This window comes from Paenibacillus sp. BAC0078 (assembly GCF_054483875.1).
This window is the reverse complement of record NZ_JBTLRW010000003.1, coordinates 1-57,671: the sequence shown is the minus strand read 5'-3', so window position 1 is coordinate 57,671 and position 57,671 is coordinate 1. Positions and strand designations below refer to the sequence as shown.

46 protein-coding genes and 3 pseudogenes are annotated in these 57,671 nt (G+C 46.9%); 38 read left to right on the top strand and 11 right to left on the bottom strand.

Annotated elements, in window-relative coordinates; genetic code table 11:
- The first annotated feature begins 52 nt into the window (after window positions 1–52).
- From ACX1DY_RS06985 to ACX1DY_RS06970, 4 genes and pseudogenes are all read left to right on the top strand, one after another.
- Complete coding sequence (locus ACX1DY_RS06985; protein WP_458963478.1) at window positions 53–763, top strand: response regulator; 711 nt, start codon at window positions 53–55, stop codon at window positions 761–763.
- Window positions 764–824: 61 nt separating this feature from the next.
- Window positions 825–944: pseudogene (locus ACX1DY_RS06980) on the top strand (carbohydrate ABC transporter permease); the annotation flags it as partial.
- A 232-nt stretch (window positions 945–1,176) separates the two neighbouring features.
- Window positions 1,177–2,709: a carboxylesterase/lipase family protein gene (locus tag ACX1DY_RS06975; protein WP_458963477.1), complete on the top strand. Its 1,533-nt coding sequence runs from the start codon at window positions 1,177–1,179 to the stop codon at window positions 2,707–2,709.
- A gap of 17 nt (window positions 2,710–2,726) precedes the next feature.
- Window positions 2,727–3,509 (top strand): alpha/beta hydrolase, encoded by a 783-nt coding sequence (locus tag ACX1DY_RS06970; protein ID WP_458963476.1) that lies wholly within the window; start codon window positions 2,727–2,729, stop codon window positions 3,507–3,509.
- A gap of 107 nt (window positions 3,510–3,616) precedes the next feature.
- Here ACX1DY_RS06970 and ACX1DY_RS06965 read toward each other — a convergent pair whose 3' ends face one another.
- The 3 genes from ACX1DY_RS06965 to ACX1DY_RS06955 are packed head-to-tail and all read right to left on the bottom strand — an operon-like array spanning window position 3,617 to window position 7,271.
- Entirely contained in the window at window positions 3,617–5,389 is a 1,773-nt protein-coding gene (locus tag ACX1DY_RS06965) for a type 2 periplasmic-binding domain-containing protein (RefSeq protein ID WP_458963475.1), read from the bottom strand.
- 41 nt (window positions 5,390–5,430) lie between these two features.
- Window positions 5,431–6,360: a carbohydrate ABC transporter permease gene (locus ACX1DY_RS06960; RefSeq protein WP_458963474.1), complete on the bottom strand. Its 930-nt coding sequence runs from the start codon at window positions 6,358–6,360 to the stop codon at window positions 5,431–5,433.
- Complete coding sequence (locus ACX1DY_RS06955) at window positions 6,357–7,271, bottom strand: ABC transporter permease subunit (RefSeq protein WP_458963473.1); 915 nt, start codon at window positions 7,269–7,271, stop codon at window positions 6,357–6,359. The genes ACX1DY_RS06960 and ACX1DY_RS06955 overlap by 4 nt, the downstream gene beginning before the upstream one ends.
- A 470-nt stretch (window positions 7,272–7,741) precedes the next feature.
- Here ACX1DY_RS06955 and ACX1DY_RS06950 point away from each other — a divergent pair.
- Window positions 7,742–8,459: pseudogene (locus tag ACX1DY_RS06950) on the top strand (glycoside hydrolase family 27 protein); the annotation flags it as partial.
- A complete protein-coding gene (locus ACX1DY_RS06945) occupies window positions 8,436–8,819 on the top strand; it encodes a hypothetical protein (protein ID WP_458963907.1) in 384 nt (127 codons plus the stop codon). The pseudogene ACX1DY_RS06950 and the gene ACX1DY_RS06945, both read left to right, overlap by 24 nt.
- Before the next feature lie 168 nt (window positions 8,820–8,987).
- Here the strand turns inward: ACX1DY_RS06945 and ACX1DY_RS06940 are convergent, their stop codons facing one another.
- Window positions 8,988–9,845 carry an AraC family transcriptional regulator gene (locus tag ACX1DY_RS06940; protein ID WP_458963906.1) on the bottom strand — a complete coding sequence of 286 codons (858 nt, stop codon included), beginning with the start codon at window positions 9,843–9,845 and terminating at the stop codon, window positions 8,988–8,990.
- 178 nt (window positions 9,846–10,023) lie between these two features.
- Here ACX1DY_RS06940 and ACX1DY_RS06935 point away from each other — a divergent pair, with 178 nt between their 5' ends.
- Together ACX1DY_RS06935 and ACX1DY_RS06930 are read left to right on the top strand one after the other, a co-directional pair.
- Window positions 10,024–11,025, top strand: coding sequence for an ROK family protein (locus tag ACX1DY_RS06935; RefSeq protein WP_458963472.1), 1,002 nt, complete (start codon window positions 10,024–10,026; stop codon window positions 11,023–11,025).
- 158 nt (window positions 11,026–11,183) lie between these two features.
- Entirely contained in the window at window positions 11,184–12,404 is a 1,221-nt protein-coding gene (locus tag ACX1DY_RS06930; protein ID WP_458963471.1) for an MFS transporter, read from the top strand.
- Window positions 12,405–12,611: 207 nt separating this feature from the next.
- On the opposite strand, the gene ACX1DY_RS06925 is transcribed toward ACX1DY_RS06930, so the two are convergent.
- Entirely contained in the window at window positions 12,612–13,460 is an 849-nt protein-coding gene (locus ACX1DY_RS06925; protein WP_458963470.1) for a helix-turn-helix domain-containing protein, read from the bottom strand.
- A 301-nt stretch (window positions 13,461–13,761) separates the two neighbouring features.
- Between ACX1DY_RS06925 and ACX1DY_RS06920 the strand changes: the two genes are divergently transcribed.
- The 5 genes from ACX1DY_RS06920 to ACX1DY_RS06900 all read left to right on the top strand — a co-directional run bounded on the left by ACX1DY_RS06920 (window position 13,762) and on the right by ACX1DY_RS06900 (window position 21,535).
- Window positions 13,762–15,432 carry a carbohydrate-binding protein gene (locus ACX1DY_RS06920; protein ID WP_458963469.1) on the top strand — a complete coding sequence of 557 codons (1,671 nt, stop codon included), beginning with the start codon at window positions 13,762–13,764 and terminating at the stop codon, window positions 15,430–15,432.
- 137 nt (window positions 15,433–15,569) lie between these two features.
- On the top strand, window positions 15,570–16,901 hold the full coding sequence (locus tag ACX1DY_RS06915; RefSeq protein ID WP_458963468.1) for an ABC transporter substrate-binding protein: 1,332 nt from the start codon (window positions 15,570–15,572) through the stop codon (window positions 16,899–16,901).
- Between the two features lie 555 nt (window positions 16,902–17,456).
- Window positions 17,457–18,674, top strand: coding sequence for a hypothetical protein (locus tag ACX1DY_RS06910; protein WP_458963467.1), 1,218 nt, complete (start codon window positions 17,457–17,459; stop codon window positions 18,672–18,674).
- Complete coding sequence (locus ACX1DY_RS06905; protein WP_458963466.1) at window positions 18,667–20,439, top strand: ATP-binding protein; 1,773 nt, start codon at window positions 18,667–18,669, stop codon at window positions 20,437–20,439. The genes ACX1DY_RS06910 and ACX1DY_RS06905 overlap by 8 nt, the downstream gene beginning before the upstream one ends.
- 319 nt (window positions 20,440–20,758) lie before the next feature.
- Complete coding sequence (locus ACX1DY_RS06900) at window positions 20,759–21,535, top strand: Shedu anti-phage system protein SduA domain-containing protein (RefSeq protein ID WP_458963465.1); 777 nt, start codon at window positions 20,759–20,761, stop codon at window positions 21,533–21,535.
- Window positions 21,536–21,778: 243 nt separating this feature from the next.
- Here the strand turns inward: ACX1DY_RS06900 and ACX1DY_RS06895 are convergent, their stop codons facing one another.
- The 3 genes from ACX1DY_RS06895 to ACX1DY_RS06885 form a co-directional block, all read right to left on the bottom strand.
- Complete coding sequence (locus tag ACX1DY_RS06895) at window positions 21,779–22,615, bottom strand: class I SAM-dependent methyltransferase (RefSeq protein WP_458963464.1); 837 nt, start codon at window positions 22,613–22,615, stop codon at window positions 21,779–21,781.
- 209 nt (window positions 22,616–22,824) lie between these two features.
- The gene (locus ACX1DY_RS06890) at window positions 22,825–24,540 is read right to left on the bottom strand and encodes an ABC1 kinase family protein (protein WP_458963463.1); all 1,716 of its coding nucleotides are present in this window, start codon (window positions 24,538–24,540) and stop codon (window positions 22,825–22,827) included.
- 276 nt (window positions 24,541–24,816) lie between these two features.
- On the bottom strand, window positions 24,817–25,287 hold the full coding sequence (locus tag ACX1DY_RS06885) for a pyridoxamine 5'-phosphate oxidase family protein (RefSeq protein ID WP_458963462.1): 471 nt from the start codon (window positions 25,285–25,287) through the stop codon (window positions 24,817–24,819).
- A gap of 233 nt (window positions 25,288–25,520) precedes the next feature.
- Here ACX1DY_RS06885 and ACX1DY_RS06880 point away from each other — a divergent pair, with 233 nt between their 5' ends.
- The 16 genes and pseudogenes from ACX1DY_RS06880 to ACX1DY_RS06805 all read left to right on the top strand — a co-directional run bounded on the left by ACX1DY_RS06880 (window position 25,521) and on the right by ACX1DY_RS06805 (window position 47,416).
- Complete coding sequence (locus ACX1DY_RS06880; RefSeq protein WP_458963461.1) at window positions 25,521–26,486, top strand: carbohydrate ABC transporter permease; 966 nt, start codon at window positions 25,521–25,523, stop codon at window positions 26,484–26,486.
- Window positions 26,483–27,328: a carbohydrate ABC transporter permease gene (locus ACX1DY_RS06875; protein ID WP_458963460.1), complete on the top strand. Its 846-nt coding sequence runs from the start codon at window positions 26,483–26,485 to the stop codon at window positions 27,326–27,328. Before ACX1DY_RS06880 ends, ACX1DY_RS06875 begins: the two co-directional genes overlap by 4 nt.
- A 104-nt stretch (window positions 27,329–27,432) precedes the next feature.
- Complete coding sequence (locus tag ACX1DY_RS06870; protein WP_458963459.1) at window positions 27,433–29,169, top strand: sensor histidine kinase; 1,737 nt, start codon at window positions 27,433–27,435, stop codon at window positions 29,167–29,169.
- A 97-nt stretch (window positions 29,170–29,266) separates the two neighbouring features.
- Window positions 29,267–30,886, top strand: coding sequence for a response regulator transcription factor (locus ACX1DY_RS06865; protein WP_458963458.1), 1,620 nt, complete (start codon window positions 29,267–29,269; stop codon window positions 30,884–30,886).
- A 139-nt stretch (window positions 30,887–31,025) separates the two neighbouring features.
- Window positions 31,026–33,002, top strand: a complete 1,977-nt coding sequence (locus tag ACX1DY_RS06860; protein ID WP_458963457.1) for a hypothetical protein — start codon at window positions 31,026–31,028, stop codon at window positions 33,000–33,002.
- Between the two features lie 180 nt (window positions 33,003–33,182).
- Window positions 33,183–33,359, top strand: a pseudogene (locus ACX1DY_RS06855) (ABC transporter permease subunit); the annotation flags it as partial.
- Between the two features lie 154 nt (window positions 33,360–33,513).
- Window positions 33,514–35,841 (top strand): glycoside hydrolase family 95 protein, encoded by a 2,328-nt coding sequence (locus ACX1DY_RS06850; protein ID WP_458963456.1) that lies wholly within the window; start codon window positions 33,514–33,516, stop codon window positions 35,839–35,841.
- Window positions 35,842–36,173: 332 nt separating this feature from the next.
- Window positions 36,174–37,643 carry a sucrose phosphorylase gene (gene gtfA, locus ACX1DY_RS06845; protein ID WP_458963455.1) on the top strand — a complete coding sequence of 490 codons (1,470 nt, stop codon included), beginning with the start codon at window positions 36,174–36,176 and terminating at the stop codon, window positions 37,641–37,643.
- A gap of 149 nt (window positions 37,644–37,792) precedes the next feature.
- Window positions 37,793–38,749 (top strand): carbohydrate kinase family protein, encoded by a 957-nt coding sequence (locus ACX1DY_RS06840; RefSeq protein WP_458963454.1) that lies wholly within the window; start codon window positions 37,793–37,795, stop codon window positions 38,747–38,749.
- Window positions 38,750–38,775: 26 nt separating this feature from the next.
- Window positions 38,776–39,573, top strand: a complete 798-nt coding sequence (locus ACX1DY_RS06835; RefSeq protein WP_458963453.1) for an alpha/beta hydrolase — start codon at window positions 38,776–38,778, stop codon at window positions 39,571–39,573.
- Between the two features lie 115 nt (window positions 39,574–39,688).
- Window positions 39,689–41,422, top strand: a complete 1,734-nt coding sequence (locus ACX1DY_RS06830; RefSeq protein WP_458963452.1) for a sensor histidine kinase — start codon at window positions 39,689–39,691, stop codon at window positions 41,420–41,422.
- The gene (locus ACX1DY_RS06825; RefSeq protein WP_458963451.1) at window positions 41,403–42,998 is read left to right on the top strand and encodes a response regulator transcription factor; all 1,596 of its coding nucleotides are present in this window, start codon (window positions 41,403–41,405) and stop codon (window positions 42,996–42,998) included. Before ACX1DY_RS06830 ends, ACX1DY_RS06825 begins: the two co-directional genes overlap by 20 nt.
- Window positions 42,999–43,138: 140 nt before the next feature.
- The gene (locus ACX1DY_RS06820) at window positions 43,139–44,683 is read left to right on the top strand and encodes an ABC transporter substrate-binding protein (protein ID WP_458963450.1); all 1,545 of its coding nucleotides are present in this window, start codon (window positions 43,139–43,141) and stop codon (window positions 44,681–44,683) included.
- 69 nt (window positions 44,684–44,752) lie between these two features.
- Window positions 44,753–45,676, top strand: a complete 924-nt coding sequence (locus ACX1DY_RS06815) for an ABC transporter permease (RefSeq protein ID WP_458963449.1) — start codon at window positions 44,753–44,755, stop codon at window positions 45,674–45,676.
- Between the two features lie 12 nt (window positions 45,677–45,688).
- Window positions 45,689–46,582, top strand: a complete 894-nt coding sequence (locus tag ACX1DY_RS06810; RefSeq protein ID WP_458963448.1) for a carbohydrate ABC transporter permease — start codon at window positions 45,689–45,691, stop codon at window positions 46,580–46,582.
- A 27-nt stretch (window positions 46,583–46,609) separates the two neighbouring features.
- Window positions 46,610–47,416: a Nif3-like dinuclear metal center hexameric protein gene (locus ACX1DY_RS06805; RefSeq protein WP_458963447.1), complete on the top strand. Its 807-nt coding sequence runs from the start codon at window positions 46,610–46,612 to the stop codon at window positions 47,414–47,416.
- A 46-nt stretch (window positions 47,417–47,462) separates the two neighbouring features.
- Here ACX1DY_RS06805 and ACX1DY_RS06800 read toward each other — a convergent pair whose 3' ends face one another.
- The 3 genes from ACX1DY_RS06800 to ACX1DY_RS06790 are packed head-to-tail and all read right to left on the bottom strand — an operon-like array spanning window position 47,463 to window position 50,307.
- Complete coding sequence (locus ACX1DY_RS06800; protein WP_458963446.1) at window positions 47,463–48,134, bottom strand: LutC/YkgG family protein; 672 nt, start codon at window positions 48,132–48,134, stop codon at window positions 47,463–47,465.
- Window positions 48,134–49,558, bottom strand: coding sequence for a LutB/LldF family L-lactate oxidation iron-sulfur protein (locus ACX1DY_RS06795; protein ID WP_458963445.1), 1,425 nt, complete (start codon window positions 49,556–49,558; stop codon window positions 48,134–48,136). The genes ACX1DY_RS06800 and ACX1DY_RS06795 overlap by 1 nt, the downstream gene beginning before the upstream one ends.
- The gene (locus tag ACX1DY_RS06790) at window positions 49,555–50,307 is read right to left on the bottom strand and encodes a (Fe-S)-binding protein (RefSeq protein WP_458963444.1); all 753 of its coding nucleotides are present in this window, start codon (window positions 50,305–50,307) and stop codon (window positions 49,555–49,557) included. Before ACX1DY_RS06790 ends, ACX1DY_RS06795 begins: the two co-directional genes overlap by 4 nt.
- A gap of 166 nt (window positions 50,308–50,473) precedes the next feature.
- Here ACX1DY_RS06790 and aldA point away from each other — a divergent pair, with 166 nt between their 5' ends.
- The 9 genes from aldA to ACX1DY_RS06745 all read left to right on the top strand — a co-directional run.
- Entirely contained in the window at window positions 50,474–51,919 is a 1,446-nt protein-coding gene (gene aldA, locus ACX1DY_RS06785) for an aldehyde dehydrogenase (protein WP_458963443.1), read from the top strand.
- Window positions 51,920–52,145: 226 nt separating this feature from the next.
- Window positions 52,146–52,772, top strand: a complete 627-nt coding sequence (locus ACX1DY_RS06780) for a TetR/AcrR family transcriptional regulator (protein WP_458963905.1) — start codon at window positions 52,146–52,148, stop codon at window positions 52,770–52,772.
- Window positions 52,773–52,790: 18 nt separating this feature from the next.
- Window positions 52,791–53,612, top strand: coding sequence for a substrate-binding periplasmic protein (locus tag ACX1DY_RS06775; RefSeq protein WP_458963442.1), 822 nt, complete (start codon window positions 52,791–52,793; stop codon window positions 53,610–53,612).
- 40 nt (window positions 53,613–53,652) lie between these two features.
- A complete protein-coding gene (locus ACX1DY_RS06770; RefSeq protein WP_458963441.1) occupies window positions 53,653–54,297 on the top strand; it encodes an amino acid ABC transporter permease in 645 nt (214 codons plus the stop codon).
- A gap of 19 nt (window positions 54,298–54,316) precedes the next feature.
- Window positions 54,317–55,063: an amino acid ABC transporter ATP-binding protein gene (locus tag ACX1DY_RS06765; protein ID WP_458963440.1), complete on the top strand. Its 747-nt coding sequence runs from the start codon at window positions 54,317–54,319 to the stop codon at window positions 55,061–55,063.
- Window positions 55,064–55,079: 16 nt separating this feature from the next.
- On the top strand, window positions 55,080–55,508 hold the full coding sequence (locus tag ACX1DY_RS06760; protein ID WP_458963904.1) for an OsmC family protein: 429 nt from the start codon (window positions 55,080–55,082) through the stop codon (window positions 55,506–55,508).
- Window positions 55,509–55,687: 179 nt separating this feature from the next.
- Window positions 55,688–56,371 carry a DUF6273 domain-containing protein gene (locus ACX1DY_RS06755; RefSeq protein ID WP_458963439.1) on the top strand — a complete coding sequence of 228 codons (684 nt, stop codon included), beginning with the start codon at window positions 55,688–55,690 and terminating at the stop codon, window positions 56,369–56,371.
- Window positions 56,372–56,395: 24 nt separating this feature from the next.
- A complete protein-coding gene (locus ACX1DY_RS06750; RefSeq protein WP_458963438.1) occupies window positions 56,396–57,310 on the top strand; it encodes an RCC1 domain-containing protein in 915 nt (304 codons plus the stop codon).
- Between the two features lie 258 nt (window positions 57,311–57,568).
- The coding region (locus tag ACX1DY_RS06745) for a helix-turn-helix domain-containing protein (protein WP_458963903.1) at window positions 57,569–57,671 on the top strand (103 nt) is incomplete at its 3' end.

The following is a 57,671-nucleotide window of genomic DNA, read 5'->3' as shown; positions in this document are numbered from 1 at the left end:
GACCGTTCACATAGGCCGGGGGTTCCTTTGTTAGGATGAAAGGGAGTGAATCATGATGTACGGAATCATTATTGTCGATGATGAATTGTTTGTCCGTAAGGGATTAATTGAAATGATTGATTGGGAGAGCAGCGGCTTTCAGGTTATAGATGAGGCGGACAATGGAGAAGACGCGCTGGACTTAATTCGGAAGAAGAGGCCGCATCTGGTTATTACTGATATCCGCATGCCGAGTCTGGACGGAATCGGGCTGATTCAAGCCGTAACGGAGGAGCAGCTTGACACTGGATTTATCATCATCAGCGGCTACAATGATTTTCGTTACGCGCAGCAGGCGGTTCGGTATGGCGTACTCGATTATGTGCTTAAGCCGATTAATGAGAACGAGATTTTGAAAGCGCTTCATAAATTTCGTGACAAGTTTTCTGTGCAGAAGCAGCTAAAGGACCGGCTCAGTATTCATGAGGGAGAGCAGCTGGTCGAAGCCCTCATCCGTGGTGAACCCAAGAACGGCCTTCTTGAAGTATGGGAAAAGCAATGGGCGGGGGCCAAGGCGTTTACTTATGTGCTGCTGGAAGTCAATAATGTGTTCCCCTGGGGAGACCGGCCCATGCCTGTCAAGGCAGACCTGAAAGAAGGGATTCAGCAAGCCATTCAGCTGCTTTGTGCTGAGACTCCGATTGTGTACGAGCACCCCCGGGCATTCGGCTTTATCGTGCCTGATCTCTATTTAAAGGAGCATGATGGAGATATCCGCAGCTAATACGACCACCGGCACAACCAGCCTGGACGGCATGATTCAGGGGGCAACGGGAGGACAGCAGAACGCGGTAACGCCTATGTCAGTCCGTGCTACAATGACGATTGTGGCCTCGGTGCCGATCATTATGGTCTATCCGTTCCTGCAAAAATATTTTGTCAAAGGCATGATGGTAGCGGGGTAAAAGGGTAAGCGGCGCTCGGCGTTTGAGCAGAGCGTGTCTTCCCTTACCTGGAGCCTGCGTATAAAGAGGACCGTCTGCACTCCGTACAGGGCAACCGGTCCTTTTGTATGTAGGCAGAAGTATCTTTTATGGTTATTTTTTGGCTGTGAGCTGAAAAAATAAAGAGGATTTTGGACTTTGTTTATCGAATAAACAAAGAGGTAAGCGCTTATATCCTGAAAGGAGCAAAGCTATGTTAAGAGAAGTAAGTGTGGAAAATGGTGTTGTCCAAGGACTGCCTGCGGCTGATCCGCGCATTACCAGCTTCAAGGGAATTCCGTTTGCGGCCCCGCCTGTGGGGGAGAACCGCTGGCGTGCTCCCCAGCCTGCGCATAACTGGGAAGGGAAATTGAAAGCGTTTGAATTTGCCCCCATTTCGATGCAGGCTCCGATCGTCATAGATGAGAATAATGTGTATTCCCGTGAATGGGCGGTTGATCCCGATCTTCCGATGGATGAGGACTGCCTGTACCTGAATGTCTGGACACCGGCCGTCAGAACCGATGAGAAGCTTCCCGTTTTTGTATGGTATTTTGGCGGAGGACTTCAGGTCGGCTATACGTCCGAAATGGAATTTGACGGTGAACGTATTGCCCGCCGGGGGATTGTCGTAGTGACCGTGAATTACCGTCTGAATGCGTTTGGCTTTTTGTGCCATCCCGAGATTACTGCCGAGTCTCCCGGGGCTCCCGCAAATTTCGGGCATCTGGATCAGCAGGCGGGAACGCAGTGGGTGAAACGCAATATCGCTGCTTTTGGCGGAGATCCTGATCGAATCACCATCGGGGGACAATCGGCCGGCGGCGGGAGTGTGCTGAGCCAGCTGACCTCGCCGCAGAATGAAGGGCTGTTTCAGCGGGCTGTGATTATGAGCGGGGTCTTTACTCCGCTGTACCCGAACAACCCGATGCCTCCGATGGACCATACACTTAGTGAGGCTGAAGAGCAGGGAGCAGATTTTTTTGAATTTATGGGAGTATCGACCCTTGAAGAGGCCCGGAAGCTGGGTGCAGTCTATATCCGCGATAAAATGCTGGAGTACGGCAAATTCTGGGGGACGGCTATAGATGATCACTATTGTCCGGGCAACCCGTACAACCTTTTTCTGAAGGGGCAGCACCATAAGGTGCCGGTCATGCTGGGAAATACCTCCTCCGAATTTTTCGGAGTTCCTGTCACCGGCAGTGTGGACGAATTCAGAGCCTTGGCTGTGGAAATGTTCGGCGGGGAAGCGGAAGAGTACCTTAAGCTATGCGCTGCCGATTCAGGGAAGCTGGAGGAAATGCTTCAGAAGGCTACCGTGAGCAATGTTGAATATGCGGTCCGCGTTGCGGTCAAGGCCAATAGCGATTCCGGCAGCGGTGTCCCGATGTATTATTACACTTTTGATGCCGAAATTCCGGGCTGGGATCATCCGGGAACCTTCCATTCGGTAGATCTGTGGTTTCACTTCGAGACGCTGGCCAAATGCTGGCGGCCTTTTGTAGGCAAGCATTATGATCTTGCCCGCCAGATGTGCAATTATCTTGCCTATTTCATTGGCACAGGCGATCCGAACGGCAAGGATTCCACTGGTGAGGAGCTGCCTCTCTGGAAGCCGTGTACGCCGGAAGCGCCTTACAGCATGGTATTTGCGGACAAGGCAGAATTTGTGAAGGAGCCTCCGGGTGAGCTGATGCAATTTCTGGTCGAGCAGCATTTCAAGCGGCAATCCATTCATAGCTAAGAGAGGAATGAACTTCAATGAACGAGAGCAATCCGAATTATACGATACAAACGGCCGGATATGACACGGAGCGGGAAGGCATTGAGCGGGGGGAGATCCGTACAATAGAATATCCCTCTGCAGCTGTAGGCAGCACCCGTAAGGCCATGGTATATACGCCGCCCGGCTATTCCGCCGGACAGAAATACAGCGTCTTGTATCTGCTGCACGGGATTGGCGGAGATGAGGAGGAATGGTACAATCACGGCAAGCCCCAGATTATCCTGGACAATCTGTATGCCGATCACATGCTGAAGCCCATGATCGTCGTTCTTCCGAACGGCCGGGCAATGCCAAATGACCGGGCGGAAGGAGATATTTTTGCTCCCGACAAGCTACAGGCCTTCGAGACCTTCGAATCGGATTTGCTCCATGATCTTATTCCTTATATCGAAGCGAACTATTCGGTCCTGACGGATCGGATGCACCGCGCCATTGCCGGATTATCCATGGGCGGAGGGCAATCCCTGAATATCGGTCTGAACAATCTGGACCGGTTCGCCTGGGTTGGGGCGTTCTCCCCGGCTCCCAATACGAAGCTGCCCGAGCTGCTGGTGCCGGAACCGCAGAAGGCAGCAGAGCTGCTCAGCCTGCTCTGGCTATCCTGCGGTGATCTGGACAATCTCAAGAATGTCAGTGACCGGACGCATGCCTATTTATCGCAGCATTCCGTGCCGCATATCTGGGTAGAAGAGCACGGTGATCATGATTGGCCGGTCTGGAAGAACGGCTTGTACCAGTTCTCCAAGCTCATATTTTAGCTGATCGCCCGCAGGTACCCGCTGCTTGCAGCCATATACGACAAAAAGGGGACGTTCCCGGCAGCCATATCATATCTGCCTGAGAACGTCCCTTAGCTTGCAATGTTTTATTTATTCGCGACCGCATCGGCACGCATTTTAATGATTTTTTGTGCTCTTTCCGTATCCGTGGCAAGGACATCATTCCAGCCGAGACCGACGACATCGGTCTTCAGCTTGGTCCAGAGCTGATCGAATTCGGCTTGATCCTTGGCAAAGATCATTTTCCAGGAGGTATTCTTAACATAGTCCGAGATCTGGCTTCGTTTATTCTTGATGTCTGACGAATCCGAGCCGAGACTTGTATTGATGTTCGGCACAATATCTATCATATTGTTCTTCTGATAGTACTCTGTAGGAGTGGTTGCATTATAAGCCTTCTGCCATTCCGTAGTCAGAATAGTCTTGTTCGCCTCAATGGTTGAGCTCCAGTAAGTGCTGTTGTAGAATTCTTTCGTTTCCGGATCGACTACGAAATCGCTCATAATCATAGTGTTGAGCTTGCTCTGACCGTCCTGATATCCTCCGCCTCCGTATTGCTCAGGAACAGGAGTATTCTCCTGGAAAGCGGTTTGCCCTACTTCAGTCAGCTTGAACTTGCCGTCTGCCGTTTTCTCGTAATTGAAGCCTTCAAATCCATTGGTGTAGTAGCGCAGACCTTCAGGTGAGGCCAGCCAATCCATAAATTCAATGATTCTGTCAGGATTCTTCGCTTTCGAGCCGACAGCAAATACTCTGCCGTTGCCGAAGTAGGCATCACTGTTCTGGATAATATGGGTATCGGCAATCGGAATGGCAACATTGCCGTCGCCTTTATTCCCTCTTTCAATGGTATTGTAGAAGCCCCTTTGCCATGAATACCATAAGAGCAGAACCTGTTTGTTCGTAAGCTTCTCAGAGACTTTATTCCAATCCTGAGATGGCGAGTCGGGGTCAACCAGCCCCATCTTATTGGCGTCATAATAGAACTTGAGGATTTTCTTGTACATGCTGTTGTCGTCAATGAGCGGAACGACATCGCCTTTTGCATTCATTTGAATTGTCGAGGTTCCGGTAGGCTGCTCATAGCCGTACCAGTTGCTTAACCAACGAACATTCTCCATGCTTCCGTTGTCCCAATCCTTCCACAGCGTAATTGGGACGATTGGTTTTCCGTCCGGCGTCTTGGGATATTTCGCCTGCATCTGCTTCAGTGCGTTCATCAGATCAGTAAGATTGTTCAGCTTGGGAGCGCCGATCCCCTTGTAATAATCCCAAGGCATAATTGGACTGGAGTAAGGGATTTCTTCCGAGAAGGTTGTCGGGGAAGTGTCCGATACAAAAGTCGGCAGCGCATAAATTTTACCTTCAGGATTTGTAGCTTCGAATGCAGCATTGAAGGGCTTGAAGTGATTGTCAACATATTTGGAGAGGTACTCGGTATTCTTGATCTTATCCGTGATATCCATAATAAGTCCTGCCGGAATTAATTCCTCCAGCTGGCTGTTGTCGATAATCAGGAGGTCTCCCAGATCTCCCGATGCCGACCGCGTCTTGTATAACTGATCACCGGCAACCTGCGGAGACAGAATATTTAATGTGATATTGAATTTATCCTTAATCAGCTTTCCATACCACCCGGTCTGCTCTCCCTGGTAATTCGCCGCATTGTCGAACACGGTAATGGTCAGGGGCTGACTGTGATCAATCCCTGCACCTGAATTGGATGACCCGGTTGCTGTACCCGCGTTGCCTGTATTGCCCGAATTGCTGCTGCATCCGCTGAGTGCCGCCGTTCCCAGAAGGATAGAGATGCCAAGCAACAGCATCGAATTTTTGGCCAGCTTGCTGTGTTTCTTCATTTACAGCCCCCCAAATGATTAATTTATCATAATAGTGCAAATTAACCTTTGACTGCACCAATTATAATTCCTTTTACAAAAAACCTTTGGAAAATCGGATACACCAGCAAAATAGGCGCGACAACGATAATCGTAACTGTCATACGAATGGACGTGGTGGTTTGCTTGGTGGCCAGACTTGCCATGGCTGTTGATCCGGCATTTTGCAGATTGACCATGGTGGATAAGGAGCTGGCCTGATTGATGTAGTTATATAGAATAAACTGCAAACTGTATAATTTGCTGTCAGTCACCAGCAGCAGTGTATCCTGAAAGGAATTCCACTGGTTGACTGCCGAGAATATGGCGACTGTTGCGAGTATCGGTTTGCTGATAGGCAAGATAACCTTGTAAAAGATGGTGATCGTGCCGGCACCGTCAATGCTTGCTGCCTGCTGCAGCTCCTTCGGCGTGGATTCCACAAACGTCTTCACAAGAATGATGAAAAACGGGGCTACGATGGATGGCAGGATGTATGCCAGGAAATTGTTGGTCAGATGCAGGGATCTCATGGTCAGGTACCAGGGGATAATTCCGGCGCTGAAAAACATCGTAATAATGGTGAACCGATACCAGAATTTTTTCCCCCACATATCCTCCTGAGCAAACATGAATCCCAAAAAGGCAGAGGCCCCAACCGTCAAAAGGGTTCCGATTACCGTTCTCCCCAATGAGATGACAAATGCATTCCACAGTCCCGGTATTTTAAATACATCAATGTAGTTCTGGAAATGGATTTGCTTCGGCAAAAATACAATTTCACCTTTGGCGCTGAGGTCATTTGCGCTTATGGTATTGATAATGATCGAGTAGAACGGATAGATGCAAATAAAGGCAAAGAGAGAAAACACGATATAGTTCGCAACAGAAATCAGTTTGTCGGTTGCACTGACCTGCATTTTAATTTTTTTGGAGAATTGGTTGTCGCTCATACGATGCCCTCTCCCCTTAACATTTTGGACAGCCCGTTTACAGAAAAGAGAAGCACAACACTGATCAGGCTTTTCAGCATACTGATAGCAACGGAAACGGAATAGCTGCCGCCTCCCATGGCCAGATTGTATACATATAAATCCAGTACCTGTATGGTGTCTTTGTTAAATGCATTCTGAAAAACGAAATATTGCTCCAATCCATTATTAAGGAAGCTGGCAATTTGGAGCATCAAGAGAACAAAATAGGTTGGCAGCATGCTTGGCAGAACCACATTCCGAATCACCTGCATTCTTGTCGCACCATCCACATAAGCCGCTTCATACAGGGATTCATCAATTCCCATAATCGCCGCGATATACAGAATGGCCGACCAGCCCAATGTTTTCCATGTAGCCCATAACCACATCGTAATCCAGACATGGTCCGAGTTTTGCAGGAAGAGTACAGGCGAATCAATAAGTCCCATTTGGCTCAAAAAGCCGTTGACCGCACCTTCACTGGAGAACATGGAGAATGCCAGGGAGTATACCAATACCCAACTGATAAAGTTTGGCAGCGTGGTTACGGTTTGTATAAATTTGCGGAAACGCACGGCCTTGATCTCCGTCAGGAAGATGGCAAAAAACATGGGAAGCCAGGAGAAAAGGATACTCAGTCCGCTGATACCAAACGTGTTTTTGATGACCTGCAGCAGTTGATCCACTTTGACCTGGTTTTCGACCAAGGAATGAAACCATTTGAAGCCGACAAACGGCGCCTGTGACAGGGGAATCGGCGGCATATAGTCAAAGAAGGCATACACCCACCCATAGAGCGGGTAGTATGCAAAGACAGCAAGTAAAACCATGAAGGGCGAAATATAAAGAAATTTTTTGAAAGAAATACTTCTCATGCTGTGACTACGCATCGTTTCACTCCCCTTTAAATTGTTGAAGCTGTTGATTGATAGCGCTTACATATCTATGCAACTATAATAAATTATCGTTTTCATTCAAACAATGACCGATCCTCACCAGTTATTGATCTATTATTAGATGAAACCATAATGAAATAACAGTTATAATTCAATTTTTCAATTATTTAATATTAATTTAAAATATTAACTTAATTTTAAAAGTCAGCAGGGGCAGATTGACAGAGAGTTTAGCTTCAAAGACGGGGTGAAGGCCAGTAAGCAGATTGAGGATGAACAAATCGGCATTGCTCGGCAAGGAGCAGTGGCAGCGACTGATTTCTTCTGGAGAAAAGCAACAAATGTCTATGTGAAAGCAACGTCAAGCTATAGCCTGGTGGAGCTGTGTATGATTAAATACATAAAGAATATACCAGCTGTTCCAGCACCTAATCTGCAGCTCACTGAAAGGATGAATCATTGTTATGAATAAGCAGCAACTCGGCTTGACCCCGCCTATGGGCTGGAATTCATGGAACACCTTTACCTGGGACATTAATGAGCAGCTTATCCGGGAAGCCGCCGATACCATTGTCTCAGAGGGGTACAAGGATGCAGGATATGAGTATATTGTTATTGATGACTGCTGGAGCTTGAAGGAAAGGGACGGGGATGGCAGGTTAGTCGCTGATCCAATCAAATTTCCGAACGGAATATCCGGGGAGCTTCGAGCATGAATTTCAGGATGCGGAATCACTGGCGGAATGGGGCGTCGATTTTTTAAAGTATGATTACTGCTTTAAGCCCAGACATATGTCGGGGGAGCTGCTGTACAAACGAATGAGCCTGGCGCTTAAAAACTGCGGAAGAGACATTCTGTTCTCAGCATGTAATTGGGGCGAGGACAATGTATATCATTGGATTCGTGAATCAGGAGCGCATATGTACCGGTCCACAGGGGATATTCAGGATAGCTGGGAGTCCATCAAGAATTTAACTTTATCGCAACTGGATAAGGCGTGCTACACAGGAGCCTATTGCCATAATGATATGGATATGCTGGTGGTCGGTATGTACGGAGGCAGCAACAGTGATTTTATTGGAAGTCAGATCGGCGGTTGCAGTGATGTGGAGTACAAGACCCATTTTTCCTTATGGAGCATGCTGGGATCTCCGCTGATGATTGGCAGCGACATCCGCAAAGCCAACCAGGAAACCAAGGATATTCTGCTGAACCGGGACCTGATCGCCATTAATCAGGATGTGGAAGGCCGCGGTGCTTACCGCATCAAGCCGGAGCCGCAGTGGTTCCATACGGATGATGTCTTTATGCTGGTAAAAGTGTTAACGGGCGGCGATCTTGCAATCGGCTTCTTCAATCTAAGTGATGGTCAAAGGGAAATGTCGTTGCAATTCTGGGATATGGGAATACCTTATGCTTCAGGTAAATCACTGTCCTTGTATGACTGCTGGGAGCATAGAGAAATCGGCGCTTATAAAGAAAGATACGCTCCTGTAGTTCCAGCCCATGATTGCCTGATTGTGCGGGCTAAACTGGTCTAAAGAATAGCATGAACATGAATAGGACATGCAGAATATGCGGAGTTCCCTTAATGACGGATGATGTGGCGATTTACCTGAAGCTTGTTACGCGAAACGCTCAAGACTTCCTATGCATAGACTGTCTTGGCGAGAAGCTGAAATGCGGACGAGGCCCCATTGAGCAATTGATTAAATATTTCCGGGAATCCGGGAATTGTGTGCTGTTTCGCTAAGCCGACTGCCAGTATTTGCCGTGCTGTGTGCCGTTCTATATTGCGTTGGGGTATACGAGGTTGCTTTTTTGAATGCTTTTGAAAAATATAACGGGTCCTGGTAGCCAACGGAATAAGCCAATGACTTTATAGATAACTGAGAATTTTCCAGTAATTCGCAGGCGCGCCGAATTCTGAAGGCGGTTATATAGCCGGAAATGGATATGCCGTTTTCTTCCTTGAACAACCGAAACAAGTAGCTGCGCTCAATCTTCACAAATTCCACTACATCCAGAACAGATAATGAAGGCTTCCAAAAGTTGCTTTCAATATATTCCCTTGCTGATAATACGTAGTCTTTGGTGAGAAAGGCTCGGTCACTAGGGTAGTACTCCATGTAATAGGACAATAAAAGATGCAGTCCTGCATCTGAACGCTCTTGTTCGAACGGTTCTATTCCGGCGGTCTTGACCATATGGAACAAGGGTTTGAAATCTTGAGGAGATGCCTCCAGGGTCGGATGGTCAGGCGCAATATTAATCATCGACATGAGGCGCGATGCTTCTGCACCGCTAAATTCAATCCAGAAATACTCCCACGGGTCCTGCGGATCAGGATAATAATACACTTCCATATGAGGGAAAATAATAAAGCTTTCGCCTGTCTTCAAAGGGAAGGTAGCCTGGCCTGTCTTCAAATAGCCCTTTCCGCTTGCTATATAATGCAGGGCGTATACATCCCGGACACCCGGCCCCCATTTATGTGAATTCGGAGGCTTGTAACCGTTCCCTCTACAAATTGAACGCCCGCTGAACCCATAACACGAAGAATTCATAGTCAGCACCTCTGTAATGCGTGAATATTCGATAGATACTATGATAGATACCATGATATTAAACTGTCAATGTGTATTCAATACGGGCAATGTGGCACAGCGGGCGGCATCCATGTAAAATCATATTATGTGGATTATTCAGATTATGGACTAAATGGTGCATAGAGAGGGAGGCCATATGAAGAAAGCAAACGCCAATTTAATGAAAGAAATCAATTTAAATCATGTGCGCCAAGTGATGAAACGTGTTGAAACGGCGACCAAGCCGCAGCTGGCCTCACTCACCAAGCTTAGCGTAGTTACAGTAAACTCCCTGGTCAAGGAGCTTCATGACCTTGGAGAGTTATTTGAAGATGAGACTGTTCCATCTAACGGCGGAAGACCCGCGCTGACCTATCGTTATAATTATGATTTCAGCCTTGCACTCGTCATTTATATGAAGGAGAAGGAGGGCCAGGAATTTTTTGCAGCAGCGGTAGTTAACCTGGAAGATCACATTTTGCAAAAAGAAGAATATTTAATTCCTGCTTTAGACCGTCAGCATTTCCATGAGGTGATTGGACGTTTCCTCGCTTTGTATCCTTCCATTAAAGTGATTGGCATAGGCATTCCTGGACAAGCCGTTAATGGTGAAATTACGGTTAGCAGTCATCAGGAGCTGAAGGGCTTTCGCATGAGCGAAGAGATTGAATCGCAATTTGGACTGCCCGTTAGGGTGGAAAATGATATAAATGCCGCCATAAGCGGGTATTGCGCACAGCAGGAGCTGGAAGACGAGCAATGCATACTGGGGATATATTTTCCGGCGAAGTACCCTCCCGGAATGGGGATTTATCTGGATGGAAAAATCGTCAAAGGCAAAAACGGCATGGCCGGAGAAATCAAGTTCCTCCCCATGAGTCCAGACTGGTATCGTGAAATGGGTCAGGAAGCTTTTGTGGCCGCAGTATGCCAGATCCTTCAAAGCGTCAATGCCGTCCTTGCTCCAGACAAGATTGTGCTCTATCAGGATAGAGTGGGAGCAGATACTTGGAACACTGCATGGGAAAAATATCAGACTCAGCATCCGATGCCGTCGTTTCCTGAAGTGATTTTACAAGGGACCTTTCAAAATGATTTTGAGGCAGGCATGCGCTGGCTAACGCTCAAAGAGTTGGAGCCGGTCCTGACATTTAAATAAGATCAGCAGAACCCCTGGGATTTTACTGTAGGGGTTTCTTTCTGTCTTTTGTCTTGACAAGGAGAGGATACAGACGCATACTAAATAAAGATAGTTTATAAAGTTATTTTAATATGTCGGCAGCAATAAATATTCATTCATGATGAGGGAGGTGGAGTATGGCAACTTGGTTGCTGATTGTTATTTATCTGGCATTTATTAGCTTGGGACTTCCGGATTCCCTGCTTGGGTCGGCCTGGCCGGTGATGTGGCCTGAAATGGGAGCTTCACTTGGCTCTGCCGGTATTTTGTCAATGGTTGTAGCCGGAGGGACGATCGTATCCAGTCTGGCAAGCGGAACTTTGCTAGAGCGATTGGGGACAGGTAAAGTGACCCTGATCAGTTGTTTTCTGACTGCCGGAGCGTTGCTTGGATTTTCTATGGCCCCCTTAATGTTGTGGCTGGTTATATTGGCTATTCCTCTTGGTCTTGGCGCAGGTGCAGTAGATGCGGCGCTGAATCATTATGTAGCTGCAAACTATAAGGCGCATCATATGAACTGGCTGCACTGTTTCTGGGGCTTAGGAGCAACTATGGGTCCGATTATTATGTCCTACTATATTGCTGATCATAACTCCTGGAGAGGGGGATATACAGCAGTAGCCGTAATTCAGTTCACACTGGTCGTAATTTTGCTTCTTACGCTCCCCCTATGGAAACGTATCGCGGCGAGTCATGAGCCTGAGCCCGCACCAAGTGACATGCAGCATGATCAGGCTGAATCCGTTCTAGTACAGCCAGAGGATAAGATAAAAACCAATCTGCTCCGCATCAAAGGCGTCAAGCCTTCCCTGATCACTTTTTTATTCTATTGCGGGGTTGAAAGTATGGTGGGGCTGTGGGGAGCCAGTTATTTGGTTGGCGCGAAGCAGATCACAGCAGATACGGCTGCGGGATGGATTTCTTTATATTATGGCGGGATTACGATTGGAAGAATGATTACAGGCTTTATTACGCTGAAGGTCCATAATCGTGTGTTAATCCGGTGCGGTCAGCTTGTTGCTATTGCAGGCGGGGGCATCCTTTTGCTTCCGCTGCCTGACGCGTTTTCCCTTGCTGGATTCATTCTGATTGGCCTTGGGCTCGCCCCTATCTATCCCGGGCTTCTTCATGAAACGCCAACCCGGTTTGGAAGAGACAACTCGGCGAGACTTATGGGAATTCAGATGGCTGTCGCTTATACGGGAACGACGTTTCTTCCTCCGCTTGTTGGCATAATCGCCACACAGGTGAGTATCGGCTTATTCCCGTTTATCGTGCTTGTGTTCCTTCTTACCATGCTGATGAGCGCAGAGGGAGTTAACCGTATCTTAAGCCAACAAGAGAAGGTGAGAATTTAGTATGTTAGCGTACGTGTTATTATGTGCTGTCATATGGATTGGGACTTATTTATGTATGCGGATATCTGAAGAGCCAATTGAAGTGAAAACGATTCGTTCGATTGACGATTTGTTTGAATAGATATAAAAATAATGAAGCCGTGCGGATTGTCCGCACGGCTCTTGTCATTGCACAAAGCGCTTATTAGCTGCTGCTTCAGTTACAGTTTATAAATTGCTTTTTTTGGTGAATTTTCCAGGTGAGATTCCGGCGATCTTGGTGAAGCTGCGGATAAAGTTGGCATAATCGCTAAATCCGGATTGATAGCAGGCTTCAGTGATGCTGAGACCCTCGCAGAGATAGGATTTGGCCAGGGAGACGCGGCGATCCAATATATACGAACGAAGCGTTAACCCTGTATGTTTTTTGAACTGGCGGCTGATATAAGTGCTATTCAGATAAAATGCAGCGGCCAGATGTTCAAGCGAGATGTCCTGCGCGAGATGAGCTTCGATATAATCCATGGTTTTACGGACCAGCTCTGGCATGATATCGGTAGGGATAAAGCTGGCATTCTGAAAAATAGTGTTAGTCAGCACTAATAACTGAGCGACATAGCTATTCGCCCGAATATCTGATCCATACGCATCCGAAGCAAGAGCTCCCTCCAGATCACCGGTTAATTGTAGAAGCTGCTTTAGCTCAGACTCGTCGAGATGAACGATATTGCCTTTACCTTTCGGACGGAAGTCGAAGCAACCGGATAAATTAGTTGCCGGTGTAGAAAGGCGATGCAGGTAAGATTTCTGCAGGTTGATGGTAATCCGTTCATATTCAGATTCATCCAGGCTGAAGGAACGGTGCATTTCTTCCGGGTTGATGACAAGCAAATCGCCTGGCTCCAAATGGTAGCAGCTGTTCTCAATATAAAAGTTGACGTTGCCGCGAAGAAAAAGGTACAGCTCGTATGCGTCATGCCGGTGATAGAAAGTACCCATGTTAAATGTAGTAATCCTGTGAAGATAGAGAAGATCTTTTTTTATGGGATCATATCGAAGCTCAAAGGGCTCGTTCATGAGTAACCTCCTGATCTGTTCGCGCAATAGATATAGCAGAATACGCAATGAAAAAATTCCAAAATTTCTTTAAAATGTCATTATAATAGCATGAAAGGAAGCATATTGCAAGTATTTTTGTATGCAGCAGCCGTGATATGTAAGCGATTTAATGTGGATATTCCAAGTATATAGGATTATTGAAAAGGAGGTTCAATTTTTTGTCTTTGGTACGAAAGGGGGTGGTCAGAGCAGGTTGTTTAAATCACATTTTCAAAGTTTTTAATCTATGGGGAAGATTATTTGATGAGGGGATGAAAGAATGATTTCACGTGTGAAAAAACCAATTAGTCTATTATTGGCATGTGTAACAGCGCTATCATTAATGCTTGTGCCGGCACCTCCTGAAGCTTCAGCAGCAAGTAATGTGACCGTTAACTTATCGGCAGAAAAACAAGTGATCCGCGGATTTGGGGGAATCAACCTCCCGGCTTGGATTGGAGATTTGACAGCAGCGCAAAGAGAAACGGCTTTTGGCAATGGTGCGAATCAGTTAGGTTTTTCTGTGCTGAGAATCTATGTGGATGACAATAGGAACAATTGGTATAGAGAAGTTGAGACTGCAAAAAATGCGATTTCGCATGGAGCCATCGTGTTTGCTTCGCCGTGGAATCCTCCAAGTGATATGACTGAGACCTTCAACCGCAACGGAGATACATCAGCCAAACGCCTGAGATATGATAAGTACGCCGCGTATGCGCAGCATCTTAATGATTTTGTCACATACATGAAGAATAATGGTGTGGATCTGTATGCGATTTCTGTCCAGAATGAGCCTGACTATGCACATACCTGGACCTGGTGGACCCCAGCAGAAATGCTTAATTTTATGAAAAATTATGCCGGGACTATCAATTGCAGAGTAATAGCGCCTGAGTCATTTTCTTATCTGAAAAATATGTCAGACCCTATCTTGAACGATTCGCAGGCTCTTGCCAATATGGACATTCTTGGTGCTCACACCTATGGCACTTCGTTTAATAATTTCCCGTATCCTCTGTTCGAGCAAAAAGGAGCGGGAAAAGAGCTCTGGATGACGGAAGTGTACTATCCGAATAGTAACAATAACTCTGCGAATCTCTGGCCTGAGGCCTTGGAGGTTGCCTATCATATGCACAATTCCATGGTAGAGGCAAATTTCCAGGCATATGTGTGGTGGTACATCCGCAGACAATACGGTCCTATGAATGAGGACGGTACAATCAGTAAGCGCGGGGACAGCATGGCACAGTTCTCGAAATTCATCCGTCCCGGATATGTAAGGGTTGACGCGACAAAGAATCCTGATACCAACATTTACACCTCTGCCTATAAAGGTGACAACAAGGTTGTTATTGTTGCAATTAACAAAGGAACTTCAGCGGTAAGCCAGAACTTTGTCCTGCAAAATGGGACTGCATCGAGCGTATCCCCATGGATCACTGATGCCAGCAGGAAGGTTGCAGCCGGTGCATCCATCAATTTGTCGAACGGCTCCTTTACAGCCCAGCTTCCTGCCCAAAGTGTCACAACTTTTGTAGGTGAACTTGGCGGCAGCACTGGAAGCGGCACCACTTATGAAGCAGAGACGGGCACAACATTGAATAGCGCCGTTGTAGAAACAATCTATTCCGGCTATAGCGGTAGTGGTTATGTCAACTTTAATGCTTCAACCGATGCAGCCATTCAGTGGAACAGTGTCTACTGTGCTGCCGCGGGCACGAAAAATGTGAAGTTCCGGTATGCACTGGATACCGGAACAAGAAATCTGGATGTTTATGTTAACGGAGCGAAAGTGATCACCAGTGCCGCCTTTGCAGCAACCGGCAGTTGGACAACCTGGGGCGACAAAACAATCCAGGTCCCCATGAGTACCGGGAACAATACGGTGAAGGTGGTAACAACCGGTACGGAAGGACCGAATATTGATAGTATCACTGTTTCGTCCCAGTAGATTCGCTTAAGCTCTACAATCTCATTTCCGGGCGATTTTAAAACAAATCGTGCATTGCCCTCATATAAACTTCAACTCATAATTGTTACTATAACTTTGAAGCTAGACAATAAAGAGTTGAAGTAGGAGGGTTAAAGATGTTGAAATGGAAGCGTTCTCTTACTGTCTTGGCCATGACAGCCTTGCTGGGAACATTGGCTGCTTGTGGAGGTGGCGGAGAGACCAAAAACAATGCCGGATCTACTACAGAGCCTGCTAGCACTGACACTGCCAAAACGGCTGCACCAAGCAATGAACCTGTCAAGTTGCGTATCATGTGGTGGGGCTCCCAGCCACGCCATGAGGCAACCTTGGCTGCGCTGGATTTGTACACAAAAAACAATCCGAATGTAACCTTCGAACCGGAATATTCAGGTATGGATGGTTATTTGGACAAATTATCGACTCAGGCTGCGGCCAATAATGCACCGGATATCGTTCAGCTTGATCCGGGCTGGATGCCGGACTGGATGTCACGCAAGCAATTGATTGAGCTGGCGCCTGAGGTTGATGTAAGCAAATTTGATGAGAAATTACTGTCCGGAGGCCAGCGTGACAGCAAGCAATACGCTGTTCCTCTGGGCTCGGTAGCGTTCGGTATGGTGTATGACAAGGCCTCTATGGACAAGCTCGGAATTGCAAATCCGGCAAATGGCTGGACTTGGGATGATTTCTTTGCTTTAGCCAAGGAATCCAAATCCAAGCTGCCAAGCGGACAATACTTTACCTTGGACTATGCGGGCAACTATTTTATGTATTCCGCCTACCAGTACGCTAAGGGTAAAGGGCAGGTTATTACGGATGATGGCCACTTCAACGTCGATCAGGCTACTTTCTTAGATTGGACCAAGAAATTTGAGGAGCTTCGCAATGAAGGGCTGGTTCCTCCGGCTGATGTCAATGCATCCGATAAGGAAAATGATCCGCAAATGGATTTGATGGCAGCAGGCAAAGTGCTGTTCCGGTATAGCTTCTCCAATAACCTGGGTACTTGGGACAGTATCAAGCCAGGCGCTTATGCGCTCGTAACTATGCCGCGTGCAGAAGAAGCAGGCGGATGGCTGAAACCATCCATGTTCCTGGCCGTCTCCAAAGATTCCAAGCATGCAGAAGAAGCTAAAAAATTCGTTAACTGGTTCGTAAATAGTCAGGACGCAGGGAACATTCTGCAAACCTTCCGTGGTCTGCCGGCCAATAAGGAAATTGCCGCTTCCCTGGAAGCGAGCATGAGTGATTTGGATAAGGTGGGTCTAGGACTTCTCCGCGCTACAGAGCCGGATGGTCAAGCCTGGTCTCCCGGAGCAGGCGGCTGGACGAACTTTATAGACAAAGACTGGGTGCTTATCCGGGATCAGCTGAGTTTTAAAAAGGTCACTCCGGAGCAAGCCTATGACCAGTTAAAAGAAGCGTCTCAATCTTACGAAAAATAATTTAAGGATGCATGGGGCTGTCCCAAAAGCCATGAAATGGCTGCTTGGGACAGCCTTCGTTTTTTTAGTTCAAGATCATTCGCGGTGAACCGTACCACAAGTAGCGGCAAGTTTTGGCCCCTCGGCCCAATCTTCTATTTGGGTAAAGTTGATATCTTCTCAGGTGACGGTAACGAACAGGTCGGTGCCGTCGAAGTAGGGATTTACGCCGGAGTTGTCCTGAAAGGTCTGAGCAACTTTGACTTGGAATTTAGTTACTGGGCTCGCATCCTTCGACTTCAGTCAGTTTGATCGCTGAGCGGGCGACAAAGAGAATGGACCCATCTGGGCTGAGCTGCTGGCTAAGAAAGTCCAGTAGCCTTTGTTGGAATATGGGTTCATAGTTATTTTCCTTTTGTAATTTTAGAAAAGCAATGGGTATAAAGATTCTTTACATTGTTTATTCTGTTTTTTATTTGGATGAATAAACTAGTATTTTAGCGAAAAATGCATATACAGTAATAGGAACTTTTGTGTACAATAAATACGAAAACGGAAAATATAGGAAGATGGGTTGTGTATAACTTGTCTAGAAGTGCAGACTACACAATACAAGGTTTTATTTATCAGTTTCATAAAACTCTGGTAGAAATTCTGAAAGATGAGAGTGATTCAACTATTTCTATAGAGGGAATTATTGAAGATATCGAAATTATGACAGCACGAACGACAACTGCTATTCAATGCAAGTATCATGAAGAAGAACAAAACTTCACATTAAGTAATGTATACAAACCTATTCTTCAGATGATGGAACATTATTTTGATAATCCAGGAATGAATATTGAGTATAAGCTGTATGCTCATTTTCCAAACGAAACTGTGGGAAATAATTATGAATTAAATGAGACACATGTTCAGACTATTTTTCAATCGCGTGATCAAAGATTCCAACGTTTCATAACTAAATTGAATGGTCGAATCGATACAGTAGCATTTCTAGAGCGATTTTCTTTGGAATTTGGTGCTCCCTTACAAACTTTGATAGAGCAGATCATTAGCTTAATGGAAATAAATCAATTAAATAAAGATGATATTGATACTTTATTTTATCCTAATGCTATCCAAAAAATTGCTGAATTGAGCATACTACATGAATCAGAACTGAGAGTAATAAAGAAATCCACTTTATTGAGCGAACTACAACATATTAAAAAGATAGCAATAACAAGATGGACAAGGTCCTTACTTACGCTGGATAAAATGCTGATTACTAGAAGGAAGCAATTGAAAGTTAATCTTGATAAGAATTCTAGGTCAAGATATTTGTTGCTATCCGAAAAGTCAATCAGTAGGTTTAACGATGAAATAGTGAATTTTGTGTCAGACTTTGTAAATAAATATCATTTTAAGGAGGTGCATGACAAGACACCACTATTCTGCTTAGACTGTTCTCCTGAGGTTTTCCAAGAAATTCGAATTAGATTACATAAGAAAAATATTAAATATAATGATGGGCTAGTAACTGATGAATACTTCGACAAAAATAAATTTTTATCTGGTCCTGTAAGAGCTAAAATTGGAAAACAATTTTATTCTGATTTTCAAGTTAGGCTATTAAGATTCGATGAAAATGTTAGCGAAGTATTAAATGAAATAAAAGGTGATGATTTTTTCTTGTTTGCTGAGGCGATACCTGAACTCGATTTTCAAGATGTAAATGTTGAGCATATAAATCTGGGCCAATTTGACCAAATTAAATTTATTATGGGGATGACTGATATTTATGACTGATGTGGTCGGCAAAGTTTTATCAAGCTCGCCCGATTGTGTTGTAGTTGCTATATTAAGTTTGAAGGCTTTAGAAGATAACAAGGATAAGCTACAAGTCGGTCAGTACTTAAAGATTGCAGATGGAAATAGTAATTTTATAGTAAGTATAATTAACAATATTAAGGCGATGGATTACAATATTCATGATGATCTAAAGCTCATAATTGAATCACAACCAATAGGAACTATTGTTGAAAGTAATTTTTATAGAGGTGCCAAAAATCTACCAGTTCCAACTGAACCAGTATTTATTATGGATGCGGATTTGCTTGATCGTATATTTGGCGCAAGTGCGGAGTATAACTTTCCAGTGGGTGTATTAACGCAAAATGAGCATATTCAAGTAAAATTAAATGGAGATAAGTTTTTTGGCAAACATGTTGCGATTGTAGGATCTACAGGCGCAGGGAAGTCTTGTGCGGTAGCTAAAATACTACAAAGTGCTGTTGGTATTAATAACTCGATGAATATAAATTCCTCGCAACAAAAGAACTCGCACATCATTATCTTTGACATTCACTCGGAATATTCTGCTGCATTTACATTAACAGAAGAACAGAATTTTACACTTAATAACTTATCAGTGGAAAAGATGAAGCTGCCTTACTGGTTAATGAATTCAGAAGAATTAGAATCTTTATTCATAGAAAGTAACGAAAATAATTCCCATAATCAAATCTCAATGTTTAAAAATGCTGTTATTTTTAACAAGGAAAAACATAATCCTACTGTAACTGATATTACCTATGATACACCTGTCTATTTTGATATCAATGAAGTGTATAACTATATTGAAAATATGAATAGAGAAGTAATCAGTAAGCTTGAGGGAGAGAACTGCCCAAAATTTACAGATAATAGATTGATAAGGGATAGAAAACAATTTTATTTTACTGGCACTCATGAATTTGTACCGCAATCAACGGCTGCTGCTAATAAAGCTAGCAATGGCCCCTTTCATGGAGAATTCAATAGGTTTTTATCGAGATTAGAAACTAAACTCGCTGATAAAAGACTGAATTTTCTTTTAAGTCCAACCAAAGAAGGAGGAGGGCTATACTCAACTAATGATTTTGAAGACGTTATGAAGCAATTCTTAGGATATCTAAAAAAATCTAATGTTACTATAGTTGATCTAAGTGGAGTGCCATTCGAGGTACTAAGTATCACCGTGAGTTTAATTGCGAGGCTAGTCTTTGATTTTTGTTTTCACTATTCAAAGGTTCAGCATGATAAAAATCTGCTTAACGATATACCGGTAATGATTGTTTGCGAAGAGGCACATAATTATATTCCACGTAATGGTGGTGCTGAATATAATTCATCTAAAAGGTCTATTGAACGTATTGCTAAAGAGGGGCGAAAGTACGGGTTAAGTATAATGGTAGTAAGTCAGAGACCTTCAGAAGTATCTGAGACGATATTAGCACAATGTAATAACTTTGTTTCGCTTCGTTTAACAAATCCAAACGATCAAAGTTTTGTGAAAAATCTTATGCCAGATAGTACAAAAAATCTTAGTGACATACTCCCTAACCTAGGCCCAGGGGAGTGCATAATTGTCGGTGATTCAGTAATAATGCCTACTATTATTAAGATGGACAAGCCGGTTCCTGAACCCAAGTCACAAAGTGTATTATTCGCTCAAGAATGGGAGCGACCTTGGAAGCAAGTAGCGTTTACAGACGTTATAAAACGTTGGAGGAAAGAGGAAGGCATAGAGTAGTTTTATAGGGGGATAGTCCTTTTCAAAACTACTCTAAAGCTTGCGCTGTAGTAGCCGCAAAGGAGTTTGTCATAAACAATAGAATCTTTCCCGGAAAGATTGAGTATTCTTTGTCGTACGGGGACCAGGGTAAATTAACCTTAGATAATACCTGAGCTCGTAAAATTATAAATCCCCTGATTAAACCTTAAATATTTAAATTCTAAATGATATAGGGGCGATTGTTATTTTTTCTAAAAAGTATGAAGTCATAAAAAACCCTCCAAAAGAATTATCTTGGGAAGAGTATGAAAAAATTTCTTTAAAAGAATATAATGATTTGCTTAAATCATCTAGTAATAGCGAGAAAGCATTTCAATTATTTCTTGAAGAAAATCCTTCTTTTGTTCCGGGAGCGTTGGAGCTTTTTGGGCAATCCGGGCATTATCCATATATGCATACTTTAATCTCTCAACCTAAAATAGGGGGTCCCTTTAGTCGATTCCCTGATTTTCTGTGGTTGGCAAACGATAGTCTAACCTTTGTACCTGTTTTTATTGAGATTGAGAAGCCTGCCAAAACAATGTACCTGAAAGATGGGAATATGAGTGCAGCATTTTCACAGGCTATCGGGCAGATTTATGAATGGCAGGCAATTTTGAATAAACCAGAAAATCAATTGCTATTTTTTGATTTTTTCAATATACCCCAAACATTGAGAGAGAAACAATTTGACCCTCAGTTTCTTTTAATTTATGGAAGAAGAGCTGAGTATAAAGATAATGAATTATTGAGGGGGAAAAGAGCAGCAGTACGCAAGAATAATATTGATATTATTTCTTTTGATAGACTTCGGCCAATTAGAGATTATTATGAATTTACTTCTAGTCGGGTTAGGAATAAGAACTATTGGGTAAAAAACATTCCCCCCACTTTTAGATACCGTGCAGATTGTGCAGAAGAGCTTGTTTTAAGCAAAGGTTTTAGAGAGGCAATATCGAAGATGAAGCACACCTCGAAAGCGAGAAAAGATTTTTTAGACCAACGGTATGAATATTGGATTGATTATGGGAAGCTCCCTAGTAAAGGTATTGAAACAAGTGGCGAGGGGGAATAGTCTATCAGATGAACCTCTAATGAAATAAGAAATTTAAAATACTGGTTTTTTAAGATGGGAAATTTGGGTTCACCTAGTGGTGAACCTTTTTAATACAGAAAAAACTTGCCGTTATAGACAGCGCGGGGAACCGTACCACAAGTAGCGGCAAGTTTTTTACAGCATGAATGCCATAGGAGCAGGTAGGCCACGTTCTGGCTGGAACGTGGCTGGGCTTTGCTTTATGCCGAATAGTAGAGCAGATTACAACTTTTGCACAACGTAGATGAGGTTCATTCCACAATCAAGAGTGCCCTGTAGTTTGGTAAACGCAATTTCTTTTTCGACAATTAGCTTCCATAATTCTTTGTCGTTGCGGGCATTTTCAAGAGCAGAATCTCCGGCTTGCGTAAAGAGACCGGCGGAGCTTCTCTCTTGAACTTTTACAGGAAACTGAGCAAACAAAGCATCCATTTCGGTGCTTCTCATCATATGGACGTAATGCTTGCTTTCCACTGGATAATGCTCTTCGTCTTGAATCCCTGTATCCAAAAGCCACCTTGTAGCTTCAAGCCCGAATTGGTCCTTTTCATACCGTATGCCTTCAAGATAATAAAGTGAAGCGCCAATGAAACTCATAGACCCTACAATCAATATGCCCTCCGGCTTTAATACTCTTAGAAGTTCTTGTATGCCCGCCTTCTCTTTGTCCAAAAGATAATTGATTACACCGCCTATACAGACCACGCAATCGAAAGATGAATCCTCAAAAACACTCATATCAAGAACATCTAAAACATGGTAGGCCTTTATGCTGTCAATCAGTGAGAGCTCGCGCATTTTGGACTGATTGAATTCAATTTGATGACTAGAGATATCGGCAACGGTCAATTCCGCACACATTGCAACAATATCTTTAGTATATCTTCCTGAACCCGCACCAATCTCCAACACGTTATCGGTTAGTTTGAGATAACGCTTCAAAATATCAAGATGTACCTGATATAAAAGTTCGCCATGCCCATCTTTTTCAAGGCGCGTCCATTCACGGTCACCATAGTTATCATATCGGTTTCTTGGAATTTCGGGGTTGTAACTCATAAAAGCATCTCCTTTTCATTTTTGGCTTGATCATCGGGGGAATATCACTAATGTCGCTTTCAATCATACAACCACCTCCTTGAAAGATATGAATGTTCTTCACTTGCAGCCCATTATACCAAAATTTGTATTGATAAAGTATAGAACATAACAAATTCAGTCATAGGAAGAAGAAGGGGGCATACCGCCCCCTCCTTCCTCACCGCCCATTATTTACGCGACCTAACCCTCGGCTTCTCTAATCTACTCTGTTCACGCATAGCCTGCATCTGCCTTGCATGTCTTACTTCACGGCGGTTTTCTCGCGTTTTGAGTTGGCCGAGCATAATGAGCAGCCCCAGAGTGCCCAGCACATAAGAAACCACATGATTCACTTCATTCCACAGGTTGGCAGCAGTCAGAAAAAATACCGCGCCAATGATTGTGGCAATGATCCGCCCTGTATTCTTATTTTGCGTATCGATCAATTTTTTCTCAAAGGAACTCGATAACTTTACCCGTAAATTTCCGCTATCCATTTTATCGACTGCAGAAATGAACTTCTTGGTCGTAGGAAGGATTCCTTTTAGAAGTTTCTTACCTTCATCTATAACGTTGGAAAAGACGCTTCCCCGCAGATCGTCAAGCACAACCTCTTGGATATAAGGCTTAGCGGTCCCAATCAAATCAATCTCAGGGTCCAGTCCTAAACAAAGTCCATATATCGTGCCCACTGCTTTTCCCAAAAATGTTGTGTTTGCGGGTAGCTGAAAGGGCTGAGAATAGAGGAAATGACGTAACTCTTCAGCATTGTCACCTGACGTCACAAAACTCAAGTCAAACGTGTCACCGTTGATTTGTTCAAATAATAACGTAAGATTCCTTGAAAATACCTCTAAATCTGTATTTCGTCTTAAAAATCTCAAATGGTTCAAGGCCTCGATCGCGCCGTGGGAATCTTTTAAATACACCGCCATTAAAAGTGCTACCATTTGCGTCTTCATATCCTCGGCAATTCGTCCGACCATTCCAAAATCGATTAATGCTATGGTGCCGTCAGGCTGCACGAGAACATTTCCCGGGTGCGGGTCTGCGTGAAAGAACCCTTCTATCAGGATCTGTTCAATGAAAATTTCCATCAATGACTTCGCTAATTTCGTCCGATCCACGCCCCAAGCTTCAAGCTGGGCAAAATCGTTGATTTTTACACCTTCCAAAAACTCCATGGTTAACACTTTTGAAGTGGTATAGGGCCAATGAATGCCTGGAACAACGATATCCTCGCGATGGATAAACTGCATCTGAAATTCTTCGGCATTTCGCCCCTCTTTTTGATAATCGAGCTCATCCATAACGGTTTCGTAGAACTCATCATACACCGCATCAAGGTCCATGAAGGCTGCAATCTTAGTCTGGCGTTTCAATAAACGAATAGCAATTTCAATGGATTTCGCATCAATCTCAATAATATCCTCGACTCCGGGACGCATCACTTTCACTGCGACTTCTTCGCCTGTTCGTAAGGTCGCCCGGTGTACCTGTCCCAAGGAGGCTGCTGCGATAGGCGTCGCACTAAACTCGGCAAAAATTTCGTTAATGGATGCTCCGAGTTCACTCTCTACCTTGTGTTTGATCTCGGAAAAATCGACGGACGCTACGGAATCCTGCAGCTTTGACAATTCATCAAGAATTTCCTTCGGCAAAATATCCACTTGCGCACTAACATGCTGACCAAGCTTGATAATTAATCCGCCCATATCCATTGCGGTCTTCGTAAAATATGCTGCCTGTTTTTGATAGAAAGCTTTTGTTTTAGCTTCCAAGCGCCGCCCTGAAATAAAATACTTTTGCGTGCCCAGCCACCAGAAACCCCAGGCGAACTTAAAAATCATCCGCATGGTTCTTCTGAACCGGACATCCTTCATCAATTTAAAGAATTCGCTCATTCTTTTTTATCTACCTCAGGTCCTCTCTCACCCATTGATGTGGTTCCCAGCACTTTGCCATGCCCGAATCCGTGACTGTTGTCTTTTGTATGATGCATCATCAATCTCTCCTTTGATAGACAATCTGCACAATAGTATGCTATTTCATACTAATCTTATTTTCAAGGGCGTGCAATTTTCATAAATAGGAATAAGCAAGAGAACCGGAAATAGGCCATCCCCGGAGGGTGGCCCTAAAACTTGCAGACAGCGCGATGAACCGTTTCATAAGTAATCTTAATTTGCCGTTTTATTGACAAAATCAATCTCATTTCTGATCCCTTTATGGGCGTCATTCCACAGGCCCTTTATCAGGCGAATGCGCAGCAGGCATGTGTTAGGGTCTTCGTCGTTATTGGCTTCGTAATACCACTCGGCGAATATTGTGCGCAGCTTTGTCATCATCTCCGCGTTTTTCTCGTCACATACCCAGCCCAGGTTTTCACCGATACCATCGGCCGTAAAGTTTTCGACGATGATACAAACGGCGACTTCGGGGTTTTGGGCGATCTGCTGCATCTTGCCTGAGGTCGCGTTAGTGACAGTGTAGAATGCGCCGTCCTCATAATAGGCGTCCACAATGCGGGCGGCGGGACGGCTTTTGCCATTGGCCCCCGGTTCCAGCGCGATGGTGGACAGGGAGATCAGGCCGTCCTTGTTACCCACTTGTTCTTCCAGCAGCTTCATGGCTTCGTCGTACTTGCTCATTATATTACCTCCTAAAGTGTCATAAGGTATACATTATTAAGCTTATCATTGTAAAATCCTAGTGCATGTGAAGAATAATACGATAAAATATTAATTCGCTAATGTGGAAGCGGTGAATGCCGCTTCTTTTTGTCGTTATATTTTGAAAGAATTCGAGCATTCCTCTCATTTAGCGGGGAGTGGGCGGATTATATACTTAAAGTATAAAAATTGACCACAAGAGGTGACCACAGATGAACCGTTCCACAGCCACCACTATAGCCCCTTCTGCTGCAAAGACGAAAAAAAGCTCATACTTCCGAAGCAGATGGAACGCTCCGCTTGCAGGCTATTTGTTTATTTCACCCTGGCTGATCGGGTTTCTAGCGCTTACGGCGTATCCATTATTCCTATCACTCTATTATTCGTTTACCGACTACACGTTGATGCAGCCGATGAAGTGGATCGGAACCCGCAATTATGAGCGGATCTTTACAGCCGATCCGAAATTCATTCAGTCTGCGAAAGTGACCTTTACGTATGTGCTGGCTTCGGTGCCTTTGAAGCTCGCAGCGGCTCTCTTTGTCGCAATGATTCTCAGCAAGGCGGTCAAAGGAATAAGCGCTTACCGCACGGCAATTTATTTCCCCTCGCTTATTGGAGGCAGTATCGGAGTCTCGCTGCTCTGGCGTAACATCTTCGGTGTGGACGGGATTTTCAACAAGCTGATCGGTGCCTTTGGCTTTGAAGGAAAAGGCTGGATTACAAGTCCCGACACGGCGCTTGGCACGCTGATTCTGCTAACAGTCTGGCAATTCGGTTCTACAATGGTGATCTTCCTGGCGGGGCTGAAGCAAATTCCTAATGACCTGTATGAGGCATCCTCGGTTGACGGAGCCAATAAAGTGACTCAATTCTTCAAAATCACCCTGCCGATGCTTTCACCAATACTGTACTTCAACTTAATCATGGCGGTCATTGGCGCCTTCCAGATGTTCACCTCTGCTTTTGTAATTACGAACGGTGGACCAATGAACTCTACTTATGTGTATGCGATGTATTTGTACGAACGGGCATTCAGCCGTTATGAGCTGGGATATGCTTCGGCACTGGCCTGGATAATGCTGATCGCCATCGTTGCAGCGACAATCCTGATCTCTTATACCTCAAAGTATTGGGTATTCTATGAAACAGACACTGGAGGGAGAAAACGTAAATGACAACAACAAAATGGAAGCCGGCCTTTCGTCATCTGTTCATGATTCTCTTCAGCCTTATCATGGTTTATCCGATTATCTGGTGGGTCGGAGCTTCATTGAAGCACCCTACCGAGCTTAGTTCACCGTCTATCTTCCCGTCTTCTCCGCAATGGAGCAACTTTACCAAAGGGTGGACTTCGGTTCCCGGACATACGTTTACGGATTTTTATCTCAATACCTTTGGACTTGAAATCGCTGTAATTATTGCAACGCTTCTATCCTGCACTCTGGTTGCTTTCGGGTTCGCCAGACTGGATTTTCCGCTGAAAAATTTCTGGTTCTCCATCCTGATGCTGACGCTGATGATGCCGGGACAGGTGCTGATTATCCCTCAATACGCTCTGTTTTATCAGCTGGGCTGGGTCAATACGTATCTGCCATTTATTATTCCACATCTGCTTGCTGGAGGAGCAGGCGGCAGCTTCTTCGTCTTCCTGCTGATTCAATTTATTCGCGGTGTTCCAAGAGAGCTTGATGAATCGGCCAAAATTGACGGATGCTCCTGGTTCGGTATTTTCTGGAGAGTGGTTATGCCTCTTGCCTTTCCCGCGATTGTTACCGTCACAATTTTCTGCTTCTTGTGGAACTGGGATGATTTCCTGGGGCATCTCCTGTACATCAACACGGTAGACAAGTATACTGTGGGCCTTGCGCTTCGTATGATCAACGACTCTCAATCTGCAGCAGAGTGGGGACAACTGCTGGCTATGTCGCTGGTGTCTATTGTTCCGGCTACAATCGTCTTCATGTTCCTGCAGAAATACTTCGTTGAAGGAATTGCAACAACAGGGATAAAAGGATAAGATGTAAAAAAAACATCCGTCTGCTAACGGTAAAGCGTCGAATAACTTTCGCAGCTTTACCGTTTATTGCGTCTGAACCGGAACTGAAGGAGGCAGGTGGAGCCTTGACCAATCCTTTTAAAAAATATAGAATCGACCGTCTGTTTTTCCATAGCTTTGCCATAGTGCTTATTACGGTTATCGTGGTTACCGCATGGACAAGCTACAGCAATTCTTCCAAAGCGCTTGTGAAGACCACATCCCATTATCAGCAGCTGCTGCTGGATGAACTGAATAATGAAATTACGACCCGTCTGGTCATGATCGAGCAGATTTCACTGTCCAGCTCCCGCGACACCGAACTGATTAATTTTCTTCTGAACAGGCAGGATGAATTTGAGAGGTACCGCAGACGTGTAGGTGTGGAAAGCGCACTTGCGAATTTGACCTATGCTATTCCGATGATCCAAGGGATTGACCTCTATATGGATAACCCCATCCTAAGTGAACGGCAGAACTATATTCAGTTCCGTAAGCTAGGGGATTTAAATAAGCAGGAATGGTCAAAATGTCTGGTGAAGAGTGATTTCTGCTGGTCCAAGGAGTACAATTTCTCCAGCGCTCAAGGTGAGATTCCTGTGCTTAGCTTTTCCAGAAAAATAGTAAATGAGAATGACTATCTCGGTGTTCTTGTTGTCCACATCAAGGCTAACGAGATCAGGAAGCTGTTAACCGGCAATTCCGACGGATCGAACCGGATCATGGCGGATACCGAAGGACAGCAGATTATGAAGATTGGCGATACGCTCGATCAGAATGACTGGTCCCAGTGGATTGATCTTAAAAGCAATAAATCGGGATACGTCCATATTCCGGCAACAACCGGCTCCCGCGATACCTTGCTCGTCTATTCCAGGATGGATAACTCAATCTGGACGCTGATCGAATTCACGTCCTGGAATCAGATCACGGCCAGCAGTCTGAAGCTCGCGGAGTGGATCGGTCTGATTGGTATCGCTGCAGTGCTGCTGGTATTGCTCCTGACCGATTTTTTGAGTAAGCAGTTTACCAAGCCGATCAAAAAACTTGTAACCGCTATGCGCGTGTACTCCGTAGGCGGCGACAATGTAGAGCTTCCGGTGGATTATGAGAATGAATTCGGTTATTTGTTCTCGGGTTACCGCAAGCAGAAGGAACGGATTGAGGAGCTGTATCTCTCGCTGGAGCGGCGTTATGAACAGCAGCGGAAAGCAGAAATTGAGGCGCTTCAGGCTAACATCAATCCCCATTTTCTTTATAATATGCTGGATCAACTGAACTGGATGGCGATTGAGGCCGGGCAGGATGAGCTTAGCCGCATTCTGGAGCTGATGGGACGGATGTTTCGGATCGGCTTGTCTAACGGCAACAGCTTTATCACGATTGCAGATGAACTTCTGCATATAGAGTGCTATCTTGAAATCCAGCAGCTGCGCTGGGGAGACGGACTTGAGTATCGGATTGAGGCGGCAGACGAGTTAATGACATTATACATTCCGAAGCTTACGCTACAGCCGTTCGTGGAGAATTCCATGGTTCATGGATTCAACAAGCAACGCAGCGGCTGTGTGTCTATCCTGCTGGAGCAAACAGGCGATGCTCTGCACATTACCATTGAGGATAACGGATCTGGACTGAAGCAGCTTGAAGACAGCCCTCATAAACGTCATACGGGTGGTTACGGTATACGTAATGTGAGAGAGAGAATCGCCGGGTATTTCGGAGAGTGCTACGGAATTACGCTGAGCGAACGCGAAGAGGGCGGAACAAGGGTGGAAATTATGCTGCCTTTGCTGACAGAACCTCTTGCCAAAAAGGACTAACGCTCGGGTGACAGTTCCAGTATAGTAAACGCTTCCACTGCCGTATGGCAGAAACCGTCGCGCTTCGGTGCTTACAGAGTTTTAGGAGGTAGGGATAATGTGGAAAATTGCAATCATTGATGATGAGCGTCAAGTCCTGAAGGGGATGAAGCGGGTGATTCCCTGGGATGAGCTGGAGGCTGAGTGGGTTGGGGAGGCCTTGAACGGAGAGGATGGACTGGAGATGATTCGCGTTGCCCAGCCGGACATCGTGATCACTGATCTGTACATGCCCGTGATGAGCGGACTGGATATGATGGAGCAGCTCAGGAAAGAAGGTTTTCAAGGCAAAATCATCATTCTGAGCGGTTACTCGGACTTTGAACATGCAAGACAGGCACTCCGGTTTCAGGTGAGCGACTATGTCTCCAAGCCGATCAGTGTGCCGACGCTAAAGTCAATCTTAAGCAAGGTCATCGGGGAGCTGGAGGAGGAAGAGGAGAAACGGATCAAACAGAAGGAAAGTGAGCTAAAGATGAAGCTGTATGAGCCCTTTGTTGAAAAAGAGTGGGTTCGCTCTGCAGCCGTTGGTACCTTAGACCATGCTTACAAAGACAACACTCACCTTCCGCCGGCTTATCATTATTGGCTGGAACGTAAGCATGTTACGGTCGGCATTGAGCTGATCCGTGATGAACGGGCCAGTTGCTTATCCTTATCTGATTGGAATCTGTTCCGGTTTGCGGTTAGCAATATCGCTTGTGAAGTCGCGTGTAAGCTATTTCCGGATGTGGAATACACAGAGCTTCACAGCACCAGGGCGTTATTAATCATTCACCCGGATGCCGTGCACCCGGATGAGCTGGATAAGAAGCTGGAGGAGTTAGGGATTGGGCTGATTGACAGTATCGGGTGCTATCTTAAGCTTGTGACACGTATAGGAATCGGCGGGGTTAAGGATACATGGACCAGGATTTCTGACTCCACAGAGGAGGCCTTCCGGGCAATGGATCAAAGAGCATTACGGATTGCTCCGGCTTTCGAGGTGTACAGATATCAGGAGAATAGCAGCGGCGATCAGGGAAGAGCCACCCTTTTCCCGGTCAAATTCTCATATAAGCTGGCCACTGCGATGAGGGCATCGCAGGAATCCGAGGCCCACCAGCTTGTTATTGATTTTATATCGGAAATGAAGAAGCAAGACGGAGTTTCACAGGGAGCCGTACAAATACTCGGGAGTGAGCTATGGGGAATTATAACCTATTCGCTTTATGAATCCGGGCTTGTACTGGATAATCTGTTCGCGCATGACCAAATTGCCAAGGAGATTAGCAGCTTGAGCGGGCCGGACCAACTGGAAAGCTGGCTGATCGACAAGATTACAAGAATTTGCAGCAGCAGGCAGTGGAAAGGGAGCAGCAAGCATAGACAGATTGTCGATTTCATGACCAGCTATATTCATGAGCATTATGCTGAGGAGCTTACGCTTGCAGAGCTTTCAGATAAGGTGTTCATTTCGCGGAACCATCTTTCAATTATTTTCAAAAATTTTACCGGAGAGACCTTCAATAACTACCTGACCCGGGTACGGATTGAGAAGGCGCGTGAATTACTCATGGAGCGGAATATGCTGGTGTATGAGGTGGCTGAGCAGGTCGGCTACAAGAACATACCCTATTTCAGTACGCTGTTCAAAAAAATAATCGGCATGAACCCCACAGAAATTATCAAAAACTAATGTCACTTTCGGATCTGTTCGCGCAATAAATTCAGCGAAATCTGCAAGGATTATTCTCTGGAGCTACTTTAAAATGTCATTATCCTGGCATGAGGGATGAGGATTGAAGGCGTTTTAAAGCAGACTGGAGGATATTATCATGGAGCTGATTGTAACTGCAAGAAGCAAAAATCAAGAGGATACTGAATATGCAGGCTTGCATAGACATGGACTAAGCGCGTCTGTAGAGATCACAGGCGGGGACGGCAGTGCCAAGCAGCCCTTTCAGGCAATGGTAAAGGTAAGAAATCTGAGCAGCACAATGTGGTCGGGAGTCATTCATGTGGAGCTGCCGTTTGCCAAAGTTAACCCGCGTTTTTTTCTGCCGGCATTTATGTATGGCCGAAACCGCGGGGAGGCTCCACAGAATGTTCCTAATGAGTTCCCCAGATTGAGAGAAGGAAATCCTGTACGTCCTTCTTCTCCCTGGTGGATGGTGCGAAGCGACCGCTTGTCACATCCAGCGGCACTTGTATATGACAACGGCAAAATATATGGCCTTTGCGCCAGTCCATACTTCATAAGCAAGGATGGGGTCAAATCCCAGTGGGAGCCGGACCTTACGGGTGAATTCTATCAATATGGCGGCTATTCCTGTTCGCTTGCCAAAGGAACGGTTGGGTATACGCTTGGGTATGAGAACGCTCCCCTGCTGTTTATCAAATCGCGACTGGTCAAGGAACGGGCACCTCTTGGCGAGAATTGCTTTGAACTGGCAGCCTCAGAGTCTGTGGAGTTCACTTTGGATTTATATGAATACGCTGCTGAATCCGAGCTGGGCATCAATGCTGCGGTTGAAGAAATCTATTACCGCTATCATCAGCATCCAAGACAGGGCAGCGATATTCGAACTGCTGCAAGCGATTTATCAAAGGCTATCTACCAATATGCATGGCTCCCCGAGGAACGCAGTTATTCCACCTTTGTCTACGAGGATAAGGAAACGGGCGGCTACCGGTATAACAAAATTATCTCAATTAGCTGGACCGATGGATTACCTGTGGCAACTCCGGTTCTGATGGCTGCCCTGCGGCTTGGTGACGAGCCTATGCGCGAACAGGCGCTTTCCTGCATCCGGAATATTATCGAAAACTCTTTAAATCCTTCATCGGGGCTGCCTTATGAGGCGTATCAGGACGGGCAATGGAGCAATAAAGGCTGGTGGTTTGACGGGATGCGTACACCTGGACATTCAGCCTATCTGTGCGCGCAGGCTTTATTTTATATTATGAAAGCCTATGAATATGAAAAGCGGGTCAAAAACTGTCACCATGAGGATTGGATGGTATTTGTGAAGAAGGTTCTCCTCGTATTGGAGAACAGCAAAAACTCGGATGATGAATATCCGGCCATCCTGTCCGGGAACACGGGTGCCGGGCTTGAATATGATTCCTTCAGCGGAGCATGGTGCATGGCCGCCATGGCATACTACAGCTTTCTCACTGGAGACAGAGTCCATCTGGACAGCCTTAAACGCAGCGAGAAGCATTATTATGAGACCTATGTGAAGCGCATGGAATGTTACGGGGCTCCGCTTGATGCGGATAAGGCGGTGGATTCGGAAGGGATTCTGGCATACATTAAGGCTGTCAGATTCCTGCATGCCCTCACTGGTGACGGGCTGTATCTCAATCATATGAGGGATGCGATCGACTATGAGTTCACCTTTAAATTCGCCTATAATTCACCGGTTAAGGTGCCGCCGCTCAGCACCATCGGCTGGTCAAGCTGCGGGGGAAGCGTCACATCTGTCGCCAATCCGCATATCCATCCGATGTCGAGCAATCTTGTAGATGAGCTGTATTACTTCGTGCAGCAGCGTGAGGATTCATACGTCCAGCAGCGGATGCTGGATACGATCGGCTGGGGGTGCCAGACCTATAACCGTTTTGATAAGGAATTTGGCTATGGCAAAAAGGGCTGGATGTCTGAGAGATTTTGCCACTCTGAGGGGCTGGTAACGGAGGTTTACAGCGATGGCTCCCCGGCCAGCACATGGTTCTGTCTAATGCCTTGGGCTGGCGGCAGTATATTGGAAGGTCTGGTCGGTGACTACTGGGAAGCGAATGTTAAATAATCGTATTCGAACGAGAACTCACGTTAAACGGAGAACCTCCAAAACTAATTACCGCGCAAGTCTCTCATCAGGAGAGCTTGCGCTTTTTTTGGCGAATTTTCCGGGAGGCATGCCGGCTATTTTTTTGAAGCTCCTTATGAAATTGGCATAATCATGGAAACCGGAAAGCTCACAGGCTTCATTCTTGAATCAGCCCGGATTGACGGCGCCGGAGAGTCCACCACCTTCGTTCGTGTCGTATTGCCACTGACCATTCCAGCCATGGTGACCGTATCACTGTTTGTAGCGGTAGGACAATGGAATTCCTGGTTTGACGTTTTTTTGTACAATTCCTCGAATATCAAATTAAGCCAACTAGCCCGATTACAACTCCGGTTAAACGGCAAGAAGTAAGAAATATACAAATGGAAGTTAGAAATATATATTCATCTGTAACCTGTTCCGTTGCTAGGATAAGAGAGGAGATGGGCGCTTCAAAGGGGCGCTATATGAGATTTAAGGGAGCGGTATTATGTACAGAAATCAAATTTGGTATGACAAACCTGCAGAACATTGGGAAGAAGCCTTGCCGCTAGGCAACGGGACACTTGGGGGCATGGTGTTCGGAAAACCAAATATCGAGCGGATTCAACTGAACGAAGACAGTCTTTGGTACGGCGGACCGATGGAGAGAAACAATCCCGACGCTAAGGAGCATTTGAGCGAGATTAGGAGGCTTTTGTTATCGGGACAGATCCGGGAAGCGGAGGAACTGGCAGCGAGAGTCCTGATTGGTGTGCCGGATGGACAGCGCCATTATGAGACCTTGGGTGATCTGTACTTGGATAGCTGCGATTCAGAGAAGAGCGTGGAAGATTACCGGAGGGAATTGGACCTTGAGCAAGGAATTGCCCGTGTGAAGTACACCGCCCATCACGTTGAATATAGCCGCGAATATTTCTCAAGTTACCCGGATCAGGTGTTTGCCGTTCGTCTAACTGCAAGTGTACCCGGTAATCTGTCCTTCAGGTTATTGTTTGGCAGAGGTTCGGTTCTGGAGCCTTCGCCGTGGTCGGATATCCTGAAGCACCCTGTCGGATTTCACGCTTATCTGGACCGGATTGGTGTAAATAAGCAAGGAGATATGATTATTCGCGGTAGAAGCGGCGGAGAGGAGGGCATCCGTTTTGCCTGCGCCATCCGGGTGTTGGCAGAAGGCGGCCGCCTTTCCTATACCGGGGGGCAGTTTGTGCTGGATCAAGCGGATGCAGCGACGATTCTGGTCTCGGCATGCACGGACTTTCGGATTATGAAGGAACAAATGGAAGATGAATGCGTGCGGAGAATTGAGCTTGCTTCGGCCAAATCTTACGAACAACTGCGTGGAGATCACGTCGTGGATTACCAGAAGCTGTTCAGCCGGATGGAGCTAACGTTGCAAGGCAGTGAAGAAAAATCGTCTGTGTCTGAGCTGCCTGTGGACCGCCGGTTGGACAGAATCCGCAGCGGAGAGGACGACCCGGAGCTCGTCAGTCTGTATTTCCAGTTTGGCCGTTATCTGCTGATCTCAAGCAGTCGTCCGGGTTCGCTCCCAGCTAATCTTCAGGGCATCTGGAACAAGGATATGCTTCCGATATGGGACAGCAAGTATACAATCAACATCAATACACAGATGAACTACTGGCCGGCGGAAAGCTGCAATCTGTCCGAATGTCATGAACCGTTATTTGATTTTATCGAAAGGCTGCGGGAGCGGGGCCGGGAAACTGCCAAGGTGATGTACGGCTGCCGGGGATTTGTAGCCCACCATAATTCCGATATTTGGGCAGATACCGCCCCGCAGGATGTATGTGTCACTTCTACCTTCTGGACGATGGGAGCCGCTTGGCTGTGCCTGCATTTATGGGACCACTACGAGTACGGAAGAGATGCCGGGTTTCTTCATAAAATCTACGGGACCATGAAGGAGGCGGCTTTGTTCCTGCTTGATTTTCTGGTGGAAGATCCGAGCGGAGCTCTTGTCACTTGTCCCTCCTCATCCCCTGAGAACCGTTACGTCCTGCCAAGCGGGGAGTCGGGAGCATTATGCTACGGCGCTTCTATGGATAGCCAGATCACGCGTGAGCTTTTTGCCTGCTGTATAGAGAGTACAGAAATCCTGCAAGCCGACCTTGAGTTCGGCGAGACCTTGCGCAGAGCGCTGGAGCGGATTCCACAGCCGGCCATCGGACAATACGGTCAAATTCAGGAGTGGAGCATCGACTATGAGGAAGTGGAGCCCGGTCACCGGCATATCTCGCATTTGTTCTCACTGCATCCCGGGTCGCAAATCACGCTGCAATCCACGCCTGATTGGGCCGATGCCGCCAGAACGACGCTGGAGCGGAGATTGAAGAACGGAGGGGGACATACCGGCTGGAGCCGGGCCTGGATTCTTAACATGTGGGCGAGATTGGAAGCGGCTGAGCAAGCGCATGACAATGTAATGGAACTGCTGCGCTCATCGACATTGCCGAACTTGTTTTGCAACCATCCTCCATTTCAGATCGACGGTAATTTCGGCGGAACCGCCGGCATCGCAGAGATGCTGGTGCAAAGTCATGCTGGGGTGATTCGTTTGCTCCCGGCGCTGCCAGCTTCATGGCCGTCCGGGTCAATCCGCGGTGTTCGGGCACGCGGCGGATACGAGCTGGACATGGAGTGGAACGGCGGCCAATTGCAAAATGTGAGCATACGAGCCTTAGAGCAAGGCAGTGTTGCACTATCCTACCAAGGACAAAGGTTAGAGCTGCATTTTCCAGAACCGGGATTCTGCATACACTTGAAGCCGGAAAGCTGGACTTCAGGCGAATTTTTGTAAAAAAAGGACTGATTTTTGGAAGCAATCATGCCTCATGCCTGGCTAAAATAATATTGTCTATATAAGTTGAACTTAAAAAAATCATAAAAAAGGCAGGAGTGCGGAGGGGAAGTTTGGAACTGGAGGAGCGGTAGCGACCGCCTTTGTCTGCGTATTTCAACCGTGAACAACGGTATAAATTGAAGAAATCTGTAGACAACAGCGGCCGGAAGTCCAAACATTCCCCGCAGTTACGACCAGACCCCAATATGAAAGTCTATGGTTCAATTTATATAGAAGCTGTAACACCGAAACTTGAAGACATCCAGGCATATTGCAGGAGGTTATAGACTATGGCTATCCAAAATAAAGTCCAATTGATTACGTATCCCGATTCTATGGGCGGAAATCTGAAGGTGCTGAATGAACTGCTGCAGAAGCATTTCACAGATATTTTCCCTGGCGGCATTCATATCCTTCCTCCATTCCCTTCTTCCGGGGACCGGGGATTTGCTCCGCTCACCTATCTTGAGATCGAGCCAAGCTTCGGTACCTGGGAAGATGTCCGGGCCATTGGGGAAAAGTTTGATGTGCTGGTGGATTTGATGGTGAATCACATCTCCAGGCAATCGCCGTATTTTCAAGACTTCCTTGAGAAGGGAAGGGCTTCCGAATCTGCCGATTTATTTATGACACTGGACAAGATCTGGGACAATGGGAGCCCTGTTCAAGCTGACATTGAGAAAATGTTCCTGCGCAGGCCCTTGCCCTATTCGACCTTTCAAATTAACGGGAGCGGTGAGGAAGAGAAGGTCTGGACGACCTTTGGAAGGACAGATCCTTCAGAGCAAATTGATCTGGATGTCCACTCTCCGCTGACCCGGCGGCTTTTGCAGTCATTTTTTGAAAATTTCAAGAAACAGAACGTCAAAATTGTAAGGCTCGATGCTGTCGGGTATGTCATCAAGAAGCTGGGGACCAGTTGTTTTTTTGTGGAGCCGGAAATATATGAATTTCTCGATTGGATCAAAGAAATGGCGGACTCGCTGGACATTGAGCTGCTGCCCGAAGTGCATGCACATTATAGTACTCAATACAAATTGTCGGAGCACGGGTGCTGGATATACGATTTCATCCTGCCTTACCGGGTGCTTGAGGCGCTTACCGGCAGGTCCAATACGGAACTCTACTCCTATCTGAAGACCCGGCCGCACAAGCAGTTTACCATGCTCGATTGCCATGACGGGATTCCGGTTAAGCCGGATCTTGACGATCTGATCGACACGAATGAGGCCCGGGAGCTGGTCGATCTTTGTGTGGAGCGGGGCGCTAATTTGAGCCTTATCTTGTCGGATGAGCACAAGGCCGCAGACGGATTTGATGTTCATCAGATTCGCTGCACGTATTATAGCGCACTGAATGAAGACGACAATGCTTATCTCGCCGCAAGAGCGATTCAACTTTTCACACCGGGTATTCCGCAAGTGTACTATGTAGGCTTGCTCGCCGGCGGAAATGACATGGAACAGGTAAAAGCAACGGGAGAAGGGCGCGAAATCAACCGCCATAACTATACCGTAGAAGAAATTGAGCATGCGCTCGAACAAGAAGCCGTGAAACGGCTGATGAAGCTGATTCGCTTCCGTAATACGTACAGTGCGTTTGATGGAGAGTTTCATGTGCTGGATGCGGCAAACGATGAGATCCGGTTGTTATGGCAGCAAGGCGAGAAGTACTGTAAGCTGGTTATCAGCCTGCAGACGTATCAGACCGCTATTGAATATGTAAATGAGGACGGAATTCCTGTGAATTATTTGGTTTAATGCCGATTTCGGTTACTTTCATTATAAGAGAGAAAATCCGCCCGTATTTTTGTAAAAAAAGAACTGATTTTTGGAAGAAATCGTTCCCGGAGTCCGGCTACACTTATAGGTGTCCGCTAGATGTGGCGCTTATATAAGGGGGCAACGAAATGATGGATTTTCACGACAGACTGACCTTTGAGGATAAATCAAATGACCTTTTGGCGGTCGGAGAACTGCTCGTTGACATGATCTCCAATGAGTATGATGATACGTTTCAGTCTGCCGGATATACGAAGTTTCTGGGGGGCTCTCCCTCCAATATCGCAATCAACGTGAAGAAGCTTGGGATCAGCTCCTTTATGGTTTCCGCTGTGGGTGAGGACGGCTTTGGCGAGTTTCTTGTGGACAGGCTGCGCAGAGAAGGAATGGAGCCGCATGGCATCCAGAGAAACAGCGATTCCACGAGCTTAGTGGTTGTGTCCAAGAGCAAAGCGACTCCGGCTCCGATTTTTTATCGCAGCGCAGACTATCAGTTGGCCTATACACCAACGCTTGAAGATGCTTTGAAGAATTCCAAGATTGTTCATTTTTCCTGCTGGCCCGTATCCAGAATTCCCGCCAGGCATACCATCGAACGGTTAATTGGGGAGGCGAGAAATCAGGGAACGCTGATTGGCTTCGACCCTAACTATCATCCGGGCATTTGGCAGAAGGGCGAAGATGGTGTACAGTATGTGAAATCCTTGTTCTCCAAGGTGGATATCATCAAGCCATCGGAAGACGATGCCGAGAGGCTGTTTGGCAAAGATACCCCATCCAATCAGCTGGAGAAGTTTCTGGAGCTTGGGGCTAAGCTGGTCATTTTGACGTTAGGCAAGGATGGGGCCATCGTATCGAATGGAAGAGAGGCAAGAATCTTCGATACGCTCGCTACGGACATCGTGGATACTACAGGGGCAGGAGATGCATTCTGGTCCGGATTTTATGCGGCAGCCGTTAAAGGGCATACACTGCAGGATGCTCTAAATCTCGGTTTTGCTGTAAGTGCTTTCAAATTGAGATATACTGGAGCTGTAGTGGATCTGCCGAAGCTTGAAGACATCCAGGCATACTACAATTTGTAAGAGATTAATCCGAATTCAGTTAAGGAGTGATTATTTTGGCAACACTGCAAATTAGCTTTCATTCAAAATGTCTGAAACGGGAAGTAACGTTCAGCGCTTTATTGCCAGTCGACCAGCCCGAAGCATTCAAACCACCGGCCCGGGCTGGACAACCGCTGAGAGCAATGTATCTGCTGCATGGTTATTCCGGAAGCCACAATGATTGGATGAACTTCTCACGGATCAGGGAGCTGTCGGATAGATATCACATCGCCGTCTTTATGCCTGCTGGAGAGAATCAGTTCTATCTGGATGATGAGAACAGGGAGGAACGTTTCGGGGAGTTCATCGGCAAGGAGCTGGTGGATTTCACACGCCGGATGTTCCCGCTGTCTACGGAGCGGGAGGATACCTTTATTGGCGGTTTGTCTATGGGAGGATACGGTGCGATTCGGAACGGCCTGAAGTATGGGCAACAATTCGGCCGCATCATCGCCTTGTCATCGGCACTTATTCCTTATAAAATTGCGAATATTCCCCCGGATTACGAAGATGGCATCGCCAGCTACAAATATTATACAAGTGTCTTTGGCGATCTGAGCCAGCTGCTTGGCAGTGACAAAGATCCGGAGAGGCTTGCTCTTGATTTGAAAGAGAACGGACTTAAGCTGCCGAAGATTTATATGGCCTGCGGGACAGAAGATTTCCTGCTGGATGTGAACCGCCGGTTTCATAACTTCCTTGAAGAGGAACAGATCGAGCATGCTTACGTTGAAAGCGGGGGAGCGCACACCTGGGATTTCTGGGATAAGTACATTGAAGCGGCACTAGAGTGGGCCGAGTAAGACAGTGACTCTATATAGATTAACTTGAAGTCTAATACACCTATGCCCCTGGGCTCCGATCAATTATGGGTCGGCTCAGGGGCTTGCTGGATTCCGGGGAGGAAGATGTGGGAGTATGATTCGAACGAACAGTATCGTATTCAAATTTTCTGTACAGTTGACGGCTATTCTTGCGATCCTGCTCTCAGTCCTCGTTCTGAGTAATATTTACTCGCTTGAGGTTGTTCGGAACAATGCCCTTACGAGCTCGCGGAATACGCTTGCCCTCTATCAGGCGAACATTCATAATAACTTCAACAATTTCTCCAAAGATTTAACCGAGGTGTTCAATAATAACATTGATGCTGCAGTGAATTTTGCCTACCTGGATGAAAGCAGCCGTTACTTCAAAGCGCAGGAGCTCAAAAATACGCTGCTGTCTAAAATGTCGAACGATTATTCCAGCGATGGCATGTTTATCAGACTTTCCGATGAACTCGTGCTTGAGCAATACAGCAATCGGATTCAATCTGAGGATAAGCTGGCTCTGACGGATTTCATCAACCAGCAAAAGTTCAATTCCGGGCCCTCAAGTGAAGCGGATGAATGGAAGGTGCTTCAGATCCAGGGTGAATACTATTTGTTCAGGTACATCACCTATTCGGATGTCAGCTTTGGAACGTTAGTGAAAGCAGACACCCTGTTAGCGATGGTTAACAGGGGCGGGAACGATCAGAACCGGTATGTATTGAGCAATAAAGAAGGGATTATTTTATCCGCGAACAATATCGTCCTGAAGGATGGCGACACTACCTTAGGCAGCCTAACAAATGAGTATCAGCATAATTATCTGATCATTTCCGAACCGATAGCGGAATTTGGACAGATCACCAATATGGTTGCCAAGGGAAATCTGTTGTCGGGATTAAAGCTGATCCAGTGGATCATCGCCTTATTGGCCGTTCTATCGGCCATCGTCGTCCCGCTCGTGCTGCGTTTTTTCACAAGGGATGTATTGAAGCCGATTCTTGAGCTGGTGAAGGCGGCTAAAGTGGTTGAGCAGGGACAGCTTGAGTATCAGGTTCCCGAAGGTACCCCGTATTCTCTGGAGTTTATGAAGCTATTCCACGCATTTCAATCTATGGTCAGCGAAATCAAGGATTTGAAAATTCAATCGTATGAGGAACAGATCGAAAGAAGCCGGGCGGAGATCAAATATTTGCAGATGCAAATCAGGCCCCACTTTTTTCTGAATGCGATCTCGACGATCACCAGTTTGACGTATCAGAATAAGAACGAAGAAATCCGGCGTCTCATTCACTGCTTGTCCGAGCATCTCCGGTATATGTTCAAGGGAGGGCTTGTGGAGGTTTCGATTGAGGAAGAGATCAGGCACGCCGAGAATTATATCCGAATGCAAGAAATCCGGTATCCTGATCAAGTATTCTATATGACAGAGATCAGTGATGAAGCCCGGCAGGTGCGCATCCCTCAATTCATGATCCAGACGTTCGTTGAGAATGCGTTCAAGCATGCGATGTTCTATAAGGAGATGCTTTCGATATTCATCCGCGCCCGTACAGAGACAAGAGACGGAAGCCCGTTCGTCAAAATTGTGATCGAGGATAACGGAGGAGGCTTCTCTTCCGGGTGGCTGAAAAGCACGGAACCCGAAGAGGCCGGCGAGGACGGAGGCCGGGTTGGAATAACCAATATTCGAAAAACACTGCAACTGCTCTACAAACGCGGCGATTTGCTGAAGCTGTCAAATGCTGAACAGTCCGGCGCAAGAGTGGAATTGTGGATACCCATACAAGAAGCCGAGCGGCAGACAGAGTCGGAGGGAAGACATGCGTTGTTTGTTGATTGATGATGATATACCTACGGTTGAGGCTCTTCTCGGTATTGTGAAATGGAATGAATATGGAATTACCGAAGTACTGACCGCTTATAACATACAGGATGCGAAGCAATTATTCGATAGCGGCGCGCCCGATCTGATCATATGCGATATTGAAATGCCGAGAGGCTCCGGTATTGATATGATCAAGTGGGCCAGAGAGCACGAATATGATGGCGGGTTTATATTTTTAACCTGTCATGAAAGCTTCAGCTTCGCTTCCAAGGCGATCTCGTATAATGCCGACTCTTATTTGGTTAAGCCGCTGGATAAGCACGAGCTGGAAGCGGCGCTGCGCAAGTCCATTGAGGCGCTGAAGAAAAAGATGATGATGGGCGAATACAGTAAAATGGGGCTTGCGTGGCTGAAAAATAAAGATTTGGTAGAGAAGGGCTTCTGGAGTGATGTGCTGACAGCGACTATCTCTCCGAGAATCAACCTGATTCAGAGTGAGGTGCAGAAGCGGGAGTTGTCCTTGTCTGTGCACAGCGGCTATATTCTGCTTCTCGTGAGTGTTCCGCGCTCTCAAATTGAGAGCAGGTGGGACGAAAGCCTGTTCCATTATGCGCTCTCCAACCTGATTTCCGAGATTCTGTTCAACCAGGTGAGTCATGGCCGGATCATCGCCTATCAAGCCGATAATGTGTTCTACAATGCGATTATTATCGAGGGTGAGACCGAGGTGCCGTGGCTGCAGGGAAGTGCGGAGAATATCATTCTGATGTGCAGGCAATATTTGAAGTGTACGGCTACCTGTTATTTCAGTGAGAAGGTGGCTGTTTCAGAACTCTCGCAGGCAAAGCTGGAACTCGAGCAACTGGATGAGTCCAACATCATTTTCCGGGGAAAAGTCCATTTTCAGAATGACCCCTTTCATTATGATACTGCGGAAGGCTTCACCCTTGATGCTGAGCTTTTCACCATGCTGTTCGTTCAAAGGGAGAAGGTTCAGATTGTTAATCGGCTGAAAAAAGAGCTGGAAGTGCTGACCAGTCTGAATAAACTGAATTCAGTGACGCTTCATTCGATCCGGGAGGATTTCCTGCAAGTAGTCTATTCGCTTCTCTCACGACATCATATTCAAGCGCATCGGCTCTTCGCCGATGAAGTGACCCAGCAATTGGCCCAGAGTGCCGAGAGCAGTGTGTTTGACTTCATGAAGTGGGCCAGGGTGGTTACGGACAAAACGGTGGATTCCATCAAAGAGGTGCTGCAGTCCGAAGGAGTTGTCGAGAGAGCGAAGCGGTTTATCCATGACAACTACCGGCAGGAGCTTAGTCGCGAAGATGTTGCTGCAAGCGTATATCTAACGGCGGATTACTTGGCTAAGGTCTTCAAGAATGAGACGGGGCAGACCGTCAAGGAGTATCTGAACGACTGCCGAATCAACGCGGCCAAGCAATTGCTGATTGAGAGTACGGCAAACATCGGCCAGATCGCAATGGAAACCGGTTTTGATACGATATCTTATTTCTCTACGGTATTCAAAAAGCTGACAGGAGAAACGCCGATTGCTTATCGTTCGAAGCATAAGTCCGTTCGATAACACGAAACTCCGCTTCCGCATTAGAGGCGGAGTTTTTGCTGCAGTACGGTTTTTCGAAAAAACATACCGTCTTTTTGAAAGCCCGGAATCCTTCAAAAAAGTAAAATGAAAGCGAAAACACAGAACGAGGAGGCATCATCATGAAAAGTAAAAAGGGGATTAGCTCGCTGCTGTTGTCAACGGTATTAATCGGTTCACTTCTTTCGGCTTGCAGTAGCAATTCGAATACATCTAGAGCGGATTCAAAGAATTCAGCAGCGGATGCTAAAGTAGCTGAAATCGTATTTGCCCTGCCGTCTTTCAACCGGATTCCCGATGATCTGAGCAAGGTGACGAACGCGATCAATGAGATCACAACCAAGAAGATCGGCGTGAAGGTGGATTTCCGCCTTTACGGTCCGTCCGATTATGCCCAGAAAGTTAATCTGGCCCTTCAGAGCGGCGAGAAAATGGATATCTTCACAACACTGGGCCAATTCTCCAACTATGTGTCGAAGAATCAGCTTGCTCCGCTTGAAGACCTGCTGCCGAAATACGGAAAAGAAATGAATGCAATTCTGGAGAAGGATTTTGGCCCTGACATCCTCAAAACTACAACGATGGATGGACATATCTATGGCATTCCGGTCAATAAAGGGATGGCTGTGCCCAGCAATATTATCTATAACACCGATATGCTGAAGGAAGCGGGCTTAACAGCCGACAAGATTCAATCGGTGGAGGATCTGCCAGCAGTCTTCGCAGCCGTTAAGAAGAAGTTCCCCGATGTGGTTCCGTTTGGACCGATTAGTGTCAATCCGACGGATACGGGACTTATTAATCTGCTGAAAGGTTCGAACAAGGTGGATTATCTGACAGATACAACCGGAGTCGGTGTGGTGATCGGCGATAGCGGAAAGGTCGTCAATTACTATGAATCCGATGTCTTCAAGAACGGGATTAAGATGATGAGAGACTGGTTCAATGCAGGTTATTTGCAGAAGGATACGGCAACGACAACGATAACAGCAACGGAGATGATTTCTTCCGGACGCGGGTTCTCCTACATTGGAGGCTACAGTGGTCAGGAGGTAGGCAAAACGTTGAGCGCCCAAGTCGGAAAAAAGCTTGAGACCAAACGAATTGCTCCCTTCTACTTTGATACGAGTGCCGTAAATGCCGTAACCTGGATGGTGTCCAGCACCTCCAAGGAACAGGAAGCCGCTGTCAAGTTCCTGAATCTGCTCTATTCCGACTCTGATCTGATCAATACTATCCTCTTTGGGATTGAAGGGGAGGATTACCTGAAGGTCGACGAGCACCATGTGAAATTTCCGGAAGGCAAAGACGCCAATACAGTACCGTACACTGCATTTCTGAGCTCCGGGATTGTGGGTTCGGAGTCGCTCCAGGATCAGTTTGAGGGGATCAATTGGTCAGATGTTGAATTTAAGCTGAAGGAAAACAAGGATACAGAAAGATCGCCTTATTTCGGATTTATCTTTGATCAAAGCGGGGTGAAGACGCAGATCAGTGCTGTGAACAATGTAGTGAATCAATACTTGCCGGCGCTTGTCAGCGGATCGGTAGACCCGGATACGATTATTCCAAAATTCATCAGTGCGCTGAAAGATGCAGGTGCCCAAGCGATTATCGACAGCAAACAGAAACAGCTCGATCAGTGGATTGCTGCGAAAAACAAATAACTCGAAAAAACCTACTGAAAGTAGAGTCGTAATCAGGCTCTATTTTCAGTAATGGAGGTGAAGTCCGGCATGATAGCCAACCGTAAATCCAAACCACTCAAAAAAACATTACCATTATTGATTTTAGCCGCTCCAGGCTTGCTTTATTTTCTGATTAACAGCTATTTTCCCATGTTCGGGGTGTTTATCGCCTTTAAGGATGTAAATTACGCTAAAGGAATCTTCGGCAGCGACTGGATCGGGTTTAAAAACTTCACCTTTTTGTTCCAGACAAGTGATGCCTGGATTATGACGAGAAATACCCTTCTTTACAACTTGGCCTTTATTGTACTCGGGACGATCGTTTCGATTATCATCGCCATCCTGATGTCGGAGCTGCTGAGTAAACTGTACTCGAAGCTGTTCATGACAGGTCTGATTCTTCCGAATCTGATCTCGATGGTTGTCCTGTCCTTACTCGTCTTTGCGTTTCTTAATGCCGACAGCGGTTTCGTCAACCATTCCATACTTCGTCCGCTCGGACTTCCAGAGATCAACTGGTATTCGGAGCCGAAGTACTGGCCTTACCTGCTGGTGTTAGTTCAGATCTGGAAAACGGCAGGTTATGGCTCCATTGTCTATTTTGCTTCCATTGCAGGAATCGACAAGAGCATTTATGAGGCAGCCAAGATAGATGGCGCAGGGAAGCTGAAGCAGATTCGCATGATTACCTTGCCGCTGCTGAAGCCGACGGTTATTGTGCTGGTGCTTATGTCCATGGGGCGGATTTTCAACTCTGACTTTGGTCTGTTCTATCAGGTTCCTATGAACTCGGGAGCGCTGTTCAGCACTACACAAACGATTGATACGTATGTCTACCGCGCCTTGATGCAGCTTAATGATATCGGAATGTCGGCGGCAGCCGGCTTGTATCAATCTATCGTCGGATTTGTGCTTGTGCTTGCGGTAAATGCCATCGTCAAGAAATTCAACTCAGAAAATGCTTTGTTCTAGGAGGAAATACTTATGATACAAACCAGAGGGGAACGAACATTTGTTATTTTCTCTGCGATCGTGATGATTTTGCTGACCGTGTTTGCTTTTTTACCGTTCCTTCTGATTGTCATTGCTTCGTTCACCGATGAGACGACCTTGCTCCGAAACGGATATAGCTTTTTTCCTGAGAAGACAAGTCTTGAAGCTTACTTATATATCAAATCCTCGGCGTACACCTTCATAAGAGCCTATGGGGTCTCCTTTCTGGTTACGATACTGGGCACCGGGTTTGGACTGCTTATAACAAGCATGCTTGCTTATCCAATGTCCAGGTCAGATTTCAAATACCACAATGTGCTGGCTTTTATCATATTTTTCACGATGCTGTTCAGCGGGGGGATCGTTCCTTCCTATATCATGTGGACCCAATATTTTCATATCAAGGATACGCTTTGGGCGCTGATTGTTCCGAATCTGCTGTCGAACGGCTTCAATGTGCTGCTGGTTCGAAACTATTTTAAGAACAACGTACCGCTGGAAATCATTGAGGCTGCCCAGATCGACGGGGCGTCGGAGCTGCGGACATTCTTTCGGATTATGCTTCCCTTGTCTATGCCGGTTATGGCAACTGTCGGGCTGTTCATGGGGCTTGCCTATTGGAACGATTGGATCAACGCACTATATTTCGTCTCGAAGCCGCAATTCTATGGCATTCAAAATCTGCTGATCCAGCTGATGAACAACATTCAATTCCTGAACTCCGGCCAGGCCAGCAGTGTGGTCGGGGCAGAAGCTGTACAACTGCCGAGCACAGCCGTGCGGATGGCGATGGCGGTTCTGGGCATTGTGCCGGTCTTGTTTGTTCTCCCGTTCATGCAGAAATATTTAACCCGCGGGGTTGTAATAGGTGCGGTTAAAGGATAAAGATAGAATGAAAAGGAGATACAGCTTATGAATGTGCAAGAAGTTATTGATCGAATTCTGCTAGATTGCTGCGGAGGCCGCAAGCTGGAGATGACCTGCGATGTGCTCGCGAGCGGTCATGCAGGCATGGAAGTCACCGGAATCGTCACAACATTTATGGCGACTGTGGATGTAATCCGGGAAGCGATTGCCATAGGAGCGAACCTGATTATTACTCATGAGCCGACCTACTTTACCGGAATGGATACACTGGACTGGCTTCAGGAGGACCCTGTGTATCTGGCGAAGAAAAAGCTGATTGAGGATCATGAAATTGCGATCTGGAGATTTCACGATCATATGCATTTAGCTGACACCGACCGGATTTACGATGGCCTGCTTAAGGAACTGGGATGGGAGGACAAGAAGCTGGACGAGAAGGATTCCTGGGGTTATTTGATCGAAGAGACAACGGTTGGAGCGCTGGCCGGCTTCTTGAAGCAGCGACTCGGCATGGATGTGATCCAGATCGTCGGCAATCCAAAGACGCCTTGCTCCCGCATCGGGATATTGGTCGGAGGCGGAAGTCTCGGCCTGGGCAGAGAGCAAATGCCTATGGAGCTTATGCGGGACAAGAATCTGGATGTCATGGTCTGCGGAGATATCACGGAGTGGACATTATGCGCTTATGTTAACGACGCCGCTATGCTCGGCATGAACAAAGCAATGATTGTTATCGGTCATGAGCGGTCCGAAGAGTGGGGAATGAAGTATATGGCCGAATGGCTAAAGCCTTTGGTGAGCGGCCTTCCGGTTACGTTTGTTGATGCGAAGGAGCCCTTTGTATATCTGTAAAATGAAGCCGTGCGGATTGCCCGCACGGCTTTTGCACATCTAAAAGCTAAATAAGCACATAAGTTGCTCTCAAGGGACCATGCACCCCGACGACGAGCTGCATTTCAATATCGGCGGAATTCGATGGACCGGAGATGAAATTGATGGAGGAGCCCATCGGCTCACCCGCTTGAATCCGCCGGTTTAGAGCTGCTGCTGCCTGGGTGGAGCGGAGCACAAGCCTTTCTTTTTCAATAATGGCAATATAATGGGCAGGCAGAAAATGAAGGGAGCGGCCTTGATCCGGACGGCTCTCCACGACAATTGTTCCAGACTCGGCCAGCGCGTAGTCGGCGAAGACAATCGCCGTATTGGCCGCTTCGGAGCGGCTGATATTCTTCTCCCTTCCTGCCGTTTCTTCCCAAACGAATGCATTCGCAAATTTCAACCCATACTTGGCAAACCGGGGATCTCCGGAAGTGACTACAGCTCCTCCGCCATTTGCATCTATCAAATCAGTGAGTGTTCCCTGCAAGGTCTCCGGGTCCGATTCGATTACCTGAGTGTGGATGTGTGAGCACTGCTCCTTAAAAATCTCTATCAGATCGTCTGTTGTTAGGCTGCCGTAGCTGCCCGGGATCAGGTCCTTCAGGTCCGGGCGCTTAACGTTATATATACGTTCCCGTCCCAGCTTGGAGGCGATGTGGTTCAGAAAGGAAGCCTTGTTCGATGCAGCCATTATACAGACCCTCCTTTCCGTTGATCAAGCCAGGCCCGGAAGCTATCCTGCTGCTTGACAGGCTGACTGAGATCACGGGCGCTGATCCAGCCGCGGATGAGTCCCGGTCCTCTTACAATCCGCCCATGCCTGCTGATCAGCCGGCTAGCCGGGTTCGCAAGCCGCAGGGCTTTGCCGAACAGCGCCTGGGAAGACAGCAGACGGCCTGCCGCTTTCATCTGGAGTCTTTCCGCTGCACCAGTTCTTTTCTCCGCTACAATTTTCTGGCGGTGCAAGATAAGCTGCTCATGCAGCGGGATTTTTACCGGGCAGACATCCGTGCAAGCTGCGCACAGACTGGAGGCAAAAGGAAGCTCTTTGTAGTCATCGTATCCACCCAGCAGCGGAGTAATCACAGCTCCAATCGGACCCGGATAAATGGACCCGTAGGCATGCCCGCCAATATGGCGGTAGACCGGGCAGACGTTAAGACAGGCACCGCAGCGGATGCACTGCAGGGCTTCGTTAAATTCGCCTCCCAGAATATCGGAGCGGCCGTTGTCTACGACAACCAAATGGAACTCTTCAGGACCATCCGACTCCCCGGCTGCCGAGGGGCCCATCACGGTAATATAGCTGGTCAATTTTTGCCCTACGGCACTCCGGCAGAGCAGATTATCCAATACCTCCATTTCCTCAAGCGTGGGCACGATTCGTTCCATGCCCATCACAGCGATATGCGTTTTCGGTATGGCGGCTGTGAGATCACCGTTGCCTTCATTGGTCACCAGATTAATGGCTCCCAGATTAGCGACGGCAAAGTTGCAGCCCGTTATCCCGACATCCGCCTCCAGGAACTTTTGCCGCAGCACCGTCCGGGCAAACCGGGCAAGGTTCTCGGGACTTTCGTCGCCTGCATATCCAAGCCTCTCGGTGAACACTCTGCGGATCTGTGTCCGGTCTTTGTGCAGCGCAGGAGCCACAATATGCGAAGGCGGGTCCCAATCATCCATTTGGAGAATATATTCCCCCAGATCGGTCTCGATCAGCTCGCAGCCGGCTTCCATCAGCACATGGTTCATTTCTATTTCTTCGGTGACCATCGATTTGGATTTGACGATTTTTTTTGCCTGCTTTTGTACGACGACGTCCCGGATATAGCTGCTTGCTTCCTCTTTGGTTTTGGCAAAATAGATGTGTCCGCCTTTTTTCTCGACATTATCTGCGAGCTGACCCAGGTAAAAATCCAGATGCTTCAGCGTATGCTGGCGGATTTGCTGGCCGGCTGTACGCCACTGCTCCCACTCCCCAAGCGTGTTGGCGGCAGTGAGGCGCCTGGTCTTCAGACTGTCTTGCGCTGAGCTTACCGCGTTCCTCATGAATGAATCACTTATGCCATCTGTGGTCCGTTCGCTGAACTCCCGTTTATCCGTTTGCAGGCTCATGCCCGGCTTCCTCCTTTGGCAGCGCCAGCAGTCTGCTGGTGGTTCAGCACCTCTGCAATATGCATAATTTGAACGGGCTCGCCCTTGCGGGACAGGCGCCCGCCGATGTTAAGCAGGCATCCCATATCCGCGCTGATTAGAATATCCGCTCCGGTGCCTATGACACAGCCGCATTTCTCATCGACCATCTGCCCGGAGATTTCCGGCATTTTCACCGAAAAGGTTCCGCCAAAGCCGCAGCAATTATCGCTGTTCTTGAGTGGCTCAAGCTGTAATCCGCTTACCTGTTCAAGCAGCTGGAAGGGAGCTTCTGTTTCGCCCAGCAGTCTTGTCATATGGCAGGAACGGTGGTAGGTGGCGGTTGCTTCAAGCCTTGCACCGACATCGGTAATGCCCAGCACCCGCACGATGAACTGTGTAAATTCATAGGATTTCTCTTTTAAAGCAACCGCTTTCAATTCCCAGTGGGGATCTCCTTTGAAAATTTTCGGGTATTCATGGAACATGGCGATGCAAGAGCCGGACGGACCCACAACATAATCCGAGTCTTCGAAGGCGAGCATCATGTTTTTCATGGCCAGCTTGGCATCCTCCAGATAGCCGCTGTTATAAGTGGGTTGGCCGCAGCACACCTGCGAAGCCGGATAGTCAATTTCACAGCCCAGTCTTTCGAGAACTTGGGCCATAGCCTTTCCCACATTCGGAGCCATAAGGTCTACTAAACAAGTCGAAAAAATACTGACTTTCATTTGTCTCCCTCCAATCGCAATCTTGATAAGAATAGCTTAACTCAAAAAGTCAATGAAAAACAACACAAAAACAAATGAAAAATGTGAATCTTGTTGACAAAAAATATTGGCAGCGTTTACACTGTGGAAAGAGCAATGGATCAATCTACCTTGAGGGGGAGAGTCAGTGGAAAAGCATTTGATGTATATCAACGGCCAGTTTACGGAGTCAGAGGGCAAAGAATGGATGAATGTAACCAATCCAGCAACGGATGAAGTAATTTCACAGGTTCCCAAAGCTACAAGGAATGATGTCGTGCGTGCCATTAATGCAGCGGAGGAAGCACAGTCGGCCTGGGAGGAAATACCTGCGGTTGAAAGAGGGAAGTACCTTCATGCCATTGCCGAGGGGATTCGGGCAGAGGCTGACAGCCTTGCCAGACTGATCTCCGAAGAGGTAGGCAAAACCCTGGAATTGTCCACTGTAGAGGTGAACTTTACGGCGGACTATATGGACTATATGGCAGAATGGGCGCGCCGCTATGAAGGGGAAATTGTGCAAAGCGACCGTGATAATGAGAATATTTTTATTTTTAAACGGGCGATTGGGGTAACTACCGGCATTTTGCCCTGGAATTTTCCATTCTTTCTGATTGCGAGAAAAATGGCACCGGCGCTGATCACCGGAAATACGATTGTAGTCAAGCCCAGTGCCGAATCGCCTAACAATGCTGTGGCCTTTACCAAAATTGTAGACAAAGTCGGCCTTCCAAACGGCGTGTTCAACCTGGTTACGGGCAAAGGCGGAGAGGTCGGTAATGAATTGGCCAGCAATCCTAAAGTCGGGATGGTCAGTCTAACGGGCAGCGTGCCGGCAGGACAACAAGTGATGCAGGCCGCAGCCGAGAATATCATTAAGGTCAGTCTGGAGCTTGGCGGCAAGGCTCCGGCCATTGTTATGGACGACGCTGACCTGGAGTTGGCTGTCAAAGCGATTGTGGATTCCCGGGTGATTAATACGGGGCAGGTCTGCAACTGTGCGGAGCGGGTCTATGTGCATGAGAAGATCAAGGACGAATTCACTGCCCGTCTGATTGAGGCTATGAAGGCGGTGAAATATGGCGATCCGCTGAAAGACAAGGATATTCATATGGGCCCGCTGATCAACAAGGCGGCACAGGAATCCGTGCAGCAGAAGGTTGACCGTGCAGTGCAAGAGGGGGCCAAAATCGCATACGGAGGTAAAAAGGTAGAGGGGACCGGCAGCTTCTTCGAGCCGACAGTCATTACCGATGCCACCAATGATATGGAGATCGTACAGGAAGAGATCTTCGGGCCAGTTATCCCGATCATTACTTTTGCTAACCTGGATGAAGCGATTGCGCTTGCCAATGACAGTGAGTTTGGATTGACCTCTTCCCTATATACCCAGAATTTGAACGTCGCCATGAAAGCCATCAAGCGCCTCAAATACGGGGAAACCTATATTAACCGGGAGAATTTTGAAGCGATGCAAGGCTTCCATGCAGGCTGGAGAAAATCCGGCATCGGCGGCGCAGACGGCAAACACGGCTTGAACGAATATCTGCAGACCCATGTGGTCTATCTGCAATACGACAAGTCTGTCAGGTAAATCAGCTGAAAATAAATCATACAATCATCCTATACGTTACGAAAGGCCCTTATTAGCCACAAAGTCTCCAAACCCGCTGTTACAGTGGTTTTGGAGACTTTTATTTTACTCCATTACACAGTCAAAACTCTTTTTCTTAAGAATCCATTGACAATTACACAGTTATCCTATAGGATTTAAAAAACACGACTGACTGATCAATCGGGAGGAGTAATATGGATTGCCTATGGATGAAAACAATGGAAACGTAGATCGAAGAAGTCAGCTGATGCAAATTGCCCTGGAGAAATTTGCCCGGAACGGATATCATCAGACGAAAATATCTGACATCGTTCAGGAGGCTGGCGTGGCACAAGGGACCTTTTACTGGCATTTTAAGAGTAAGGAAGCCATTGCGCTGGAGATTATAGAAACGGGCAAGGAACAGCTGCTTCAAGCGATTGCTCAAGGCTACCGTCAAGATCCGGGGGACATAGCGGATATGGTAAAAGCCTCAGAATTACTGTTCCACCGGCTGTTCAATTTTGCCGCTGAGAATCGCCATCTTATGGAGATCCTTCTGATGGGGAATGGAGCCGACCAAACGATAAGGAATAGTATTTCAGCTACCCGAAATGCGATGGAGCAAGCCTTCCGCCGCAATATAGAAAGAGCGATAGAGCTGAAAATGCTGCCCGAGGGATTAAAGGTAGAGCTTCGCGCTGCTCTGCTGATGAGTATGTTTGATGGTTTGATCTCGCGCTGGTTATTTGGCTCCGAAGAAATTCATACTGAGGTTGCGAAAGCATCTGCACAGCAATTAGCAAGTGAATTGGCTAACTTCGAATTTTACGGACTACTGGGAAGAATATAGATAAGGGAGAGAAACAAGATGATAAAACGTAAATTTGCCGCGGCTACGATTACAGTTCTGGCTTTGTTCGCTCTGGTTCTAAGCGCTTGCGGAGGTAGCTCAGACTCGGGAGCAAAGGCAACGAATCAACTGGAACAAATCAAAGCAGCAGGTGTGCTCAAGGTGGGTACAATGGGAACTTATCCTCCTTATACCTTTTTGAATGAAAAGAAAGAAGTAGATGGCTTTGACCCCGATATCGCTAAGGAAATAGCTAAACGGCTTGGAGTGACTGCAGAATTCACAACTCAGGATTTCTCCGGGCTGATCCCAAGTCTGCAGGCAAAGAAATTCGACATTGTCATTAGCCAGGTTACGATAACGGATGAACGCAAGGCCCAAATTGATTTTACTGATTCTTACATTACGAACAATGTCAAAATAATCGTCAATACCAAAAATTCGGATATCACGAAGCTGGAAGACTTTAAGGGCAAAACAATTGGGGTTGGACTTGGAACGAATGATGAAGCCTACCTGCGTAACGAAGTGCTGCCAAAGGTCGGTGATTTCAAAATTAAGACGTATGATGATGTCATTACCTCACTGAAGGATCTGGATGCAGGACGTATTGACGCTACAATTAATAATCTGTATGCCTTGAAGCCGATTGTGGATGAAAATGGCTTTCAGATTAAAGCGGTTGGCGAACCGATCAAATCCGATATGGCTGGTGTAGCTCTTCGCAAGGATAACCCGGAGCTGCGGGACGCCATAAATAAAGCTTTAGCGGATATGAAGGCTGACGGGACATACGATACTCTTTTTAAGAAATGGTTCAATGAATCACCTGCAAAATAAAAATGGAGTGCGCCCTATAGCGGGAAGGGGGGAGTAACCTATGCAACTTGTGTTCGACAACCTGCCCTTCTTGCTGAAGGGCGCCGGGCTTACCTTGCTGCTGACGATTGTCTCCATGTTCTTCGGTCTGATTATCGGACTAGTGGTGGCCATTGCCCGGCTTAAAGGAAATCAGCCCATCCGGTGGATGGCTCGTTTCTATGTATCTATCATCCGCGGAACACCGCTGCTGGTGCAGATTGTGATCATTTATTATGGGCTTGTTGATTACGGAATTACGCTTGGCTCCCTGACAGCAGCCTATATTGCACTTAGTGTAAATTCCGGGGCTTACTTGTCTGAGACATTTCGTGCTGCCATCCTGTCTGTTCCGAAGGGACAGCTTGAGGCTGCTTATTCGACGGGGATGACGCCATGGCAGGCCATGCGCAGGATCGTGCTGCCGCAAGCGATGCGCATCGCCATTCCACCTATGGGGAATACGTTTATTGGCATGCTTAAGGAGACCTCACTCGTTTCGGTCATCGCGGTCAGCGAACTGCTGCGTCAAGCTCAGCTGCTCATTGCCCAGTACTATCAATATATGCCTTTTTATCTGGGGATCGGGATTATGTATTGGATTATGAGTACAGGACTGGCCTTCATTCTGGAGCGGTTTGAACGGAGATTAGCCAAAGCTTACTGAACATGGAGATGACGTTAACATGATAACGACTACGGGCTTATCCAAGCATTTTCAGGATCTTGAAGTGCTGAAGAGCATTGATATACAGGTAGCTGCAAAAGATATTGTCGTCGTATTAGGCCCCAGCGGTTCAGGCAAAAGCACGCTGCTTCGCTGTCTGAATGGTCTGGAGGATATCTCGGGGGGCCGCTTTGAGGTGAATGGTATCGTGGTGGATGCCGCAGCATCCAGACGTGCGCGACAGCAGGCAACCCGTAACATCCGTAAGCAGAGCGGGATGGTGTTCCAGCAATTTAATCTGTATCCGCACAAAACAGCGCTTGGCAACGTGATCGAAGGTTTGATCACAGTTAAGAAGCTGCCGAAGGATCAGGCCGTAATTGTCGGCCGGAAGCTGCTGGACCGCGTTGGACTTTCAGACCGGGAGGATTATTATCCATCCCGGCTCTCCGGCGGACAACAACAACGAGTTGCCATTGCCCGTTCTCTGGCCATGGAACCAGCGGTGATGTTATTCGATGAACCCACTTCTGCGCTTGATCCCGAGCTTGTGGGTGAGGTGCTGAGCGTGATGCGTGAGCTGGCACAGGAGGGCATGACGATGCTGGTCGTGTCGCATGAGATGAAGTTTGCCCGCGAAGTAGCTACCAAAATCATTTTTATGGCAGATGGAAACATTATCGAAGAAGCGGTTCCGCAGCGGTTTTTTGAAGATCCGCAGGAGGAACGAACCCGGAAATTTTTACGTCAGATCAATGAAATTTAAGGAAGAAGGTTATATGGTGAAAGTATCGACTGTTTGGAAAGGCAAACGCACCTTTACATCTACTGGCCCTTCCGGTTATTCCGTAGGGATGGATGCAACTCCCAAATACGGAGGAGACGGCGAAGGAATGACTCCAATGGAATTGCTGCTGGCTGGGTTGGGAGGTTGTATGGGGATTGATATCACGATGATACTGGACCGGTTTCTGCCAGCGATCACACGCCTGGAGATTGAAGCGGATGGAACGCGTAAGGAAGCGAATCCTTCCGGATTTACGGCGATTGACCTGAACTTTCATATAGACGGGGATGTTCCCGATTACCGGCTCTGGAAAGCCATCCTTATGGCTGAGGAGAAGTACTGTGCAGTCTCCGATTCGCTCAAGGCAGAGATCACATTGCACCTGATTCTCAATGGGGTTGAGGTAGAGAAACCAGTGAAATAATCTATTGCTTCAGTTTCACAAAAGAGGTTAACAAAGAAGGCCGGTTTTCTCTAATATGGAGGAAGCGGGCCTTTTGTAATTTCTATGAAATGAAAGGCAGATTCTTGGTATATCAAATGAAATCTTGCATGAATGTTATATGATCGAAGTTGGAATGAAAAATCGGGGAGGAAAACTTAATGGAAAAGGGTCATTCTGCTATAACATACCGTAACCTAAAGCCCGGCGAATTCATTACGTTCGGCACGTATCCGCAGTCTGTAGGCGGTAAAGAACTGGCGATTACATGGCGTGTTCTTCAAAATTCAGGAAGTGAGCTATTTGTTTTGAGTGAGTATATTTTGGACTGCAAGAGGTATCACGGCAAAAGCGCGGAGCTGAAGTGGCGTGATTGCATGGAAATTACGTGGCATGACTGCGATTTGCGCGAGTGGCTGAATGATGAATTTTATAACACCGCATTCAATGCCGCCGAAAAGCAATTCATAAAGACGACTCATTGCACGGACAACGGACAGGGCTGCCCGGATACGGAGGACAAGGTCTTTCTGCTTAGCGCTGCCGAGATAAAAGCTCTATCTGAGATCCACGGCAAGGATTTGAGGCGCGCTGCCGGAACCGATTTTGCCAAGACGAAAAAGCCCGATGGATGCAGCTTATATGTATATGATAAAACGAACAAAGATAACTATATCATCAGAGATGGCGAAGAAGTTGGCTGTTCCTGGTGGTGGCTGAGAACACAAGGAAACAAGCCTTCGCGTGCGTTTTTTGCAGGTCCAGGTTGCAGTATTCGCAGCTATGGGAATAACAGTATAGACGGTTATGGTGTCCGTCCTGCTTTAAAAATAAATCTTTCATGATAAAGATGAACAAGGAGGTAAGACATGGATTACAGTTCACCGAAAGAAGCGGCGTTAAAGGTGAAACGGTGGCCTAAAGACACCATAGCTGCGGGTCGTCGTCATACCGCCCTGCTTAAATCTGACGGAACGGTGACGGCTGCGGGTGATAATAAATATGGCCAATGCGAGGTAAGCGGCTGGCGCGATATTGTGGCGGTCGCGGCTGGTAATGTTCATATGGCAACGAACACGGGGAATGCTCATACAATCGGTCTTAAATCGGACGGAACGGTGACGGCTGTGGGTTGGAATAAGCATGGCCAATGCGAGGTAAGCGGCTGGCGTGATATTGTAGCGGTTGCGGCGGGTTGGTGTCGTACCGTCGGGCTTAAATCGGATGGCACGGTGGTAGCAGCGGGCCGAAATAATGAAGGTGAATGTAATGTTAGCGGCTGGCATGATATGGTGGCGGTCGCTGCGGGTGACTGGCATACCATCGGTCTTAAATTGGATGGCACGGTGACGGCTGTGGGGAATAACCGGTATCGCCAATGCAATGTAAGCGGCTGGTGCGACATAGTGGCGGTCGCTGCGGGTTACCTTCATACCGCCCTGCTTAAATCGGACGGTACTGTGGTGGCTGTGGGTTGGAATAAGCATGACCAATGCGAGGTAAGCGGCTGGCGCGGTATTGTGGCGATAGCGGCGGGTAGTTATCATACCATCGGCCTTAAATCTGACGGTACGGTGGCGGCTGCGGGCTCAAATGAGCATGGTCAATGCGAGGTAAGCGGCTGGCGCGATATTGTGGCGGTCGCTGCGGGTTGTGCTCATACTCTCGGCCTTAAATCAGACGGCACGGTGGTTGCTGTGGGGGATAATGAATATGGCCAATGCAATGTAAGCGGCTGGTGCGGCATCCAGCTGCCCGGCACGTACTTGTACAATGATATTTAAACCTATATTAACCGGGAGAATCTTGAAGCGATGCAAGGCTTCCTAATGAAAAATCCCCGATAACTCTAAGAATTATCAGGGATTTTTATTTGGATTGACGGTGCAATCAATGCATTGATTTAACGGCCTAAATGCATTTTCTATTGTGTGTGCCCTTGGGCGTCAAATTCATCCTATCTTTTTCCAATAAGAGGATAGATGTTGGATGTTTGTGTGATATAATAGGAACATATGATCCGATTAAGGTGGTGACCTTTCGTGCAAATCACTTATCAGTTTCGCCTCTATCCAACTCCCAAACAGGAGCAACTCATGATTCGAACGTTGAGGTTGTGCCAGAAGCTGTACAATCGGGCTAAGG

Excerpts from the sequence above, each read along its gene's own strand:
- ACX1DY_RS06830 (WP_458963452.1), top strand. The coding sequence starts at position 39,689 with ATGATTCGAACGAACAGTATCGTATTCAAATTTTCTGTACAGTTGACG.
- ACX1DY_RS06890 (WP_458963463.1), bottom strand. The coding sequence starts at position 24,540 with ATGAGCGAATTCTTTAAATTGATGAAGGATGTCCGGTTCAGAAGAACC.
- ACX1DY_RS06765 (WP_458963440.1), top strand. The coding sequence starts at position 54,317 with ATGATAACGACTACGGGCTTATCCAAGCATTTTCAGGATCTTGAAGTG.
- ACX1DY_RS06875 (WP_458963460.1), top strand. The coding sequence starts at position 26,483 with ATGACAACAACAAAATGGAAGCCGGCCTTTCGTCATCTGTTCATGATT.
- ACX1DY_RS06810 (WP_458963448.1), top strand. The coding sequence starts at position 45,689 with ATGATACAAACCAGAGGGGAACGAACATTTGTTATTTTCTCTGCGATC.
- ACX1DY_RS06930 (WP_458963471.1), top strand. The coding sequence starts at position 11,184 with ATGGCAACTTGGTTGCTGATTGTTATTTATCTGGCATTTATTAGCTTG.
- ACX1DY_RS06860 (WP_458963457.1), top strand. The coding sequence starts at position 31,026 with ATGGAGCTGATTGTAACTGCAAGAAGCAAAAATCAAGAGGATACTGAA.
- ACX1DY_RS06985 (WP_458963478.1), top strand. The coding sequence starts at position 53 with ATGATGTACGGAATCATTATTGTCGATGATGAATTGTTTGTCCGTAAG.
- ACX1DY_RS06850 (WP_458963456.1), top strand. The coding sequence starts at position 33,514 with ATGTACAGAAATCAAATTTGGTATGACAAACCTGCAGAACATTGGGAA.
- gtfA (WP_458963455.1), top strand. The coding sequence starts at position 36,174 with ATGGCTATCCAAAATAAAGTCCAATTGATTACGTATCCCGATTCTATG.
- ACX1DY_RS06750 (WP_458963438.1), top strand. The coding sequence starts at position 56,396 with ATGGATTACAGTTCACCGAAAGAAGCGGCGTTAAAGGTGAAACGGTGG.
- ACX1DY_RS06755 (WP_458963439.1), top strand. The coding sequence starts at position 55,688 with ATGGAAAAGGGTCATTCTGCTATAACATACCGTAACCTAAAGCCCGGC.
- ACX1DY_RS06815 (WP_458963449.1), top strand. The coding sequence starts at position 44,753 with ATGATAGCCAACCGTAAATCCAAACCACTCAAAAAAACATTACCATTA.
- ACX1DY_RS06915 (WP_458963468.1), top strand. The coding sequence starts at position 15,570 with ATGTTGAAATGGAAGCGTTCTCTTACTGTCTTGGCCATGACAGCCTTG.
- ACX1DY_RS06945 (WP_458963907.1), top strand. The coding sequence starts at position 8,436 with ATGATTGGCAGCGACATCCGCAAAGCCAACCAGGAAACCAAGGATATT.
- ACX1DY_RS06975 (WP_458963477.1), top strand. The coding sequence starts at position 1,177 with ATGTTAAGAGAAGTAAGTGTGGAAAATGGTGTTGTCCAAGGACTGCCT.
- ACX1DY_RS06805 (WP_458963447.1), top strand. The coding sequence starts at position 46,610 with ATGAATGTGCAAGAAGTTATTGATCGAATTCTGCTAGATTGCTGCGGA.
- ACX1DY_RS06880 (WP_458963461.1), top strand. The coding sequence starts at position 25,521 with ATGAACCGTTCCACAGCCACCACTATAGCCCCTTCTGCTGCAAAGACG.
- ACX1DY_RS06895 (WP_458963464.1), bottom strand. The coding sequence starts at position 22,615 with ATGAGTTACAACCCCGAAATTCCAAGAAACCGATATGATAACTATGGT.
- ACX1DY_RS06965 (WP_458963475.1), bottom strand. The coding sequence starts at position 5,389 with ATGAAGAAACACAGCAAGCTGGCCAAAAATTCGATGCTGTTGCTTGGC.
- ACX1DY_RS06790 (WP_458963444.1), bottom strand. The coding sequence starts at position 50,307 with ATGAAAGTCAGTATTTTTTCGACTTGTTTAGTAGACCTTATGGCTCCG.
- ACX1DY_RS06940 (WP_458963906.1), bottom strand. The coding sequence starts at position 9,845 with ATGAATTCTTCGTGTTATGGGTTCAGCGGGCGTTCAATTTGTAGAGGG.
- ACX1DY_RS06905 (WP_458963466.1), top strand. The coding sequence starts at position 18,667 with ATGACTGATGTGGTCGGCAAAGTTTTATCAAGCTCGCCCGATTGTGTT.
- ACX1DY_RS06780 (WP_458963905.1), top strand. The coding sequence starts at position 52,146 with ATGGATGAAAACAATGGAAACGTAGATCGAAGAAGTCAGCTGATGCAA.
- ACX1DY_RS06800 (WP_458963446.1), bottom strand. The coding sequence starts at position 48,134 with ATGGCTGCATCGAACAAGGCTTCCTTTCTGAACCACATCGCCTCCAAG.
- ACX1DY_RS06920 (WP_458963469.1), top strand. The coding sequence starts at position 13,762 with ATGATTTCACGTGTGAAAAAACCAATTAGTCTATTATTGGCATGTGTA.
- ACX1DY_RS06970 (WP_458963476.1), top strand. The coding sequence starts at position 2,727 with ATGAACGAGAGCAATCCGAATTATACGATACAAACGGCCGGATATGAC.
- ACX1DY_RS06775 (WP_458963442.1), top strand. The coding sequence starts at position 52,791 with ATGATAAAACGTAAATTTGCCGCGGCTACGATTACAGTTCTGGCTTTG.
- ACX1DY_RS06825 (WP_458963451.1), top strand. The coding sequence starts at position 41,403 with ATGCGTTGTTTGTTGATTGATGATGATATACCTACGGTTGAGGCTCTT.
- ACX1DY_RS06935 (WP_458963472.1), top strand. The coding sequence starts at position 10,024 with ATGAAGAAAGCAAACGCCAATTTAATGAAAGAAATCAATTTAAATCAT.
- ACX1DY_RS06960 (WP_458963474.1), bottom strand. The coding sequence starts at position 6,360 with ATGAGCGACAACCAATTCTCCAAAAAAATTAAAATGCAGGTCAGTGCA.
- ACX1DY_RS06820 (WP_458963450.1), top strand. The coding sequence starts at position 43,139 with ATGAAAAGTAAAAAGGGGATTAGCTCGCTGCTGTTGTCAACGGTATTA.
- ACX1DY_RS06865 (WP_458963458.1), top strand. The coding sequence starts at position 29,267 with ATGTGGAAAATTGCAATCATTGATGATGAGCGTCAAGTCCTGAAGGGG.
- ACX1DY_RS06955 (WP_458963473.1), bottom strand. The coding sequence starts at position 7,271 with ATGCGTAGTCACAGCATGAGAAGTATTTCTTTCAAAAAATTTCTTTAT.
- ACX1DY_RS06925 (WP_458963470.1), bottom strand. The coding sequence starts at position 13,460 with ATGAACGAGCCCTTTGAGCTTCGATATGATCCCATAAAAAAAGATCTT.
- ACX1DY_RS06840 (WP_458963454.1), top strand. The coding sequence starts at position 37,793 with ATGATGGATTTTCACGACAGACTGACCTTTGAGGATAAATCAAATGAC.
- ACX1DY_RS06795 (WP_458963445.1), bottom strand. The coding sequence starts at position 49,558 with ATGAGCCTGCAAACGGATAAACGGGAGTTCAGCGAACGGACCACAGAT.
- ACX1DY_RS06885 (WP_458963462.1), bottom strand. The coding sequence starts at position 25,287 with ATGAGCAAGTACGACGAAGCCATGAAGCTGCTGGAAGAACAAGTGGGT.
- ACX1DY_RS06770 (WP_458963441.1), top strand. The coding sequence starts at position 53,653 with ATGCAACTTGTGTTCGACAACCTGCCCTTCTTGCTGAAGGGCGCCGGG.